General features: G+C 68.1%; 49 protein-coding genes (1 of these 49 only partly in view). 32 read left to right on the plus strand and 17 right to left on the minus strand.

The genetic code is table 11. The features are described 5' to 3' along the window. Positions 1–269: 269 nt before the first annotated feature. A complete protein-coding gene (tyrS, locus tag HDC96_RS13245) occupies positions 270–1,481 on the minus strand; it encodes a tyrosine--tRNA ligase (RefSeq protein ID WP_179460417.1) in 1,212 nt (403 codons plus the stop codon). A 168-nt stretch (positions 1,482–1,649) separates the two neighbouring features. On the opposite strand from tyrS, the gene HDC96_RS13250 reads away from it, so the two are divergent. Together HDC96_RS13250 and HDC96_RS13255 are read left to right on the plus strand one after the other, a co-directional pair. Continuing rightward, entirely contained in the window at positions 1,650–3,113 is a 1,464-nt protein-coding gene (locus HDC96_RS13250) for a peptidoglycan DD-metalloendopeptidase family protein (RefSeq protein WP_179460418.1), read from the plus strand. A 66-nt stretch (positions 3,114–3,179) separates the two neighbouring features. Continuing rightward, entirely contained in the window at positions 3,180–4,307 is a 1,128-nt protein-coding gene (locus HDC96_RS13255; protein ID WP_179460419.1) for an anhydro-N-acetylmuramic acid kinase, read from the plus strand. Between the two features lie 67 nt (positions 4,308–4,374). Here the strand turns inward: HDC96_RS13255 and HDC96_RS13260 are convergent, their stop codons facing one another. The 3 genes from HDC96_RS13260 to HDC96_RS13270 all read right to left on the minus strand — a co-directional run bounded on the left by HDC96_RS13260 (position 4,375) and on the right by HDC96_RS13270 (position 6,777). Further along, entirely contained in the window at positions 4,375–4,602 is a 228-nt protein-coding gene (locus tag HDC96_RS13260; RefSeq protein WP_179460420.1) for a hypothetical protein, read from the minus strand. A gap of 82 nt (positions 4,603–4,684) precedes the next feature. Continuing rightward, entirely contained in the window at positions 4,685–5,980 is a 1,296-nt protein-coding gene (locus HDC96_RS13265; RefSeq protein WP_179460421.1) for an MFS transporter, read from the minus strand. Beyond that, the gene (locus tag HDC96_RS13270) at positions 5,977–6,777 is read right to left on the minus strand and encodes an exodeoxyribonuclease III (RefSeq protein ID WP_019183958.1); all 801 of its coding nucleotides are present in this window, start codon (positions 6,775–6,777) and stop codon (positions 5,977–5,979) included. The genes HDC96_RS13265 and HDC96_RS13270 overlap by 4 nt, the downstream gene beginning before the upstream one ends. A 207-nt stretch (positions 6,778–6,984) precedes the next feature. Between HDC96_RS13270 and pyrE the strand changes: the two genes are divergently transcribed. From pyrE to HDC96_RS13310, 8 genes are all read left to right on the plus strand, one after another. Further along, positions 6,985–7,644 (plus strand): orotate phosphoribosyltransferase, encoded by a 660-nt coding sequence (gene pyrE, locus HDC96_RS13275; protein ID WP_176987761.1) that lies wholly within the window; start codon positions 6,985–6,987, stop codon positions 7,642–7,644. A 15-nt stretch (positions 7,645–7,659) separates the two neighbouring features. After that, on the plus strand, positions 7,660–8,322 hold the full coding sequence (locus HDC96_RS13280; protein ID WP_179460422.1) for a hypothetical protein: 663 nt from the start codon (positions 7,660–7,662) through the stop codon (positions 8,320–8,322). Between the two features lie 235 nt (positions 8,323–8,557). Then, positions 8,558–8,650 carry a potassium-transporting ATPase subunit F gene (locus tag HDC96_RS13285; protein ID WP_019183961.1) on the plus strand — a complete coding sequence of 31 codons (93 nt, stop codon included), beginning with the start codon at positions 8,558–8,560 and terminating at the stop codon, positions 8,648–8,650. Between the two features lie 12 nt (positions 8,651–8,662). Further along, on the plus strand, positions 8,663–10,381 hold the full coding sequence (gene kdpA / locus HDC96_RS13290; protein WP_179460423.1) for a potassium-transporting ATPase subunit KdpA: 1,719 nt from the start codon (positions 8,663–8,665) through the stop codon (positions 10,379–10,381). 11 nt (positions 10,382–10,392) lie between these two features. Continuing rightward, positions 10,393–12,444 carry a potassium-transporting ATPase subunit KdpB gene (gene kdpB / locus HDC96_RS13295; protein ID WP_179460424.1) on the plus strand — a complete coding sequence of 684 codons (2,052 nt, stop codon included), beginning with the start codon at positions 10,393–10,395 and terminating at the stop codon, positions 12,442–12,444. Further along, positions 12,441–13,112: a potassium-transporting ATPase subunit KdpC gene (gene kdpC / locus HDC96_RS13300; protein WP_179460425.1), complete on the plus strand. Its 672-nt coding sequence runs from the start codon at positions 12,441–12,443 to the stop codon at positions 13,110–13,112. The genes kdpB and kdpC overlap by 4 nt, the downstream gene beginning before the upstream one ends. A 37-nt stretch (positions 13,113–13,149) precedes the next feature. Continuing rightward, on the plus strand, positions 13,150–15,810 hold the full coding sequence (locus HDC96_RS13305) for a sensor histidine kinase KdpD (protein ID WP_179460426.1): 2,661 nt from the start codon (positions 13,150–13,152) through the stop codon (positions 15,808–15,810). Continuing rightward, entirely contained in the window at positions 15,791–16,510 is a 720-nt protein-coding gene (locus HDC96_RS13310; protein ID WP_176987755.1) for a response regulator transcription factor, read from the plus strand. Before HDC96_RS13305 ends, HDC96_RS13310 begins: the two co-directional genes overlap by 20 nt. A 221-nt stretch (positions 16,511–16,731) precedes the next feature. Here HDC96_RS13310 and HDC96_RS13315 read toward each other — a convergent pair whose 3' ends face one another. The 3 genes from HDC96_RS13315 to coaBC are packed head-to-tail and all read right to left on the minus strand — an operon-like array spanning position 16,732 to position 20,816. Further along, a complete protein-coding gene (locus tag HDC96_RS13315) occupies positions 16,732–19,074 on the minus strand; it encodes a phosphomannomutase/phosphoglucomutase (protein ID WP_179460427.1) in 2,343 nt (780 codons plus the stop codon). A gap of 12 nt (positions 19,075–19,086) precedes the next feature. After that, entirely contained in the window at positions 19,087–19,560 is a 474-nt protein-coding gene (dut, locus tag HDC96_RS13320; protein WP_179460428.1) for a dUTP diphosphatase, read from the minus strand. After that, entirely contained in the window at positions 19,557–20,816 is a 1,260-nt protein-coding gene (gene coaBC, locus HDC96_RS13325; protein WP_179460429.1) for a bifunctional phosphopantothenoylcysteine decarboxylase/phosphopantothenate--cysteine ligase CoaBC, read from the minus strand. Before coaBC ends, dut begins: the two co-directional genes overlap by 4 nt. Positions 20,817–21,010: 194 nt before the next feature. Between coaBC and radC the strand changes: the two genes are divergently transcribed. The 3 genes from radC to HDC96_RS13340 all read left to right on the plus strand — a co-directional run bounded on the left by radC (position 21,011) and on the right by HDC96_RS13340 (position 24,382). Continuing rightward, on the plus strand, positions 21,011–21,700 hold the full coding sequence (gene radC, locus HDC96_RS13330; protein WP_179460430.1) for a DNA repair protein RadC: 690 nt from the start codon (positions 21,011–21,013) through the stop codon (positions 21,698–21,700). Between the two features lie 102 nt (positions 21,701–21,802). Continuing rightward, positions 21,803–23,491 (plus strand): arginine--tRNA ligase, encoded by a 1,689-nt coding sequence (gene argS, locus HDC96_RS13335; protein WP_176990952.1) that lies wholly within the window; start codon positions 21,803–21,805, stop codon positions 23,489–23,491. Positions 23,492–23,509: 18 nt separating this feature from the next. After that, positions 23,510–24,382 carry an SPOR domain-containing protein gene (locus tag HDC96_RS13340; RefSeq protein WP_179460431.1) on the plus strand — a complete coding sequence of 291 codons (873 nt, stop codon included), beginning with the start codon at positions 23,510–23,512 and terminating at the stop codon, positions 24,380–24,382. Between the two features lie 145 nt (positions 24,383–24,527). On the opposite strand, the gene HDC96_RS13345 is transcribed toward HDC96_RS13340, so the two are convergent. Then, on the minus strand, positions 24,528–25,277 hold the full coding sequence (locus HDC96_RS13345; RefSeq protein ID WP_179460432.1) for an SDR family NAD(P)-dependent oxidoreductase: 750 nt from the start codon (positions 25,275–25,277) through the stop codon (positions 24,528–24,530). A 97-nt stretch (positions 25,278–25,374) separates the two neighbouring features. Then, on the minus strand, positions 25,375–25,827 hold the full coding sequence (locus HDC96_RS13350) for a hypothetical protein (RefSeq protein WP_179460433.1): 453 nt from the start codon (positions 25,825–25,827) through the stop codon (positions 25,375–25,377). A gap of 190 nt (positions 25,828–26,017) precedes the next feature. On the opposite strand from HDC96_RS13350, the gene HDC96_RS13355 reads away from it, so the two are divergent. Further along, positions 26,018–26,488, plus strand: a complete 471-nt coding sequence (locus HDC96_RS13355; RefSeq protein WP_176990948.1) for a DUF1456 family protein — start codon at positions 26,018–26,020, stop codon at positions 26,486–26,488. On the opposite strand, the gene HDC96_RS13360 is transcribed toward HDC96_RS13355, so the two are convergent. After that, positions 26,454–27,389, minus strand: coding sequence for a LysR family transcriptional regulator (locus HDC96_RS13360; RefSeq protein ID WP_179460434.1), 936 nt, complete (start codon positions 27,387–27,389; stop codon positions 26,454–26,456). The genes HDC96_RS13355 and HDC96_RS13360 overlap by 35 nt on opposite strands. Positions 27,390–27,488: 99 nt before the next feature. On the opposite strand from HDC96_RS13360, the gene HDC96_RS13365 reads away from it, so the two are divergent. Further along, on the plus strand, positions 27,489–28,670 hold the full coding sequence (locus HDC96_RS13365) for an MFS transporter (protein WP_179460435.1): 1,182 nt from the start codon (positions 27,489–27,491) through the stop codon (positions 28,668–28,670). Between the two features lie 12 nt (positions 28,671–28,682). Here HDC96_RS13365 and HDC96_RS13370 read toward each other — a convergent pair whose 3' ends face one another. Then, positions 28,683–29,321 (minus strand): TorF family putative porin, encoded by a 639-nt coding sequence (locus tag HDC96_RS13370; protein ID WP_179460700.1) that lies wholly within the window; start codon positions 29,319–29,321, stop codon positions 28,683–28,685. 235 nt (positions 29,322–29,556) lie between these two features. Here HDC96_RS13370 and HDC96_RS13375 point away from each other — a divergent pair, with 235 nt between their 5' ends. Then, positions 29,557–29,946: a DUF6165 family protein gene (locus tag HDC96_RS13375; RefSeq protein WP_179460436.1), complete on the plus strand. Its 390-nt coding sequence runs from the start codon at positions 29,557–29,559 to the stop codon at positions 29,944–29,946. A gap of 21 nt (positions 29,947–29,967) precedes the next feature. Here HDC96_RS13375 and HDC96_RS13380 read toward each other — a convergent pair whose 3' ends face one another. Both HDC96_RS13380 and HDC96_RS13385 read right to left on the minus strand, forming a co-directional pair. Beyond that, a complete protein-coding gene (locus HDC96_RS13380) occupies positions 29,968–30,711 on the minus strand; it encodes a FadR/GntR family transcriptional regulator (protein ID WP_179460437.1) in 744 nt (247 codons plus the stop codon). A gap of 89 nt (positions 30,712–30,800) precedes the next feature. Beyond that, on the minus strand, positions 30,801–33,692 hold the full coding sequence (locus HDC96_RS13385) for a TonB-dependent receptor (RefSeq protein WP_179460438.1): 2,892 nt from the start codon (positions 33,690–33,692) through the stop codon (positions 30,801–30,803). A gap of 280 nt (positions 33,693–33,972) precedes the next feature. On the opposite strand from HDC96_RS13385, the gene HDC96_RS13390 reads away from it, so the two are divergent. The 6 genes from HDC96_RS13390 to HDC96_RS13415 are packed head-to-tail and all read left to right on the plus strand — an operon-like array spanning position 33,973 to position 42,829. Next, a complete protein-coding gene (locus HDC96_RS13390; RefSeq protein WP_343203017.1) occupies positions 33,973–36,198 on the plus strand; it encodes a polysaccharide lyase 6 family protein in 2,226 nt (741 codons plus the stop codon). A gap of 17 nt (positions 36,199–36,215) precedes the next feature. Then, a complete protein-coding gene (locus HDC96_RS13395; protein WP_179460702.1) occupies positions 36,216–38,429 on the plus strand; it encodes an oligoalginate lyase in 2,214 nt (737 codons plus the stop codon). Then, positions 38,426–39,718 (plus strand): MFS transporter, encoded by a 1,293-nt coding sequence (locus tag HDC96_RS13400; RefSeq protein WP_179460439.1) that lies wholly within the window; start codon positions 38,426–38,428, stop codon positions 39,716–39,718. Before HDC96_RS13395 ends, HDC96_RS13400 begins: the two co-directional genes overlap by 4 nt. Before the next feature lie 43 nt (positions 39,719–39,761). Beyond that, positions 39,762–40,517 carry a glucose 1-dehydrogenase gene (locus HDC96_RS13405; RefSeq protein ID WP_179460440.1) on the plus strand — a complete coding sequence of 252 codons (756 nt, stop codon included), beginning with the start codon at positions 39,762–39,764 and terminating at the stop codon, positions 40,515–40,517. Positions 40,518–40,547: 30 nt separating this feature from the next. Beyond that, entirely contained in the window at positions 40,548–41,729 is a 1,182-nt protein-coding gene (locus HDC96_RS13410) for a GDSL-type esterase/lipase family protein (protein WP_179460441.1), read from the plus strand. Continuing rightward, complete coding sequence (locus HDC96_RS13415; protein WP_179460442.1) at positions 41,726–42,829, plus strand: sugar kinase; 1,104 nt, start codon at positions 41,726–41,728, stop codon at positions 42,827–42,829. The genes HDC96_RS13410 and HDC96_RS13415 overlap by 4 nt, the downstream gene beginning before the upstream one ends. Before the next feature lie 10 nt (positions 42,830–42,839). On the opposite strand, the gene HDC96_RS13420 is transcribed toward HDC96_RS13415, so the two are convergent. Next, positions 42,840–43,265: an NUDIX domain-containing protein gene (locus tag HDC96_RS13420; protein ID WP_179460443.1), complete on the minus strand. Its 426-nt coding sequence runs from the start codon at positions 43,263–43,265 to the stop codon at positions 42,840–42,842. 128 nt (positions 43,266–43,393) lie between these two features. Continuing rightward, positions 43,394–43,966 carry an Ax21 family protein gene (locus HDC96_RS13425; protein WP_179460444.1) on the minus strand — a complete coding sequence of 191 codons (573 nt, stop codon included), beginning with the start codon at positions 43,964–43,966 and terminating at the stop codon, positions 43,394–43,396. A gap of 663 nt (positions 43,967–44,629) precedes the next feature. On the opposite strand from HDC96_RS13425, the gene HDC96_RS13430 reads away from it, so the two are divergent. Further along, a complete protein-coding gene (locus HDC96_RS13430) occupies positions 44,630–44,989 on the plus strand; it encodes a DUF1428 domain-containing protein (protein ID WP_179460445.1) in 360 nt (119 codons plus the stop codon). Positions 44,990–45,150: 161 nt separating this feature from the next. Then, positions 45,151–47,592, plus strand: a complete 2,442-nt coding sequence (locus tag HDC96_RS13435) for a S9 family peptidase (RefSeq protein WP_257018751.1) — start codon at positions 45,151–45,153, stop codon at positions 47,590–47,592. A gap of 12 nt (positions 47,593–47,604) precedes the next feature. Here the strand turns inward: HDC96_RS13435 and HDC96_RS13440 are convergent, their stop codons facing one another. Together HDC96_RS13440 and HDC96_RS13445 are read right to left on the minus strand one after the other, a co-directional pair. Then, complete coding sequence (locus tag HDC96_RS13440; protein ID WP_179460446.1) at positions 47,605–48,285, minus strand: hypothetical protein; 681 nt, start codon at positions 48,283–48,285, stop codon at positions 47,605–47,607. A gap of 241 nt (positions 48,286–48,526) precedes the next feature. Next, positions 48,527–49,546 carry a histone H1-like repetitive region-containing protein gene (locus HDC96_RS13445; protein WP_179460447.1) on the minus strand — a complete coding sequence of 340 codons (1,020 nt, stop codon included), beginning with the start codon at positions 49,544–49,546 and terminating at the stop codon, positions 48,527–48,529. Between the two features lie 555 nt (positions 49,547–50,101). Here HDC96_RS13445 and HDC96_RS13450 point away from each other — a divergent pair. The 8 genes from HDC96_RS13450 to HDC96_RS13485 form a co-directional block, all read left to right on the plus strand. After that, entirely contained in the window at positions 50,102–51,529 is a 1,428-nt protein-coding gene (locus HDC96_RS13450; RefSeq protein WP_179460448.1) for a Do family serine endopeptidase, read from the plus strand. A 111-nt stretch (positions 51,530–51,640) separates the two neighbouring features. Then, on the plus strand, positions 51,641–52,006 hold the full coding sequence (locus HDC96_RS13455) for a hypothetical protein (protein WP_019185548.1): 366 nt from the start codon (positions 51,641–51,643) through the stop codon (positions 52,004–52,006). 8 nt (positions 52,007–52,014) lie between these two features. After that, positions 52,015–52,515 (plus strand): phage holin family protein, encoded by a 501-nt coding sequence (locus HDC96_RS13460; RefSeq protein WP_179460449.1) that lies wholly within the window; start codon positions 52,015–52,017, stop codon positions 52,513–52,515. Further along, entirely contained in the window at positions 52,512–52,994 is a 483-nt protein-coding gene (locus tag HDC96_RS13465) for a protein sip-5 (protein ID WP_179460450.1), read from the plus strand. The genes HDC96_RS13460 and HDC96_RS13465 overlap by 4 nt, the downstream gene beginning before the upstream one ends. Positions 52,995–53,130: 136 nt before the next feature. Next, entirely contained in the window at positions 53,131–54,222 is a 1,092-nt protein-coding gene (locus HDC96_RS13470) for an AI-2E family transporter (protein ID WP_179460451.1), read from the plus strand. Between the two features lie 46 nt (positions 54,223–54,268). After that, positions 54,269–54,979 (plus strand): HAD family hydrolase, encoded by a 711-nt coding sequence (locus tag HDC96_RS13475; protein WP_179460452.1) that lies wholly within the window; start codon positions 54,269–54,271, stop codon positions 54,977–54,979. Between the two features lie 28 nt (positions 54,980–55,007). Then, positions 55,008–56,375: a leucyl aminopeptidase family protein gene (locus HDC96_RS13480; protein ID WP_179460453.1), complete on the plus strand. Its 1,368-nt coding sequence runs from the start codon at positions 55,008–55,010 to the stop codon at positions 56,373–56,375. 155 nt (positions 56,376–56,530) lie between these two features. Next, a protein-coding gene (locus HDC96_RS13485) for a catalase family peroxidase (RefSeq protein ID WP_179460454.1) crosses the window boundary here: on the plus strand, positions 56,531–57,105 show its 5' portion. It continues 538 nt past the right edge of the window; the window shows 575 of its 1,113 coding nt (coding positions 1–575); its start codon is at positions 56,531–56,533; its stop codon lies off the right edge, out of view.

A 57,105-nucleotide genomic window follows, 5' to 3' on the forward strand; every position in this document is an offset into this window, starting at 1 on the left:
CGATGCCGCTTCGTCGTTTGCCCCGAGAGGCTTTCGTCGTTGCGAGCCGCCTATTATGTCAGGCTTTTCGTTTCCGTCAACACCTTCTTTCGAAGAAGTTGAAGTCCTGTTCCTTCGCGGTTGCCGCCTTGCGGTGGCCCCTGCGTCGGGGGAGGGAAAGTATGTCCCTATCGGGGCCGTTTGTGAAGGGGGTACGTGACATTTTTTCACGTCGCCTCCCTCCCATTCATGCTGAAAGGGGTCCGGATCGGCCGAACCCCTTGTGCCGCTTAGGCGGCGACCAGCAGCACGCGTGCAAAGGTGCGCTTGCCGACCTGCAGCAGGCCCTCGAAACCAGGCACGAACACCTGCTGGGCGTCGTCCACCACCTCGCCGTCGACCTTCACCGCACGCTCTTTGAGCTTACGCGAGGCTTCGGAGTTGCTCGGGGTGAGGCCGGCAGCCGTCAGTAGGGCACCAATACGCAGGCCCTCGGCCGGAATGACCACTTCCTGCAGCGGCAGCAGGGTCACATCGCCCTGCCCGGTGACAGCGGCGTTCCAGCCGGCAATGGCCTGCTCGGCCGCGGCGGCGTCATGGAAGCGCGTGGTCAGCTCACGCGCCAGGCGCAGCTTCACCTCGCGCGGGTTCAACCCGCCAGCCTCGACCTGCTCACGCAGCGCCTTGGCCTCGGCCTGGCTGATATCAAAGGAGAGCAGCTCGATCCAGCGCCACATCAGGTCGTCGCCGATCTTCATGGTCTTGGTGACGATGTCGATGGCCGGTTCGCTGATACCAATATAGTTGTTGAGCGATTTGGACATCTTGGCCACGCCGTCCAGGCCTTCCAGCAGCGGCATGGTCAGCACGATCTGCGGCTTCTGCCCGTAGTGCTCCTGCAGGCCACGGCCCATCAGCAGGTTGAACTTCTGGTCGGTGCCGCCGAGTTCGACGTCCGCTTCCAGCGCGACCGAGTCGTAGCCCTGCACCAGCGGGTACAGGAACTCATGCAGCGCGATGGACTGCTGGGCGGCATAGCGCTTGGCGAAATCGTCGCGCTCGAGCATGCGCGCCACGGTGTGCTGGCCGGCCAGGCGGATCATGTCGGCCGCGGCCATCCTGCCGAACCACTCCGAGTTGAAGCGCACTTCGGTCTTCTCGCGATCCAGCACCTTGAAGACCTGGTCTTCATAGGTACGCGCGTTGGCCAGCACATCTTCCTTGGTGAGCGGCTTGCGGGTGACGTTCTTGCCCGAGGGATCGCCGATCATCCCGGTGAAGTCGCCGATCAGGAAGATCACCTGGTGGCCGAGGTCCTGGAACTGGCGCAGCTTGTTCAACAGCACGGTGTGGCCCAGGTGCAGGTCCGGGGCGGTGGGGTCGAAGCCGGCCTTGACCCGCAGCGGGCGGCCGCTTTCCAGACGCTGGCGCAGCTCGTCGGATTTGAGGATCTCATCGGCGCCCCGCCCGATCAGGGCGATGGCTTCTTCAATCGAGGACACGTGACAACTCCCGGCAATGCCTTATTTATATGAATGACGTTAAGTACAAGTTAACCGCAGGTGCTTCACAAAAGCCAATAGGCACAAGGGTTTGACGCGGTATTTATACCTGTCTATGTTACCGACGTTTGGGCCCGCGCTCCCGGGCCAGCCAGGAACAGACCGACGATGCTCAATTCCGATCAAGGCCGCGCGCGCAAGCAGCGCTTCAAGGAACGTCTCCACGTCCTCCACGACACCGCCCTCCATCGGAAGCTCAAACAGCATCTTCCCGCGGCCTTCAACCAGAGCTGGACCCGCCGCCACTGGATGCACGCCAGCCTGTTCGCCACCATCGGCGCCCTGATGGCCACGATCGTCCCCGGCTTCTCGCACACCATCGACTCGCCCTACTCGGTCAGCCATTCGACCCTGGCGCTGCCGTTGCCGCCGCTGTCGCTGGAACGCCAGCAGCAGACCCCGGGCGACAGTTGGCAGGTGCTGCGCGTGCAGCGCGGCCAGACCCTGAGCAATCTGTTCGACCAGGCCGGCATCCCGGCCACGGTAATGCATCAGGTGCTGGAGCACCCGGGTGTGCGCGAATCGCTGACCAAGCTGCGCCCCGGTGCGGAGATCGCCTTCGACCTGCCGCTGTCCGGTGAGCTGCGCACGATCCGCTTCGACCGCGATGCCGACAACCGCGTGGAGCTGTCCCTGGCCGGCGACAAGATCACCGAAACGGTGAGCAAGCGCGAGAGCTCGACCCGCCGGGTGGTCGCCAGTGGCGAGATCACCAGCTCGCTGTATGCCGCCGCGCGCAAGGCGGGCCTGTCGCCCTCGGCGATCGCGACGATGACCGACGAGATCTTCAAGTACGACATCGACTTCTCCAAGGACCTGCAGCCGGGCGACCGCTTCAGCGTGGTGATTGATGAGACCTGGCGCGAAGGCGAGAAGGTGGACACCAGCAAGATCCTCGCGGCGACCTTCAGCTCGGGCGGCAAGACCTACAGCGGCTTCCGCTTCGACCGCAACGGCAAGTCGGAGTACTTCGATGCCAGCGGCCGGCCGCTGAAGAAGAGCTTCATCCGCATGCCGATCCAGTTCGCGCGCCTGAGCTCGACCTTCGGCGCGCGCAAGCACCCGGTGCTGGGCAAGATGCGCATGCACAAGGGCGTGGACTACGCCGCGCGCACCGGCACACCGATCATGGCCGCCGGCGATGCCCGCGTGCAGTTCGCCGGGACCCAGCGCGGCTACGGCAACGTGGTGATCCTGGACCACGGCCGCGGCCACACCACCCTGTACGGGCACATGTCGCGGTTCGGCAAGATCAAGACCGGCCAGCGCGTGGCGCAGGGCACGGTGATCGGCTACGTCGGCTCGACCGGCCTGGCCACCGGCCCGCACCTGCACTACGAATTCCGCGTCAACGGCGTGCACCGCAACCCGCTGTCGGTGACGATGCCGCCGCCGGAGCCGCTGCAGGGCGCCGAGCTGGCCGCCTTCCGTGCGCAGACCGCCCCGGCGCTGGCGCGCATCCAGGGCATGGAGAAGCTGATCTACGCCGATGCCAGCCCGGCACCGGAGGCCAAGGCCGCCGATACGGCCACGGCGAAGGCCGGCAAGCCGGTCAAGTCCAACCGCGGCTGATCGCATTGATTGACGGCGGCAACGGGTTGCGCGGAAGCTGCACGCAACCCGTTGGACCGCCTGGCCATGACCTCAGCTGTTGATCCCACTACCCCGCTCTACCTGGGCCTGATGTCCGGCACCAGCGCCGACGGCATCGATGCCGCGCTGGTGCAGTTCCCCGCCGAGGGCGGCTGCCGCTTTGTCGAAGGCCTGACCCACGACTGGGATCCGGCGATCCGCGCCGAGCTGATCGCGCTCGGAGAGGGCGGCACCATCACCTCATTGGACGCGCTCGGCCGGCTCGATGCCCAGGTCGGGATGACCTTCGCCGCGGCCGCCAATCGCCTGCTGGACAGCGCGCGGGTCGACCGCACCCAAGTCCACGCGATCGGCTCGCATGGGCAGACTGTGCGCCACCGGCCGCTGGCCGACCCCGCCTTCACGATGCAGATCGGCGACGCCAACCGCATCGCCGAACTGACCGGCATCACCACCGTGGCCGATTTCCGCCGCCGCGACGTCGCCGCCGGCGGCCATGGCGCGCCGCTGATGCCGGCCTTCCACCTGGCGATGCTGGGCGACAGCGATGAAGACCGCGCAGTGCTCAACCTGGGCGGCATCGGCAATCTCACCCTGATCCCGCGCGACGGGACACCGCGCGGCTTCGATACCGGCCCGGCCAATGCGCTGATGGATGCCTGGTGCCAGCGCCATCGCGGCGAACCGTTCGATGCCGAGGGCGCGTTCGCGGCCAGTGGCCAGGTCGATGCGGCGCTGCTGGCCCGCTGGTTGGCCGATCCCTGGTTCGCGCTGCCGCCGCCGAAGAGCACCGGCCGCGAGCAGTTCCACCTGGATTGGGCGCAGGCGCAGCTGGGCGAGGGGCAGGTCTCCGGCGCGGACGTTCAGGCGACCCTGCTGGAGCTGACCGCCGCGACGGTGGCCGATGCACTGCTGGCGCATCTGCCGGGCGCGACGCGGGTACTGGTCTGCGGCGGTGGCGTGCGCAATCCGCAGCTGCTGCGGCGCCTGCGTGCGCGGCTGCCGGGCGTGGTGATCGAATCCAGCGCGGTGCACGGGCTGGATCCGGATTACCTGGAGGCGATGGGATTCGCGTGGCTGGCGCAGCGCACCCTGGCCGGATTGCCCGGCAACCTGCCGAGCGTGAGTGGCGCGCGGGGACCGCGGATTCTCGGGGCGATCCACCCGGCCTGAGGGGCCACGGCGGCGGGCGCTGCCCGGCGGCTGTGCTCGCCGATGCGCCGGTCGGTGCTTGCCGCCGTTACAGCCCCTGCGCGTCCGGCAACGCCTGCAGGGCCGCGATGGCAGCGGCCAGCGCGTCGACCTCGGGATCGTGGAAGCCGCTGCGGACCTCCAGTTCGCTGGCGAACAGGCCCTGTTCCAGCAGCGCCATGCAGGTGTCCTCGCGGGTCCAGCCGCGGGCGACCGCGATCCGGCGGATACGTTCCAGCAACAGCGGGTCCACATCCCGCAGCAGTAGATCAGCCATCGTTCTCCCCGTTGGCGTGATGCCGTCCCCACGGCCGTTGTGCCCGGCATGATCCATCAGGCCCTGCCGGCACGCAAACCGCTTATGCCGCGCTGCGGTCCCGGATCCGCGGCCACAGCCAGATCAGCAGCAGCAGGGTCGGGATGACCGTGGTGGCACTAAGAATGAAAAAGGTGCTGTAGGAGCTCGCTTCGACGATGTAGCCCGAGACACCGCCGACGAACTTGCCCGGCAGGTTGGCCAGCGAGACCAGCAGCGCGTATTGGGTGGCGGTGAAGTTGCGGTCGGTCAGCGACGACATGAAGGCGACCAGCACCGTACCGGCAAAGCCCTGGAACAGGTTGTCCGCGCTCAGCGCCGCGTAGAACGCCCATAGCTGGCCCGGGTTGTGCGCCATCAGCAGGAACGCCAGGTTGGACAGCGCCACGCCCAGCGCGGCGACCAGCAGCATGCGGCGGAAGCCGAACGCGGCCACCGCGATGCCGCCGAGGAACGCCCCGCCGATGCCCATCCACACGCCGAACAGCTTGGAGACGGTGGCGATATCGGCCTTGGTGAAGCCCGAATCCAGATAGAACGGACCGGACATCACCCCGATCACCTGGTCGGGGAATTTGTAGAGCCCCACGAACGCCAGCAGCGCCAGTGCCAGCGCCACGCCATTGGCGCTGAAGAAGCTGCTGATGGGCTGCCAGAACGCGCCGAAGAAATCGATGCGGCGCTGGATGCGCACTTCCGGCTGGACCGGTTCGCGGCAGACCAGCGTGGTGATGATGGGCAGCAGCATCAGCGAGGCCATGGCCAGGTAGGCCACGATCCAGCCTTCGAACTGCGCCAGGTAGAGCGCGCCCGCGCCGGCCAGGATCAGGCCGATGCGGTAGCCCAGCGTGTACGTGGCGGCCAACGCCGCCTGCGCGCTCTCCGGGGCGATCTCGATGCGGTAGGCATCGACCACCGAATCCTGGGTGGCACCGGCGAAGGAGGCCACCAGCACCCACAGCACCAGCGGGGTGACGCCGAGCTCGGGACGGACGAAGGCAAGCGCGAACAGCCCGCCGGTGACGCCGATCTGCGAGGCCAGCAGCCAGGAGCGGCGGCGGCCGAGCGCGCTGACCAGCGGGAAGGCGTAGCGGTCAATCAACGGTGCCCAGACGAACTTCATCAGGTAGAAGAAGCTGGCCAGGCTGATCAGCCCGATGCTCTTCAGGTCCAGACCCACATCGCGCAGGCGGGTGGACAGGGTCTGCGAAGCGATCAGCAGGAACGGCAGGCCGCTGCCGAAGCCCAGGAAGGCCATCGTCAGCGCCGAGGGCGTACCGAAGGCGCGCTTGATCCCGGCCCAGCCCTTGTAGGACACCGGCGCGACCGCCTCACTCATGGGGCGTAGTCCACCGTGAACGGGGCATGGTCGGAGAAGCGCTCATCGCGGTAGACCGAGCAGCTGCGCAGGCGGTCGCGCAGGCCGGGGCTGACGAACTGGTAGTCGATGCGCCACCCCACGTTGTTCGCGCGGGCCTGGCCGCGGTTGCTCCACCACGTGTAGTCCTCGCCCTGCGGGTGCAGCAGGCGGTAGGCATCCGTCCAACCCTGGCCGGCGGCGATATCCAGCGCCTGGTCGGCGTCCACGCACTGGCCGTTGAGCCAGTCGCGCTCGGGCGGCAGGCAGCCGGAGTTCTTCTGGTTGGACTTCCAGTTCTTGATGTCCAGCGCGGAGCGCACGATGTTCCAGTCGCCGCACAGCACGTAGTCGCGGCCGCTGGCCAGCCAGCCGGCCAGGATCGGGCGCAGCCATTCCATCACTTCGTACTTGAAGCCCTGGCGCAGGTCGCCCGAACTGCCCGAGGGGATATAGAAGGAGACGACGCTGAGATTGCCGTAGCGGGCCTCGATGTAGCGGCCTTCATCGTCGAACGGGGCCCAGCCCAGCGAGGTGATCACCTGGTCCGGCTCGCGCTTGCTGTAGATCGCCACGCCGCTGTAGCCCTTCTTGGTGATGGCGTCGCGGTAGAAGCAGTGGTGGCCGTCCGGGCGGAACATCGGGTCGGTCAGCTGGTCTTCCTGGGCCTTGGTTTCCTGGATGCACAGGACATCGGCGTCCTGGGCGCGGAACCACTCGAGGAAGCCCTTGGTGGCGGCGGAACGGATGCCATTGGCGTTGAAACTGATGATGCGCATGCTGACCCGGGTCTGGAACGATACCGGCAAGAGCATACCGTTTCGGCCCTCGCAGGGGCTGGCTGGAAACGGACGCGGTTGCCGCCTCCGGGTGCCTGCCGGAACCGTCTCGCAAGCCCGTGCGACAGAGGGCCGCAGGGCCCGGCGAGCCGAAAAATGCAGACATGCATTAGGATTTGCGCTCCAAATGAATTGAATTGAGTCTTGATGAGCGACCATCGCCACCGTTTCCTGCAACTGGCCCTGACCGCCGATGCCCTGCGTTTCGGCCAGTTCACCCTGAAGTCCGGCCGTCTGAGCCCCTATTTCTTCAATGCCGGCCGGTTCGATTCCGGCGCGCGCATGTCCCAGCTGGCGGCCTGCTACGCCGATGCCGTGGAAGCCACCGGGCTGAAGTTCGACGTCGTGTTCGGCCCGGCCTACAAGGGCATCCCGCTGGCCACTGCGACCGCCTGTGAATTCGCCCAGCGCGGCCGCGACCTGCCGCTGTCGTTCAACCGCAAGGAAGCCAAGGACCACGGCGAAGGCGGCAACCTGATCGGCGCGGACATGAACGGCAAGCGCGTGCTCATCGTCGACGACGTGATCACCGCCGGCACCGCGATCCGCGAAGCGCTGGCGATCATCAAGGGCGCCGGCGGCACCCCGGCCGGCATCGTGGTGGCCCTGGACCGCCAGGAGATCGCCTCGGAGACCGACCCCCGTTCCGCCGCGCAGGCCGTGGCCGAAGAAGCCGGGATTCCGGTGGTCGCGGTGGCTACGCTGGCCGACCTGCTTGATTTTGCCTCCGGAAATCCGGAACTTGTCGGCTACCGGCAGCCGCTGGAGGACTATCGTTCCCGCTACGGCAGCCGTCCTACGCGTTGAGAGCAGGGGGCTTTCATGTCCAGGTTTGCCACGTTCACCGTTGTCGGCCTGCTGTTGGCCGTGCCGCTGTTGCCTGCCCACGCGCAGAAGCGCACGGCCGACGCGACGCCGAAGAAGCTGTACTGCTGGAACAAGGGCAGCGAACGTATCTGCAGTGATGCGCTGCCCCAGGAGGCGGTGAACAACGCACGCGAGGAGTTCAACCTGCGCAGCGGCATGCGCAGTGGCGAAGTGCAGCGCGCGTTGACCGACGAGGAACGCGCCGATGCCGCGGCGCAGGCCACGCAGCAGCGCCTGGACGTGGCCGCCGAGCAGACCCGCCAGCGTACCGAGCAGGCGATGCTGGCCACGTACGAGAGTGAGGACGACCTGCGCCGGGTGTTCGCCGAGCGCAGCGGCATCCTGGACAACAACATCCATACCGCCAGTTACAACGTGGCCAGCGTGCGTGATGCGCTGGTCACCCTGCTGGCCGGTGCGGGCAACCGCGAACTGGATGGGCAGCCGGTGTCGGACAAGCAGGCCGAGCGCATCCGCGCCCGGCATGCCGAGCTGGTCACGCAGCGACGCATGCAGGCCTCGTTCGAGCAGCAGCGCCGGGCGCTGGACGTGGAGATCGAGAGCACGCTGCAGCGCTATCGGCTGCTGAAGGGCGTGGGGAGCGATCCGCGCGGGTAATGGCGGCTGTGCGATGGCGTTGAAACGAAGGCGGCCCTGGGGGTCGCCTTTTTTTATGGACTTTTTACGCGGGGCGCCGGTTTCGGGCGTGGAACGTTTATGCCGGGCAGGCAGACCATGAGCGCCTGATGTGGAGTGGTTCCACCTGGACGTCCCATGAGCCTGTATCTGCCTGTCTTCCCCGCCGGTGCCCCTTGCACCGCGCGCTCCCTTTCCCGCGTTTGAGGCCACGACCATGTCTGCCTGGCTTTCCCTGCTGTGCGGCGTGCTGGTGCTCGTTGCCGCCGCTTACCTGCTCTACGTCGTGCTTCGGCCCGAAACCTTCTGACCGGAGCCGACCATGACCGAGATCCTGTTGATCCTGCTGGCCAGCATCGTGCTGGCCTTTCCGCTTGGGCTGTACCTGGCCCGGGTGATGCGCGGTGCCCCGATGCGCGGCGACGCGCTGTTCGGGTGGATTGAAAAACCGCTGTACCGGCTGCTCGGGGTGAACCCGGGGCGCGGCATGTCCTGGCGTGGCTACGTGGGCGCCTTCCTGCTCAGCAACGTCGTGATCGCAGTGCTGGTGCAGACGGTCTTCATGACCCAGGCCTGGCTGCCGTTCAATCCCGACCAGATCCCCAACATGCGCTGGGATACCGCGCTGCACACGATGGTGTCGTTCCTGACCAACACCAACCAGCAGCACTATTCGGGCCAGGCGCAGCTGTCCTACTTCGCGCAGATGACCGCGATCACCGGCCTGCAGGTGGTGACGCCGATGATGGGTCTGGCACTTGCGGTGGCGACTCTGCGTGCGCTGTTCGGCGCGCGTCCCGAGGACGTGCCGGCCGAACAGGCGGTCCTGCTCAGCGCGGACCGCCGTGTCGATGTGGGCAACTACTACGCCGACGTGGTGCGCGCCTGCGTGCGCTTCATGCTGCCGCTGTGCCTGCTGTGGGCGCTGCTGTTGACCAGCCAGGGCGTGCCCTCGACGCTGGCGGCCGGTCCGCAGGCGACGCCGATCGATGCCGCGGCCGGCATGGAGACGCAGAAGCTGCCGCTCGGCCCCGTCGCGGCGATGGTCGCGGCCAAGCAGCTCGGCGCCAATGGCGGCGGCTGGTACGGTCCCAACAGCAGCATGCCGCTGGAGAACCCGACCCCGGTGTCCAACGCGCTGGAACTGATCGGCATCCTGCTGATCCCGATCAGCGTGATCTTCATGCTGGGCGCGTTCACCGGGCGCAGGCGCCTGGCCGGGCTGGTGTTCGGCTGCATGCTGACGATGTCCAGTGTGTCGGTCGCGGCCGCGGTGTGGCTGGAAGGCCATTCTGCTACCGCCGCCAGCCCGCTGCTGATGGAAGGCAAGGAAGTGCGCTTCGGTGCCGATGCCACCGGTTTGTGGGCGGCGATCACCACGCAGGTGTCGAACGGCTCGGTCAACGGCATGCACGACTCGCTCAGCCCGCTGGCCGGCGCCGTACCGATGGTCAACATGTTGATCAGTGCGATCTGGGGCGGCATCGGCTGCGGCCTGCAGCAGTTCTTCGTGTACCTGCTGCTGGGCGTGTTCCTGGCCGGGCTGATGACCGGCCGTACCCCGGAACTGTTCGGTCGCAAGCTGGAGACGCCGCAGGTGCGCCTGCTCGCGCTGCTGGTGCTGTTGCAGCCGATCACCCTCCTGGGCTTCACCGCGCTGACCCTGGCAATCCCCTCGATCACCGGCACCTCCAACCCCGGCTTCCATGGCATCAGCCAGGTGTTCTACGAGTACACCTCGGCGTTCGCCAACAACGGCTCGGGCTTTGAAGGCCTCGGCGATGGCACGGTGTGGTGGAACCTGAGCTGCACCCTGGTGCTGCTGCTGGGCCGCTACCCGGTGCTGGTGATTCCGTTGATCGTGGCCGCGCAGCTGGCGGCCAAGCGGCGGGCGCCGGAATCGGCCGGCACGCTGCAGATCGAAACCCCGACCTTCGCGCTGACCCTGATCGCGCTGATCGTGATCCTCACCGTATTGCAGTTCATGCCGGCGCTGGTGCTGGGCCCGGTCGCCGACCACCTGTCGCTGACGCAGCACTGAGACCTCCTTCCATGAGTACGTATCCGTTGAACGTTTCTTCCCACCGCCGCCAGCGCCTGCTCGATGGCGCCGGCTGGCGCCGCGCCCTGCGCGATGCGGTCATCAAGCTCTCGCCGCGGCATCTGCTGCACAGCCCGGTGATGGCCGTGGTGATGGCCGGCACCGTGGTCAGTGCGCTGGTCACGCTGACCGGCAACGCACCGCTGGGCTTCGGCCTGGCGGTCACCGCGATCCTGCTGCTGACCGTGTTGTTCGGCAACTTCGCCGAGGCCGTGGCCGAAGCGCGTGGCCGTGGCCAGGCGGCCTCTCTGCGGCGTGCCCGCCAGGACCTCAGCGCGCGTCGGCTGGCCGCCGCGCATGCCGGCGCCAGTGAGACCCAGGTGCCGGCCGCCGAGCTGCGCCCGGGCGACCATGTGATCGTCAGTGCCGGCGAGCTGATTCCGGCCGATGGCGAGATCGTGCAGGGCCTGGCCACCATCAACGAAGCCGCGGTGACCGGTGAATCGGCGCCCGTGCTGCGCGAGGCCGGCACCGACCGCAGTGGCGTGATCGGCGGCACCAAGGTGCTCTCCGACCAGATCATCGTGCGCATCACCGCCGAGCCGGGGCACAGCTTCCTGGACCGGATGATCGCGCTGGTCGAAGGCGCGAACCGCCAGAAGACCCCGAACGAGGTCGCCCTGACCCTGCTGTTGGCGGCGATGACGCTGACCTTCCTGGTGGTGGTGGCGACGCTGCCGGCGATCGGTGCGTTCGTTGGCGTGCGGGTCGATCCGCTGCTGCTGATCGCGCTGCTGGTGTGCCTGATCCCCACCACCATCGGTGGGCTGCTGCCGGCCATCGGCATCGCCGGCATGAACCGCGCCCTGGCTGCCAACGTGCTGGCGAAATCCGGCAAGGCGGTGGAAGTGGCCGGCGACGTGGACGTGCTGCTGCTCGACAAGACCGGCACCATCACCTACGGCGACCGCCAGGCCACGCATTTCCATGCACTGGCCGGTATCGATGCCAGCCAGCTGCGCGAGGCGGCGCTGCTGTCCTCCTTGGCCGACCCGACCCCGGAAGGCAAGTCGGTGGTGCGGCTGGCGCGTGAGCAGGGCTGCACCACCGCCGAGCCGGACCGCGCGGACTATCTGGCCTTCACTGCGCAGACCCGCATGTCCGGCGTCGATCTGGACGGCGGCCGCCGCATCCGCAAGGGCGCCTCCGATGCGATCACCGCGTACGTGCGTGAGCTGGGCGGCACGGTGCCGTCGGAGCTGGCGGGGCGCGTGGAACAGGTGGCACGCAACGGCGCGACCCCGCTGGTGGTGTGCGAGGGCCGCCACGTGCTGGGCGTGATCGAGCTGTCGGACGTGGTCAAGCACGGCATGCGCGAGAAGTTCGCGCAGCTGCGGGCAATGGGCATCCGCACGGTGATGATCACCGGCGACAACCCGCTGACCGCCGCCGCGATCGCGGCCGAGGCCGGTGTGGACGACTACATCGCCGAGGCCCGCCCGGAAGACAAGCTCGCCCGCATCCGCGCCGAGCAGGCCGGCGGCCGCTTGGTCGCGATGGTCGGCGACGGCACCAACGATGCCCCGGCACTGGCCCAGGCCGACATCGGCCTGGCGATGAACTCCGGTACCCAGGCCGCCAAGGAAGCCGGCAACATGGTCGATCTGGATTCGGATCCGGCCAAGCTGCTGGCGGTCGTTGAAGTGGGCAAGCAGCAGCTGATCACGCGCGGTGCGCTGACCACCTTCTCGCTGGCCAACGACGTCTCCAAGTATTTCGCGATCCTGCCGGCACTGTTCGCTTCGACCCTGCCGGCGATGGCGGCGCTGAACGTGATGCACCTGTCCAGCCCGCGCAATGCGGTGCTGGCGGCGCTGATCTTCAATGCTCTGGTGATTCCGGCACTGATCCCGCTGGCGCTGCGCGGCGTGCGCTTCCGCCCGGCCACGGCGACCGCGCTGCTGCGCCGGAACATGCTGGTGTACGGGCTGGGCGGCGTGTTGCTGCCGTTCGCGGCCATCAAATTGATCGACCTCTTCCTTGTCTCGGTGTTCGGCGCATGAACCGCTCGCTTGCTACCTCTGTTCCCCGTCCGGCGCGCGGCCGCGCTGCCGCCTCCACCCACCTGCAGCAGGACAGCAGCTGGCGCCCGGCCCTCGTGCTCGGCGCGAGCAGCCTGCTGCTGCTCGGCCTGGCCTATGCCGTGGCCACCACCAGCGTGAGCCGGGTGCTGTTTCCGGCGCAGGCCGATGGCAGCCTGCTGCTCCGCGATGGGCAGGTACGCGGCTCGATGCTCATCGCGCAACCGTTCGTCGGTGATGGCTACTTCCAGGCGCGACCGTCGGCGGCCAACTACGACCCGATGGCGGCCGCCGGCAGCAACATGGCGCGCAGCAACCCGGCCCTGCAGGAACGCGTGCAGGCCAGCATCACCGCGGTGGCCGCACGCGAAGGGGTGACGCCGGCGCAGGTGCCCGGCGATCTGGTCACCCAGTCCGGCGCGGGCATGGATCCGGAGCTGTCGCCGGCGGCGGCGCAGGTGCAGATCGCGCGCGTGGCGCGCAGCCGTGGGCTGCCGGTTGACCAGGTGGCGGCGCTGGTCAAGGCGCATACGCTGGGCCCGCAGTGGGGCGTGTTCGGGCAGCCACGGGTGAACGTGATGACGTTGAACCTGGCGTTGGATACACAGGACGGGCAGCCGGGCGGCACGCGGCGCGACGGGGAGCATTGATGCGCTGCGTACCGTCCCGGGCGCACAATCCCCGCCCATGAGCGACTCCCGTACCCGCCAGGCCGATGCCCTGGTCGACACCCTGCAGCGCGAAGCCGGCGGCAAGCTCACCGTATTCCTGGGTGCGGCCCCCGGTGTGGGCAAGACCTTCAGCATGCTCACCCGCGCGCATGAGCAACTGCGCCGCGGCGTGGACGTGGTGATCGGGCTGGTGGAAACCCACGGCCGCGCCGAGACCTCGGCGCTGCTGGCGGGGCTGCCTCAGGTGCCGCTGCTGCAGCGCGAGTATCAACAGCACGCGCTGGACGAGATGGACCTGGATGCGGTGCTGGCGCGTCGCCCGGCGCTGGTGCTGGTCGACGAGCTGGCGCACCGCAACGTACCGGGCAGTCGCCATGAGCGGCGCTGGCAGGACGTGATGGAGCTGCTCGATGCCGGCATCGACGTGTGGACCACGGTCAACATCCAGCATCTGGAGAGCCTCAATGACGTGGTCATGCGCATCACCGGCGTGCGGGTCAGCGAGACAGTGCCCGATGCGGTGCTCGACCGCCTGCATGACATCGTGCTGGTGGACCTCCCGCCGCGCGAGTTGATCGAGCGGCTGCAGCAGGGCAAGGTCTACGTGCCCGAACAGGCCGCGCAGGCGCTGCAGGCGTTCTTCTCGCCGGCCAACCTGACCGCGCTGCGCGAGCTGGCCATGCAGGAAGCGGCCGACCGCGTGGACAGCAGCCTGCGCGAGACCCGCGCCGCGCGCGGCGAAGGCAACCTGCCGCTGCGCCGCCGTGTGCTGGTGGCGATCGATGGCGGTGGCCAGAGCGAGTACCTGGTCCGGGTCGGCCGACGCATCGCCGAGCGGCGGGATGCGCCGTGGACGGTGGTGACGGTGCAGGCACGCGCGCATGACGAGCAGACCCGGCGCGAGATCGATGCCGCCTTCGCCCTCGCCCGGCGCCTCGGGGGCGAGGCCGAACTGCTGCATGGCTCCAGCATTGCCGATGCCCTGCTCGACCATGCCGCACACAATGGCGTGTCCACGCTGGTGCTGGGCCGCACGCGGGAGCGCCCGCTGGCGCGCATGCTCAACCGCACGCTGACCCAGCAGCTGATCCGGCGCGGCGCGCATCTGGAGATCACCATCATCGGCACGCCGCAGGCGCGCGCGCGGTCACGCCGGTCCGGGCTGTCCCTTCCCAGCCGCAGTGCCGGCAAGGATGCGCTGCTGGCGCTGGGCGCCACCGCGGCCGCGTGCCTGGTGGCGCTGGTGGCCGAGCGCTGGATCGGGCTGTACGACCTCTCGATGGTGTTCATCGTGGCGGTGGTGATGGTCGCCGCGCGCAGCCGCACCAGTGCGGCGGTGATCGCGGCCGCCCTGTGCTTCCTGGCCTACAACTTCTTCTTCATCGCGCCGCGCTTCACCTTCGCGATCAGCGCGCGCCAGGGCGTGATCACGGTCTTTCTGTTCCTGGCGGCCGCGTTGGTGGCAGGACGGCTGGCCTCGCGCCTGCGCATGCAGGTGGTGGCATTGCGCGCGGCCAACCGGCACGCGCATGCGCGCCAGGCACTGGGCCGGCAGCTGGCCAGTGCGCCCAGCAACGAGCAGGTCGCGCAGGCCGGCCGCGAAGCGCTGGAACAGGCGATGGATGCGCCGGCGTGGCTGCGCATCGGGCAGTACACCAGCGCCAGCGGCAGCGCCGCACCGGGCGACACCGATCTGGCCGCCGCCGACTGGGCGCACCGGCATGGGCAGCCAAGCGGGCGCTTCACCGACACACTGGCCGGCGCCGGCTGGTGGTTCCTGCCACTGCTGGACGGCGACGACCGCGCGATCGGCGTGGCCGGCATGCGCTTCCCGCGCGAGGCCCCACGGTTGACGCCCGAGCAGCGCCAGCTGGCCGAGGCGATGGTGGACGATATCGCCCAGGCTGCGCTGCGCACCCAGCTGGTGGCCGATCTGGAGAAAGCGCATGTGAGCAACGAGACCGAGCGGCTGCGTTCGGCGTTGCTGTCCTCGGTCTCGCACGACCTGCGCTCGCCACTGGCGGCGATGATCGGCTCGGCCGACAGCCTCTCCAGCTATGCCGATGCGATGGATGCCAGCGACCGCCGCGCCCTGCTGGACACCATCCTGGTCGAAGGCGAGCGCCTGGACCGCTACATCCAGAACCTGCTGGACATGACCCGGCTCGGCCATGACGGCCTGCAGATCAACCGCGACTGGATCGGCGTGGATGAGCTGGTCGGCTCGGCCGCGCGCCGCCTGCAGCGCTATCAGCCCGATGTGCTGCTCAAGCTGGATATTCCGGCTGCGCTGGCCCCGATCTGGGTGCATCCGGCGCTGGTCGAACAGGCCGTGTTCAACGTGATGGAGAACGCGGCCAAATTCTCCCCCCCAGGCGCGGCAGTGGAAGTACAGGCGCGGCTGGTCGAAGGCGAGCTGCGCATCGATGTGCTCGACGCCGGCCCCGGGATTCCCGACGAAGAGCGGGCACGCATCTTCGACATGTTCTACAGCGTGGAGCGCGGCGACCGGGGCCGGCACGGCACCGGGCTGGGCCTGACCATCTGCCAGGGCATGATCGGCGCGCATGGCGGCAGCGTGCAGGCGCTGCCGGGGCGCGACGGACGCGGTACCCTGATCCGCATCACCCTGCCCCTGCTGCATCCCCACCCTGCCGATGACAACGACGATTCCTGAGGCTTCCCACGGCGTGCCCCCGGCGCGCGTGCTGGTGATCGATGATGAAGCGCAGATCCGGCGCTTCCTGGAGATCAGCCTGCGCGCGCAGGGCTACCGCGTGTCCCAGGCCGCGACCGGCCAGGCCGGGCTGGAAGCGCTGGTCGGCGAAGGGGCGGACCTGGTCATCCTGGATATCGGCCTGCCCGACATGGAAGGCCATGAGGTGCTGGGTGAACTGCGCCAGTGGAGCCAGGTGCCGGTGATCATGCTGACCGTGCGTGCCAGCGAGACCGAGAAGGTACGGGCGCTGGATGCCGGCGCCAACGACTACGTGACCAAGCCGTTCGGCACGCAGGAGCTGATGGCGCGCGTGCGCGGGCTGCTGCGCTCGCGCACGGTGTCCAGCGAGGGCGTGCTGCCGCAGTTCGACGATGGGCACCTGCATATCGACCTGGTGCGGCGCGAGGTGATGCTGGACGGTGCGCCGGTGGCGCTGACGCGCAAGGAGTACGCGCTGTTGTCACTGCTGCTGCGCAATGCCGGGCGGGTGGTGACCCAGCCGCAGATCCTGCAGGACATCTGGGGGCCGACGCACCAGCACGATACGCATTACCTGCGCATCCTGGTCGGCAAATTGCGCCACAAGCTGGGTGATTCGGCGCTGGATTCCCGGTATCTGTTCACCGAGCCCGGCGTGGGTCTGCGGTTCAAGGGCTGATCAAAGGCATCCACGCATGGCGTGGATCTACACGGGGTGCATGGCGTGGATGTCCATGCGCGTGGCGTGGATGCACGGTAGTGCCGGCCGCTGGCCGGCTCCACGTAACGTTCAAGGAATGCGAAGAGCCGGCCAGCGGCCGGCACTACCGCTGATCGCCAGGGCAGGCACTACCGCTGATCGCTGCGGTAGGTACCGACCGTTGGTCGGTACCCACCCCATCAGAAGCCCAGCTCCGCGCCCGGCAGCAGCGGCTGCAGCTGCGCGCGGAACAGGTCCTTGATGCGCTCCAGCGCGGCCTCGTCATCGGCCTCGAAACGCAGCACCAGGACCGGAGTGGTGTTCGACGCCCGCACCAGGCCCCAGCCGTCGGGGAAGTCGGCACGCAGGCCGTCGATGGTGGACAGGCGCGCGCCGGCGAACGGCGAGTCCTCCACCTGCACCGACGACACGAACAACGACACCAGGGCATGCGGCGTACCCGCGTCGACCGGCACCTTCAGCTCCGGGGTGGACACGCTGTCGGGCAACTCGTCGAGCACCTCCGACGGCGTCTCCTCGCGCTGGGCCAGGATCTCCAGCAGGCGCGCGGCGGCGTACAGGCCGTCGTCGAAACCGAACCAGCGTTCCTTGAAGAAGAAGTGCCCGCTCATCTCACCCGCCAGCTCGGCGTCGGTCTCGCGCATCTTCGCCTTCATCAGCGAATGGCCGGTCTTCCACATCAGCGGGCTGCCGCCGTTGCGCAGCACGTAGTCGGACAGCTTGCCACTGCACTTCACGTCGTAGATCACCAGCGCGCCCGGGTTGCGCATCAGCACGTCGGCGGCGAACAGCATCAACAGACGATCCGCGTAGATGATCTTGCCTTCGCGGGTGACCACGCCGAGGCGGTCGCCGTCGCCATCGAAAGCCAGGCCGAGATCCGCATCGAAGCGCTTCACGGTCTGGATCAGGTCTTCGAGATTGTCCGGATCGCTCGGGTCCGGATGGTGGTTGGGGAAGGTGCCGTCCACATCGCAGTACAGCGGAATCACTTCGGCACCGATCGCCTCCAGCAGCGGCTGGGCGAGCTCACCGGCCACGCCGTTGCCTGCATCGGCGACCACCTTGAGCGGGCGGTCCAGCTGCACGTCATCGGCAATGCGCTGGATGTAATCGGCGTTGACCTCGCGGGTCTGGAAGCTGCCCGGCTCGGACGCCACGTGCAACTGGCCATCGCGGATCCGGTGGTACAGCTCGGTGATCGCATCGCCGGACAGCGTTTCGCCACCGACCACGATCTTGAAGCCGTTGTAGTCGGGCGGGTTGTGACTGCCGGTCACCGCCACGCAACTGCCCGCGCGCAGGTGGTAACTGGCGAAGTACACCACGGGTGTCGGCGCCAGGCCGATATCGGTGACGTTGCAACCGGCGCGGCGCAGGCCTTCGATCAGCCCGGCGGTGAGCTCGGGGCCGGAGAGACGGCCATCGCGGCCGACCACGATGTCGCGCAGGCCCTGGACCTGCAGCACCGAGCCGATCGCCTGGCCGATCAGGGCGGCGACCTTCGGGGTGAGCTCGCGGCCGACCACGCCGCGGATGTCGTACGCGCGGAAGATGCCGGCGGCGACCTCCTCGCCCGGGACGGAGGGCGGTGGCGCCGCTGCGTCGTCAACGCGCTCGACGGCGGCCGCCGCCAGCGGGACCTGGGCCAGGCTTTCGCTCAGGGTCGGGCCGGCGTCGGTGGCACTCTCGGCGGCACCGCGGCGGCGCGGCAGGGGCACCTTGCCCTTGCCCAGCACCAGCAGCACGGCGATCAGCAGCAGCAACACAGCGACGATCGCACTGGGAATCGCACCCAGTCCCAACGGGCCCGGATCGATATCCGGCACGGCGGCGGACAGACGCAGCCCACTGCGCCCGATCGGACGCGCCAGCGCTTCGGCGCCGCCGGACAGCTCACGGCTGCCCTGTTCGACGACGTTGTGGCTGCCCTGGCGCAGGGCGAGGTAACCGTCGCCCGGCACGGCGACCTGGTCGAACACGCCGGTCAGGCGCAGCAGTGGCTGGCGGATATAGACGACGGCCGGGCCCTGCGGGCCGAGATCGACCGCCGCTGCCAGGCCGAGACGTTGACCGCCTGCATCACGCACTACGCGGGCGACCGACGCGTCATCGGCGATGGCCGCTTCGAGCAGCGCCAGGCGCGAGTAACCGAAGGCCTTCGGATCGGCGTAGGCCGCATCCAGATCGGCGGTGAGGATCTGGACGTCCTCCACGCCCGGCCAGCCTTCGCGGATGGCGACGGCGGCAGCCTGCGCGTTGCCGCTGGCCAGCGCGCTGGCAACGCGCTCGGTCTTGAGCAGCGTGGCCATTTTACCGAGCTGCCCGGTCAGCGCCGTCTGCAGGCCCTCGACCACACGGTCGCGCGACTGCTCAAGCTCGGCACCCACGGCGGCCTGGCGCCATTGGCGCACACCGCTCCACCCGAACCAGACCGCCAACAGCACCAGCAGCACGGCCAACAGCGGCACCGAGCGCCCTGTCGTCCACTGCGGCCGTCCTTCCGCCTTCGCCTTGCTCATGACGCTCCCCTGTCAGCGCACCCCGGTATGGCCGAATCCACCCGTTCCCCTGGCGCTGTCGCTGAAAGTATCCACTACCTGAAGCGCGACGCGTGCAATCGGCAGCACCACCAGCTGGGCGATGCGATCGCCGGGCTGCAGGGTGAAGGGTTCGCGGCCGCGGTTCCAGGCGCTGATCAGCAGCGGACCCTGGTAATCGGCGTCGATCAGGCCGGTGCCGTTGCCCAGCACGATGCCGTGGCGATGGCCCAGGCCGGAGCGCGGCAGCACCACGGCGGCCAGGGTCGGGTCGGCGATATGGATCGCGATGCCGCTCGGAATCAGCGCGGTGTCACCGGGCTGCAGGGTGAGCTCGGTCTCCAGCGCGGCGCGTAGATCCAGCCCGGCGCTGTGCTCGGTGGCGTAGGCCGGCAGCGGCCATTCGTCGCCGAAACGCGGGTCCAGCAGCTTGACCTGCAGCGGCTGCAGGGAGGAATCGATGGTCATGCGTGCAACCTCTGGGCAATCAGGGACAACAGTTGTTCGGCCAGCACGGCCTTGGAGGTGCCGGGGAACACCTGTTCGCCGCCCTGCCAGTAGGCCGTGGCCGCGTTTTCATCGCTCTCGAAACCGCCGGTGCTGATCCCGACCTGGTTGGCGATCACCAGGTCCAGGCGCTTGTCCACCAGCTTGCCGCGCGCGTATTTCTCCACGTCGTGGGTCTCGGCAGCGAAACCGACCACCAGCTTGAGCGCGTTGGTCTGCGCGGCGACCTCGGCCAGGATGTCCGGGGTACGCACCAGTTCCAGGGTCAGGCTCTGGGTACCGGCGGTCTTCTTGAGCTTCTGCGGGGCGATCTGGCGCGGGGTGTAATCGGACACCGCGGCCGCACCGATATAGATGTCGGCCGGCAGCGCACCCAGCACCGCTTCGCGCATCTGCGCGGCCGAACGCACGTCGACGCGCTGCACGCCGGCCGGCGTGGCCAGCTGGACCGGACCGCTGACCAGCACCACCTGCGCGCCCAGGCGGGCGGCGGCGGCGGCCAGCGCGTAGCCCATCTTGCCGCTGCTGCGGTTGCCGACGTAGCGCACCGGATCGATGTCTTCATAGGTGGGGCCGGCGCTGATCAGCACGCGCAGGCCCTTCAGTTCGCTGGCGGCCGGCGGCTCGGCGGCCGCCGATGCACGCAGCCCGGCCAGCGCGGCCACGATCGCGTGCGGTTCGGTGAGCCGGCCCGGGCCGGACTCGCCTTCGGCCAACGGACCGTCTTCCGGCCCGATCACCTGGGCACCACGCTCGCGCAGCAGGCCGATGTTGGCCTGGGTGGCCGGGTGCAGCCACATGCGGTGGTTCATCGCCGGGCACACGGTCAGCGGCGCGGTGGTGGCCAGGCACAGGGTGGTGACGAGGTCATCGGCGTGGCCGTGGGCCAGGCGCGCGAGCAGATCGGCGGTGGCGGGCGCGACCACGATGCGGTCGGCCCAGCGGGCCAGCTCGATGTGGCCCATCGCCTGCTCGGCCGCGCTGTCCCACAGGGTGGTGCGGGTCGGCTGGCCGGACAGCGCCTGGAAGCTCAGCGGGGTGACGAACTGCTGGGCCCCGGCGGTCATCGCGACCTGCACCTGGGCCCCGGCATCGCGCAGGCGGCGCACCAGTTCCAGCGACTTGTAGGCAGCGATCCCGCCACCAACGCACAACAACAGCTTCTGGCCTTCCAACGGGCGCGCGGCCGCCGGAGAAGCCTGGGGGGAGTCAGCCACCTTGGGTGTTCCTGTCGAACCGAGGCGATTAGCTTACCCGATGGTCCGTAAACCGCCTGATGCGTCAGCGGCATAAGCAGGCAGGTTTTCGTCATAAGGAATCGCCGGACGTGGCACGTTGCCCTGCATTTACCGACACGATGGCGCCCGGTTCACCGATGGTGGATCCGCCGCCGCCCACAGACACTGGAGCCATGTCGATCCGAGACTGGCCCAGCACCGAGCGTCCCCGCGAAAAACTGCTGGCCCAAGGCGCCGGCGCCCTGTCCGATGCCGAACTACTGGCGATTTTCCTCGGCTCAGGCCTGCGCGGTCGGGATGCGGTCGAAACCGCCCGCGCTCTGTTGCAGTCCCACGGCCCCCTGCGCAACCTGCTCGACCTGCCGGCCAGCGCGCTGGCGGCCCTGCCCGGCCTTGGGCCGGCCCGCAGCTGCAAGCTGGTGGCCGGGCTGGAACTCGCGCATCGGCACCTGGCTGCCGAGCTGGCCCGGGGCGAAAGCCTGCGCGACCCCGCCGCCGCAGGCCGCTACTTCAAGCAGCGGCTGCGGGCGCGGCCCAACGAGGTGTTCGCCGCGCTGTTCCTGGACAACCAGCACCGCACGCTGGCCTGCGAGGAGCTGTTCAGCGGAACCGTGGATGCGGCGGCGGTCTACCCGCGTGAGGTGGTCCGCCGCGCCCTGCTGCACAACGCCGCGGCGGTGATCGTCAGCCATAACCATCCCTCGGGCAGCGCCGAGCCCTCTCTGGAGGACCGCCGGATCACCACGCTGCTACAGCAGGCCTTGGCGCTGGTGGATATCCGGCTGCTCGACCATGTCGTGATCGGCGACGGGGCCCCGGTATCGATGGCCGCGCGCGGTTGGATGGGCACCGGAACGGCCTGATCCGGCGCGGGAAACGACGCCGCTCGGCCCCGGTTCAATGGATCGGGCTGGCTTCTGGGCTAAAATTACCGATTCCGCCGCTCCAGTCCCAAAGCAGGCCTTGTGAAAAATCTCCTCCGCGCCCTGATCAGCCAAGGCATCGAAGCCTTGCGCGCCAACGGCACTCTGCCGGCCGATACCCTGACCCCGGAATTCGTGGTCGAACGCCCGAAGACCCGTGAGCACGGCGATTTCGCCACCAACGCCGCGATGCTGCTGGCCAAGCCGGCGCGCAGCAACCCGCGCGCCCTGGCCCAGGCGCTGCTCGATGCGCTGCCCAAGAGCGATGACGTGGCCCGCGTCGAGATCGCCGGCCCCGGCTTCATCAATTTCCACCTCGCCCCCAGCGCCTACCAGCGCGAAGCGGCCGGCGTGCTCAAGGAAGGCGCCGATTACGGCCACAACCTGAGCGGCAACGGCCGCACCGTGGGCGTGGAATACGTGTCGGCCAACCCGACCGGTCCGCTGCATGTCGGCCACGGCCGCGCGGCGGCGATCGGTGACTGCCTGGCGCGCCTGCTGGAAGTGAACGGCTGGAACGCCAAGCGCGAGTTCTACTACAACGACGCCGGCGTGCAGATCGAGAACCTGGCGCTGTCCACCCAGGCGCGTGCGAAGGGCCTCAAGCCCGACGACGCCGGCTGGCCGGAAGCGGGCTACCGCGGCGATTACATCCAGGACGTGGCCAACGCCTACCTGGCCGGCGCCACGGTGGAACTGGAAGGCCACTCGGTGGTCGGCGAGCGCGACCCGGACAACCTCGATGCGATCCGTCGCTTCGCGGTGGCCTACCTGCGCAATGAGCAGAACCAGGACCTGGCCGCGTTCGGCGTGGATTTCGACATCTACTTCCTGGAAAGCTCGCTGTACAAGGATGGCAAGGTCGAAGAGACCGTCGCCCAGCTCAACGCGGCCGGCCATACGTATGAGGAAGGCGGCGCGCTGTGGCTGCGCTCGACCGACTTCGGTGACGACAAGGACCGCGTGATGCGCAAGTCCGACGGCACCTACACCTACTTCCTGCCGGACGTGGCCTACCACCTCTCCAAGTGGCAGCGCGGCTACGAGCGCGCGATCACCGAGCTGGGCGCGGACCACCACGGTTCGCTGGCGCGCGTGCGTGCCGGCCTGCAGGCGCTGGACGTCGGCATCCCGAAGGGCTGGCCGGAATACGTGCTGCACCAGATGGTGACGGTGATGCGCGGTGGCGAGGAAGTGAAGCTCTCCAAGCGTGCCGGCAGCTACCTGACCCTGCGCGACCTGATCGAAGAAGCCGGCCGTGATGCCACCCGCTGGTTCCTGATCGCGCGCAAGCCCGATTCGCAGCTGACCTTCGATATCGATCTGGCCCGCCAGCAGAGCAACGACAATCCGGTGTTCTACGTGCAGTACGCGCATGCCCGCGTCTGCAGCCTGCTGCGCCAGGCGCAGGAAAAGGGCCTGAGCTACACGCCGGCTGCGGGTCTGGCCGGTCTGTCCTCGCTGGGCGATGACGCCTCGCTGTGGCTGATGGTGGAAATGTCGCGCTTCCCGGAAGTCGTCGAAGCGGCCGGCCTCGCGCTGGAACCGCACCTGATCGCGCAGTATCTGCGTGAATTGGCGCACGCCTTCCACACGTGGTATCACGGCACGCAGGTACTGGTGGCCGACGAAAGCGAACGCAACGCCAAGCTGACGCTGGCCTGCGCCGCGCGCCAGGTCCTGGCCAATGGTCTGAACATCCTGGGCGTTTCCGCCCCGGAAAAAATGTAAGCAGTGGAGAAGCAGTAAATGGCAGCACGACGCGGCAAGAGCCAGGCACGGCGCAACAGCAACCAGGGCACCCCGGGATGGGTGTGGCTGGTCGCGGGTGTGGCGATTGCGGCCGTGGTGTTCCTGGCGGCACCGAACCTGTTCAAGAACGAGGGTGATGGCTTCCTGCGGGTCGGCCCGCAGCCGGACCCGAACGCCCAGCCGGCCCCGGTGAGCGACGCCGAGACCGACGTCGGCACCGAGCTGCCCAAGCCGGGCGCCGCCACGCCCGCCGAAGCGGCCAAGCCGGCGGCGACGCAGTACGACTTCTACACCCTGCTGCCCGGCAAGGAAGTGGAAATGTCCGATGCCGAGCTGGCGGCCAGCGCACGCGCCGAAGATCAGCGCCGTGCCAAGGCGGAAGCGCAGCGCGCGCAGGCGGCGCTGGAAGGCCGCCCGTTGCCGCCCGCACCGGCGCCGACCAGTACCGCGGCGACCACGTCGGCGGCACCGGTGAGCACGGCCCCGCTGCCCGCCCCGGTGGCGGAGCGCCCGGCGGCGACCACGGCTGCGGCGGCAACGCCGGCGCAGACGGCGGCCGCTAACCCGGCTGCACAGAAGCCGACGGCAGCTGCGGCGGCAACGCCTGCTGCTGCGGTGGCTGCGCCAGCGGCCAGTAACGTGCGTTACATCCTGCAGGCCGGTGCGTTTGGTGCGTCTGGCGATGCCGAGGCGACCAAGGCCAAGCTGGCGATGATCGGCCTGGCGGCGCGCGTGGAATCGGCGCAGATCAACGGCAAGACCGTGTACCGCGTGCGCATGGGGCCGTATGGCAGCGCGGGCGAGCTGGCCGAAGCCAAGCAGAAGCTGGATGGGACGGGGCTTCAGGCGATGGCTATCAAGGCGCAGTAAGACTGCTGGTCGGCGCTATTTGAGCCATGAAAAAGCCCCGCGATGCGGGGCTTTTTCTTGCCGGCCAGCGGCCGGCACTACCGGGAGACTGCCGCCCCGCAACCGGGACTGCCGACCAACGGTCGGCAGCTACCGGGGCCTGCGATCAGTCGCGCGCGACCTGGAAGCCGGCAAACGACTGGCTGACCGGCATTACTTCGAGGCGATTGATGTTCAGGTGTGCCGGCAGCGAGGCGACCCAGAAAATCTGCTCGGCGATGTCCTCGGCGGTCATCGGGTTGGCGCCGGTGTAGAGCTTGTCCGAAGCGGCCTGGTCGCCATGGGTGCGGACCACGGTGAACTCTGTTTCTGCCATGCCCGGCTCGATCGTGGTCACGCGCACGCCGCTGCCGTGCAGGTCCGAGCGCAGGCCGAGCGAGAACTGGCTGACGAAGGCCTTGGTGCCGCCATAGGCGTTGCCGCCCGGGTACGGGTACACGCCGGCGACCGAGCTGATGTTGATGACCGCGCCCTTGCGCGCGACCAGCTGCGGCAACAGGCGATGGGTCAGCGTCACCAGGGCGGTGACGTTGGTGTCGATCATGGTGCGCCAGTCTTCCAGCGAGGCGCTCTGGGCCGGGGCGGTGCCCTGGGCCAGGCCGGCATTGTTGACCAGCAGGTCGATGTCGGCGAACCCGGCCGGCAGGGCGGCCAGGGCCGCTTCCATCGCCACGCTGTCGCGCACGTCGAACACCGCGGCATGCACGCGCTCGGGACCGTAGGCATCGACCAGCGGCTGCAGGCGCTCGGCCCGGCGCCCGGTGGCAATCACGCGCCAGCCGGCCTGTGCGAAACGGTGGACGGCGGCGGCGCCAAAGCCGGAGGTGGCGCCGGTAATCAGAGCGGTACGGGTCATCGAGGTACTCCGTGAAGATCCCGGCCATTTTCGCACCGATGCCCGCCCGGTGCAGCGCCGGGCGCTGCTCCGCTGCCTGCCGCTCAGGGTCGTCGCGTCAGCGGATGCGGAACACGCGCGCCTTGGGCAGGTCCTCATCCACCTGCAGGAACCAGCGGCCGGCGATGCCCGGCACCACGACGATCTCGGGGTTGCTGCGGGCGGTCTTGAGCGTCATCCCGCCCTTGAGCACCTGCCACTGCTGGCCGTTGTCGAGGGTGAACACGGTGCCGGGGGCCCAGCCGTCCACCTGGCCGGTGACCTTGGCGTGGATCGGGCCATCGTCCAGCCCGGGGAACATCGGGGCCGGTGTTGGCAGGCCCGGGCCTGCGGCCGGCGCCGCCGCGACGGCCACCGGTGCCGGGGCGTCGGCCTCGGCCTGGCGCAGCAGGCGGTTCAGCGTCTGCAACTGGCCCGGGGTCAGCCCGACCTCGGCCAGCGCCTGCGGATCCAGCCGCTGTTCCAGCGCCACATACGGGGCCTGCGCCCCTGCCTGGCCCGCCAGCAACATGCCCACACACCCGAGTATCTGCCACCTGCGCATTGCCTGCTCCACTGCCTGTCGATGCCTGATCGCGGCACTGTGCTTCACTTTCATGGCAGCCAGATGACAGCGACCACCGGTCGCAGCCGGCCGCGCGCCCGGCACGGGGTAAAATGGCCGCCAGCCGCGCAGCCGCGCCGGCGGTATTGGACGTCTCATGATCAACAACGATGTACTGCGCAGCATCCGCTACATGCTCGACCTCAGCGACGGCATGATCGCCGACACCTGTGCCCTGGCCGATCCGGCCTTCGTGGTCGACAAGGCCGATGTGGCCGGCTGGCTGCGCAAGGAAGACGAAGAAGGCTTCGTGCCCTGCGACGACCGCACCCTGGCGCATTTCCTGGATGGCCTGATCGTGCATTTCCGCGGCCGCGACGAGAGCCAGCCGGTCCGCCCGGTGGAAAAGCGCATCACCAACAACCTGGTGCTGAAGAAGCTGCGCGTCGCCTTCCAGCTGAAGGACGTCGACATGCACGAAGTGTTCGACGCTGCCGGTTTCTCGGTCTCCAAGCCGGAACTGTCCGCGCTGTTCCGCCAGCCGGACCACAAGAACTACCGCGCCTGCGGTGACCAGATGCTGCGCAATTTCCTCAAGGGCCTGACCCTGCGCGTGCGCGCCGCCTGAGGGCGGTGTTGGTGCGTGGCGCCGGTGTCGGGGCCACGTGCTGCAGCAGTTCCTCCATGAAGGCCCGCGCCGCCGGCGTGGGCAGGTTCGACCAGACCGCATGCACGCGCCGGGTCGGTGCACCCTGGATCGCCACACAGGCAACGCCGCTGAAACCGGCGGCGATCGCCTGCGGCACGATGCCAACCGCCAGGCCCTGCTGCACGAAGCGCTCGACCAGCGCCATGTGATTGATCTCGAACGGCACCCGATGGGGCAGTCCGGCGGCGGCGAAGGCCTCGTCGGTCTGCCGGCGGGCCCCACTCCCCTGCGGGAAATCCACCAGCGGCAGCTCGGCCAGCGTCGCCAGCGAGAGCCGCTTGCGCGTCGCCAAGGGATGCTCTGGCGGCAACACCGCGACCATCGATTCCTCGGCCAGCAATCGATGCTGGGCGCCTTCGATCGGCGTGCCCGGCGATAAGCCCACCAGCGCCACATCCAGCCGCCGCTCGCGCACATCGGCCATCAACACCTCGCTCTTGTCCATGCGCAGGCGGAACGCGACCTGCGGATAGAGCCGATGGAACGTCGCCAGGCAGGCGACCAGATCCACGGCGGTCAACGAGGTGATCTGGCCGATGTGCAGGATGCCGCGCACCTGGCCACCGACGGCGGCAACGTCATCGCGCAGATGCCGCAGCGAGGCGAGCACCTGGCGTGCGTGCGTCAAGAGTGCTTCACCGGCGGGCGTTACCCTGACCTGACGCGGCAGGCGCTCGAACAGCGTGGCCTGCAGTTCGTCCTCGAGATGGGCGATCTGGTGGCTCAGCGCCGACTGCACGACGTGGCAGCGCTGCGCGGCACGGGTGAAGTTGCCCTCCTCGGCCAGCGCGACCGCGAACTCGAGCTGCTTCAGGTTCATCGCGCCATCTCATTTTCAGATGCATCGGATGATAACTATTCATTTCCCTCATTTGTGGATCAGGCGGACACTGGCGCCCCTTCTTATCCGGAGCCCGTCATGACCCACGACGCGCCCTCGCCGCTCAGCCGCTGGCAGGTCCTGCTGATGGCCTTCGCCACCGGCGTGGCCGTGGCCAGCAACTATTACGCGCAGCCGCTGCTGCACACCATCGCCGGGCAGTTCGGGGTGTCCTTCGCGCGTGCCGGCACGGTGGTGACCGTCGCCCAGCTGAGCTATGCCGCCGGCCTCATCCTGCTGGTGCCGCTGGGCGATCTGTTCGAGCGCCGTCGGCTGATCGTGGTGATGTCACTGTTGTCGGCCTCCGGCCTGGTGCTGAGCGCGCTCAGCCATCAGTTCGTGTGGCTGCTGGTGGGCACCGCGCTGACCGGCCTGTTCTCGGTGGTGGCGCAGGTGCTGGTGCCATTCGCGGCGACGCTGGCGCGGCCGGAGGAGCGCGGCCAGGTGGTTGGCACGGTGATGAGCGGCCTGCTGCTCGGCATTCTGCTGGCACGCACCGTCGCTGGGGCGCTGTCCTCGCTGGGCGATTGGCGCAAGGTGTACTGGATCGCTGCGGCCGCGCTGGTGCTGACCACCGGCATGCTCTATCGGCATCTGCCGCGCTTCCATCAGACCGCCGGGCTGGGCTATCTGCAGCTGCTGCGCTCGATCGGCACCCTGTTCGCGCAGGAGCCGGTGTTCCGCCTGCGTACCGTACTGGGCGCGCTGAGCTTTGCGATGTTCGCGATCTTCTGGACGCCGCTGGCGTTCCTGCTGGCGGCCGAGCCCTATGGCTACAGCGATGCGACGATCGGCCTGTTCGGGCTGGTCGGTGCGGCCGGCACGCTGGCCGCGGGCGTGGCCGGGCGCATGGCCGACCGTGGCAAGGCCGCATTGGCCACCACCGTGGCGCTGGTGCTGCTGGCCGCATCGTGGCTGCCGCTGGGCTTTTCCACGCACTCGTTGATCGCGCTGGTGCTGGGCGTGATCGTGCTCGACCTGGCCGCGCAGCTGCTGCACGTGAGCAACCAGAACGTGGTGTATGCGCTGCGCCCGGAGGCCCGCAACCGGCTCAGTGCCGGCTACATGACCGGCTACTTCATCGGTGGCTCGCTGGGCTCACTGGTCTCGGCGCAGGTCTTTGATCGCTTCGGCTGGACCGGTGTATGCGTCACCGGTGCCTGCGTTGCGGTGGTGGCGATGGGCATCTGGGCGATGTCGCAGGTAAAGCGGCGGGCGTAGCGCCCGCGCACTTCAGAAACTCGTCTGCACCGCGACCTCGAGGCGCGATCCCGCGTTGCCCGGGAACAGCCGCTTGGCGGCACCGTCGGTGTCATGCCCGGTCACCCGCAGCTCCCACGCACCGTGCACACGCCACACCACGCTGAGCTGGCCGTGCAGGTAGTCATCGGCCTGCGCGCTGTCCAGCCAGTAGTGGCCCACCGCCCCTTCGATACGCCACTGCTCGCCCAGCGGCAGGCGCGCACCGAGCTGGGCGTAGGTGCCGCCATGGCCACCGGCCAGCGCGTTGTCGGAGACGCCGACCTGCAGCCAGGCGCGCTGCCGCCAGGTGACGGTGCCGTTGAGCTCGGTCCAGTCCAGATCGACCGTGGCGGACGGATAGACGTAGCGGGTCAGATTGACGTCCACGCTCCAGTCCGGCGTCACCGCCCCGCTCCAGCCGGCGACAAGATCAAACTCGCTGCGCGCGCCGTTGTCCGGCCGGAACGAGACACCCGAGCCCCACGCCGAGGCATACCAGCCGCTGCCCGCGCTCAGCTTCACGCCCGCCTGCACGGCCGGATCGCCGTCGCTCTGCGAGCTGCCGCGCCAGACGTAGTCCGAGGTCAGCGTCGCATTGCCTTCCACCGCGGCCGCGGCCGCACCGCTCATGACCAGCCCCACCAGCACCACGCCGCAGCGCAGGCGCTGTTTCGAATAGTTACCCACCACGTGTCCCGCTCCAGATGACGGCCGCGCCGTCGAGAGCGACAGTGTCCTCAGGACCGGCGTAAAGCCGCCATGGCGTGGCCACCCGATCGGCGCAACGTTTCTGTAAATCCTGCGTCAGGGTGGTGCCCGGGGGTGCGCGGTATCATGGCCGCTCTGACCTGTTGCGAGTAATGGCGTGGACGCGATCCTGACCCCGGTATCGATTGGCGAACTGATCGACAAGATCACCATCCTGGAAATCAAGGCCGAACGCATTGTCGATGCCGGCAAGAACGCCAACGTCCGCAAGGAACTCGATGGGCTGTGGCCGCTGTGGCAGCAGCAGGTGGGCGCGCAGCCCGGGCTGGAGGCGCTGAAGACGCAGCTCAAGGCGATCAACGAGCGCATGTGGGAGATCCAGGACCAGCTGCGCGACAAGGAAGCAGCGCAGGTCTTCGACGATGCCTTCATCCAGCTGGCCCGCGGCGTCTATGGCACCAATGGCGAGCGGGTCAAAGTGAAGAACGAGATCAACCGCATCGCCGGCTCGCAGCTGGTCGAAGAGAAGCAGTACCAGGGCGAGTGATTCCGCCGCGTTACACCGGGCTCAGTGCCCGGTCGCGGCCCTGAAGCGCTCGCGGTCCTGCTGGGTCCGCCGGCGGATTTCGGCCAGCGCTTCATTCTCGGTGGCTTCCAGCATCGATTCGAACAGCCGCTGGAAGTGGTTGCGCATGGCCAGCCGCGCCGCTGCCGGGTCGCGCTGGCGCAGGGCATCGAGAATCCGGGTGTGTTCTTCGTCGCGGGTGTCGTCGTCGTTGTGGCAGACGTTGGCGTAGACCTGCTTGACCCGCGGCAGCTCGTTGCGCATCCGCCAGATCAGCTGCACGCAGTGCTCCACCACCGGGTTGCCGGCGATCCGTGCGATCGAGAGGTGGAACTGGCGGTCGGCCTCGCTGGCCGCCGCTTCACCCGAGTTGGGATCGACCATGGCCGCGATCAGGCCGGCCAGGTCCTCCAGTTCGGCATCGGTGATGCGGCTGGCGGCCATCGCCGCGGCCTCGGCCTCGATCACCGCGCGTGCGGCGGTCAGGTCGAACGCCGAGACGTCGGGCAGTGCGCCCGGCGCCTGCGACGGCTTGGCCTTCACGTACACGCCGGAGCCGGTCTTGATGGTGATCAGGCCCTGCGCTTCCAGCGCGATTTCCGCCTCCCGCACCGTCACCCGGCTCACGCCCAGGCGTTCGGCCAGGTCGCGTTCGCCCGGCAGGCGCGAGCCCGGCGGGAATTCGCCCTTCTCGATCAGCGCGACGATTTCGGCGGCAATGGACTGGTACAGACGGGGTTCGGACATCATCAAAGGCCTGCTGACAGGTGGCTGGGGACCGACACGCGACCGCGCCTTCAGAGAGCGGCGCGGTCGGAAAAACCGCGCCACTGACCTCAGAAGCGGTAGCGCACCCCCAGATAATACCGCCGCCCGTACGTGGTGTACTCGCGGAAGCTGCCGAGGATGGGCATATCCGACACCCGCGGCTCATCGGTGAGGTTGCTGGCCGACAGCGACAGCGACAGGTGCTTGTTCACCTTGTAGGTGGCGCGGAAGTCCAGCGAGCCATTGTCCCGCACATAACGGTTCTGCGACGGGTCGCCGACAAACTGCTGGTAATAGTCGGAGCGGTACTTGTAGATCGCCTGCAGGTCGAGCTTGCCCAAGCCCCAGTACACCTGCGCCGAAGCCACATGCTTGGACAGGCCGAAGATGTTGGCCGGCTCGACGATGCCCGGGGTCACCACGCCGGTGGTGGGGTCGGTGGACTCGCCCAGGCGCAGGTCTTCGGTCTTGAAGTTGGAATCGGCGTAGTTGTAGCTGGCCTTCACGCCCAGCCCGGAGAAGATGCCCGGCAGGTAGGAGAAGCTGTGCGAGGCGGTGAACTCGACGCCGAACAGATCGCTCTTCTGGTCGCTGGTGGCCAGCTGCTCCACCGGCACGGTCACGCTCTGGCCGTCGATATCGAAGGATTCGTTGACGATCACCGGCATCGAGCCGCCGTTGAACTGCTTGTAGTAGAGCGCACCGGACAGCAGGGTGTCTTCGTTGGCATACCACTCCAGCGAGAGGTCGCCGTTCCACGACATCAACGGCTTGGCGCGCGGGTTGCCGGTGGCGGTGATGCTGCGCAGTGCATCGCCGACGCTGTTGAACTCGGTATCCACCTCACCCAGGTTGAAGGTGCGGCCGAAGCCTTCGGCGGCCAGGTCCGGGCGCGACATCGCCCGATAGGCACCGACGCGCAGCAGCAGGTCCGGGCGCAGCTCGAAGGCGGCATTGAAGCTGGGCAGCCATTCGGTGTTGCTGGACTTGAGCACCTGCGAGGTGAAATCGCCGGTGGGTTCCAGGGTCACGGTGCCGTCGGGATTGTTGATCACATCCAGGCCGCTGCGCAGGCCGACCGAACGCACCTCGGTGCGCACACCACGCACGCCGATGTTGCCGGTCACCGGCAGGCCGAACCATTCGGCGCTGTAGTCGCCCATCAGGTAGAGCGCGCTGGTCTTCTCGGTGACATCGTTGTTGGCCGGGTTGCGCAGGTCCGCGCTGAGGCCGGTGTCGTCCACGCCGGTGAAGGCCTTGAACAGGCAGCGGCTGTCGAAGCTGGCCCACTGGTCGATGGTGTTGCCGCTGGCGTTGTCCAGGAAATCGTCCTGCGGGAACGCCTGGCGGCAGGCCAGGTTGGCAGCGCGGATCGCGGCGACATTGGTGGTGGTGACATCCACGGTGTCGGTGTAATCGGTGTAGGTGGCTTCGGACCGGCGCAGGCCGCCCTTGATCGCGGTGAAGAAGCCGCTTTCCGGGGTGAACGTGGCATCGAAGCGGCCCGCGCGGATGGTGTGCTCGCGGTTCTGCTGGCGACGACGCACCAGCGCCGAATCGGTGAAGTTGTCCGGATTGTTCACATCGAACGCCGGATCCAGAGAGATGCTCGGCACATCGCCGCTGTAGTCGTAGGTGTAATCGACGTAGCGCGTGTTCTTGATACCGCCGACCGGCTGGCCGTTGACGTCGGTGCGACCGGCGCGCAGGCGGGTGCTGCGTTCGATCTGGTCACGCAGGGTGTTGGAGTAGGACAGATCGGTGGACAGCGTCCACGCCGGGCTCGGCCGGAAGATCACGTTGAGCCCGCCACCGGTGTATTCCTCCTGGCGCTCCAGGAAGTTGCCGGTGGAATCGACCGTGGTGCTGCCGGTGTGGTGCAGCAGCGCGCCATCGTCGGTGACCACGCGGTTGTTGAGGTTGCGCATCATCGAGGACAGCGACAGATCCGAGCGGTCCTCGGTGTAGTCGCGCTTGGAGTGCTGGTAATCCAGGTTCACTTCCACCGTATCGCTGGGCCGCCACTGGAGCGCGGCGAACTGCGAATCGCGCTTGTCGTGCTCGATGAACTGGCGGTAGATGCGGCTGCTGGGCACCAGGTAGTACGGCACGCCGTTGGCCACGTCCTTGCCGTTGACCTGGGTGCAGTTGCGCGTCGCGCCGACCACTTCACGGCCATCGCATGCGACCCAGGTGGAGCTGCTGGAGAACATTTCTTCCGGGTTGCTGCCTTCCAGCGCCTGCACGCCGATGGAGACACCGAGCTTGCCGGCGTTGCCCATGTCGAACTGGTCGATGTAGCTGGCGGTACCGCGCCAGCCCACGCCGTCCTTGTCCTTGAGCCGATCGTCGTACTCCTGCCAGGTGCCGCGGCCGTCGAGCTGGAACGTGCGTTTGCCATATTCGAGCGGCTTGACCGTCTCCATGTTGATCGTGCCGGCCACGCCGCCTTCGACGAAGTCGGCGCGCTGGGTCTTGTAGATCGCCACGGTGTTGATCAGTTCGGACGGGAACTGGTTGAAGTTCACCGAACGGTCGCCGCTGCCATTGGTGGCCTCGCGACCGTTGAAGGTGGACGAGCCGAGGAACGGCCCAAGGCCACGGATCGAGATTTCCGATGCACCGCCCTTCTCGCGATGGGTGGACGCACCGGTGATGGTTTCGATCGCTTCACCGATCGACAGGGCCGGCAGATCGCCGATGTCGTCGGCCGCCAGCACATCGGAGACCACGGTCTCCTCGCGCTTCTTGTCGATCGAGGTCTGGATGGTGCCGCGGATGCCGGTCACCTGGACCTGGTCCAGCGTGGTGGCTTCGGCCGGCGGCGTGGCCGGGGCATCGGCGTCCTGTGCGTGGGCCAGCGGCAGGGCCGCAGTGGCACACAGGGCATAGAACAGCGCGCTGTGCAGCGCGGTGTGGCGGAGGCCTCGTGGCGAGGCCGTACGGCGGTCATGCAACATCGTGATCTCCCTCCCAGGATGGATCGTCCGATTACACGGATTCGATCCGGAAGATTCACGACTGATGGACCAATGTCAATGAATTGGTACTAAAGTCTACCCCGCATCACCGCCCAGACCACTTTGCATGGATTTAATGTGCGGACGCAGCAGAAAAATGCGCAGATCGCATACCACATGCACCTAAAGTGGTATGCGATTGTGGTTGACGTGCACGTCCGGCAACCTGTTAGGATCGTGGCTCGCGTTGGTCGCTACGGTTCATCTGGGAGGGTAGCCCGTGACTTTGCAACACCCGCACGCGCCGCTGGCGCTGCGCCCCATGGCCAAGGCCCTGCTGGTGAGCCTGTCGCTGGCGACGTTCCCTGCCCTGGCGGCCGATCATCTGGTGCGCGATGCCGCGGCATACGCCACCGCGGTACGCGCCCTCGCCCCCGGCGATACGGTGGTCCTGGCGGATGGCGTCTGGCGCGACGTCGATCTGCTTTTCCAGGGTACCGGCAAAATTGGTCAACCAATTAAGTTGACGGCGCAGACCCCCGGCAACGTGATTCTCAGCGGCCAGTCCCAGCTGCGGTTGGCCGGCGCGCATCTGGAGGTCTCCAACCTTGTATTCCGCGATGGCTGGGCACCCGGCGGTGAAGTGATCTCCTTCCGGCGGTCGTCCAGCGAGTGGGCCGACCACAGCCGGGTCACCGGGGTCGTGATCGACCGCTACAACAAGCCGGACCGCCAGCAGTCCGATCACTGGGTGGCGCTCTACGGCCAGCACAACCGCTTCGACCACAACCAGCTGGTGGGCAAGACCAATGCCGGCACCACCCTGGTGGTGGTGCGCAACGCCACCAGCGGCCTGGACAACCAGCACCGCATCGACCACAACTGGTTCGGCCCGCGCCCCAACCTGGGCGCCAACGGCGGCGAGACCATGCGCATCGGCACCAGCCACGATTCGCAGTCCGATTCGCGCACCGTGGTGGAGAACAACTGGTTCGAGCAGTGCGATGGCGAGGTCGAGATCGTCTCCAACAAGTCCGGTGGCAACACGTACCGCGGCAACGTCTTCCAGGACTCGCGCGGCTCACTGGTGCTGCGCCACGGCCATGGCAATCTGGTCGAGCGCAATGTGTTCCTCGGCCATGGCAAGGCGCATACCGGCGGGGTGCGCGTGATCAACCGCAACCAGACCGTGCGCGACAACTACTTCGAAGGCATCGCCGGCGACAACTTCGCCGCGGCCTTGAGCGTGATGGCCGGTACGCACAACGCACCCTTGAACCGCTACGAGCAGATCGACCATGCGGTGATCGAACGCAACAGCTTCATCCAGGTCGGCACCCTGCTGCTGGGCGCGGGGCTGGATGAGGAGCGCAATGCGATGCCGGTGAACAGCCGCATCGCCGGCAACCTGTTCATCGGCGACGGGAAACGCGATCTGCTGCGCACGCAGGGTGACCTATCCGGCATCACCTTCGCCGGCAACGTGCAGAGCCCTGCCGTGTCAGCCGGCTTCCCCGGCGGTGTCCGCGGCCAGTCCCTGACCCTTCAGCGCGCGGCCAACGGCCTTCTGTACCCCACCACTGCGGTCGATGCCGGCGCCCCGCGCGACCTCGCCCCGATCGCGCGCGACCAGGTCGGCGTGGACTGGTACCCCAAGACCCTGCCGGCCACCGCACTGGATAGTGGCGCCGTGCGCCAGGTCGCACCGGGCGAGGACACGTTGACCGCCGCCGTGGCCGCCAGCGCGCCGGGCGACCGGCTACAACTGCAGCGCGGCCGCTATACCGTGAGCCAGGTGCTGGCGGTGGACCATCCGCTCAGCGTGCTCGGCCCCGCGCGCGGCCAAGCCAGCGTGCAGTTCTCGCGGCCGAGCCTGTTCGAGATCGGCGCGGGCGGTTCGCTGCGCCTGGCGCGGCTGGACATCGACGGCGCGCTCGCACCGGACGCCGCCGGCAACGCAGTGATCCGCGTCCCGCCCGGCAGCCAGGCCTTCAACTACACGCTGCTTGTCGAAGACAGCCGCGTACACGGGCTGACCGCCAACAAGGCCTTCGACGTGATCGCCACCGGCAAGGGCAGCCTGGCCGCGCGGATCGCGCTGTCGAACGTCACGGTGGAGGACATCAGCGGCAGCGTGATCGCCGCAGCCGCCGAGACCGATGACCTCGGCACCTACAACGCCGAGCAGGTCGATCTGCTGGACTCCCGCTTCCGCCGCATCGGCGGACCGGTGTTGAACCTGTATCGCGGCGGCACCGACGAAAGCACCTTTGGCCCGGCGCTGCAGGTGCGCGGCAACCAGTTCGAGCAGGTGGGCGTGGCAGATGACACCAGCCTGCGCCTGCATGGCGTGCAGTTCGCCAGCATCCGCGACAACCGCTTCGACCGCAGCGGCCGCATCCGTTTCAGCCATCGCGTCGGGGAACCCACCCTGCGCATGGGCGACAACCCGCTGACGGCCACCGCGCCGTTGCTGTCCGATACCCCTGTTGAGGCCCTGCCATGAATCACGCCCCGCCCCTGATGCTGCTGCTCGCCGCCACGCTTGGCGGCGCCGCATTGCCCGCGGCGCAGGCCGCCCCCGCCGCCCGGCAGGCGCCCGCCGACGCGGCCACCGCACCGGTGCTGGTCACCGCCTCGCAGTGGACGCAGATGCGGGCCGAGGGCGCGCGCTCGCCGCTGTTCGCCAAGGAACAGCAGCGGGCCGAGCAGCGCGTGCGCGCGATGATGACGGCCGGTATCGACGTGCCGGTGCCCAAGGACAAGGGCGGTGGCTACACCCACGAACAGCACAAGCGCAATTACCAGGCCATCCAGGCCGCCGGCGCGCTGTACCGCCTGACCGGCGACAAGGCGTATGCCACCTTCGCCCGCGACCTGCTGCTTGGCTACGCCAAGCTCTACCCGGGCCTGGACGCGCACCCGCAGGGCCGCGGCCAGATCCCCGGCCGGCTGTTCTGGCAGACCCTCAACGATTCGGTCTGGCTGGTCAGCGCCGCGCAGGGTTACGACGCGATCCGCGACACGCTCAGTGCCGCCGACCGCGACACCATCGACACGCATGTGTTCCGCGCGATGGCCGATTTCCTGTCCGGCACGCCGGAGAATTTCGACAAGATCCACAACCACGCCACCTGGGCTGTCGCTGCCGTGGGCATGACCGGCTACGTCCTGCGCGATACCGGCTACGTCGACAAAGCCCTGCAGGGCAGCAAACGCGATGGCAGCGCCGGCTTCCTGAAACAGGTCGATCAGCTGTTCTCGCCGGACGGGTATTACGAAGAAGGCCCGTACTACCAGCGGTATGCGCTGGCGCCGTTCATCCTGTTCGCCAACGCCATCGAGCGCAACGAACCGCAGCGCGGCATCTTCAAGCGCCGCGACGGCGTGCTGCTCAAAGCCGTGGATGCGCTGGTGCAGAGCAGCTACGGCGGCTACTTCTTCCCGATCAACGACGCCATCCTCGACAAAGGCCTGGACACCGAGGAACTGGTGGCCGGCATCGATATCGCGTACGCGCAGACCGGCGATGCCCGCCTGCTCTCCGTGGCCCAGACTCAGAAGCGCGTGCTGCTCTCGCCGGAGGGCCTGCAGGTGGCCCAGGCGCTGGCCGGGAACAAGGCCAAGCCATTCGCCTTCGTCCCCACCCTGCTGCGTGACGGCCCGGACGGCACCGAAGGCGCGCTGGCGATCCTGCGCATGGGTGGCGAAAACGGCCAGGCGCTGGTGATGAAGAACACCAAGCAGGGCATGGGCCACGGCCACTTCGACAAGCTCAACTGGTTGTTCTACGACAACGGCCAGCGCGTGGTCACCGACTACGGCGCCGCGCGCTTCCTCAACATCGAGGCGAAGGCCGGTGGCATCTACCTGCCGGAGAACAGCAGCTGGGCCCGGCAGACCATCGCGCACAACACGCTGGTGGTGAACGAGCAGAGCCACTTCGGTGGCGACTGGAAGAAGGGCCAGCCACTGGCACCGACCCCGCTGCTGTTCGCGGTCAGCGACGACACCCAGATCGCTTCGGCGCGGATGGAGGGGGCCTATGACGGCGTCAGCTTCACCCGCACCCAGGCGCTGCTCTCGCATCCTGCGCTGGGCGAGCCGGTGGTGCTGGATCTGCTGCGCGTCACCGGCACCAAGGCCGCGCGCTATGACCTGCCGCTGCACTTCAATGGGCACATCATGGACGTGGGCTTCAAGAGCCAGTCCGCGGTTGCCGCGCGTCCGGTGCTGGGCAAGGCCAACGGCTACCAGCATGTCTGGATCGATGCGGCCAGCGAGCCGACCCGCGAGGCGCGCAGCCTGACCTGGCTGCTCGACGGCCGCTTTTACACGTACCGCTTCGCCAGCACTGCACCCTCGCGCGCGTTGATCGGCGAGAGCGGTGCGAACGATCCGTCGTTCAACCTGCGCCGCGAGCCGATGCTGCTGCAGCGCGTGGATGGCCAGGCCGCCACCACGTTCTACGGCGTGCTCGAACCGCACGGCCAGTACGACGGCACCGCCGAAACCGTGCGCGGCGCCAACAGCCGCATCGACCGTCTCACCCACTACCGCGGCAAGGATGCGGACGTGCTGGTGCTCGACCTGGCTGGTGGCAAGCGCCTGGCGCTGGGCATCGCCGATGACCCGGCCAAGGGTGGGGCGCATGAAGTCAGCGGCGGCGGACACAGCTGGCGCTGGGACGGCGGCTGGAAGCGCTTCGATACCAGCACTGGCAAGGACGGCAAATGAAAGTCACCACGCAGGCCCGCACCTATGTCCGTTGGCTGATCGTGGCGCTGATCGCCGTAGCCACGGTGATCAACTACATCGACCGCAACGCCCTGGCGGTGATGTGGCCGCAGATTTCGCAGGATGTCGGCGCGACCAAGGAGGACTACGCGCTGCTGGTCACGGTGTTCATGCTGTTCTACGCCGCCGGCCAGTTCGTGTTCGGGCGCCTGTTCGACATCATCGGCACGCGGCTGGGCTTCGCGCTGTCGATCGCGGTGTGGTCGATCTCGATCGCCCTGCACTCGGTCACCCATTCCATCCTGTCCTTCAGCATCGTGCGCGCCATGCTCGGGATCAGCGAGGCCGGTGCGTGGCCGGGCGCGGTCAAGGCCAATGCCGAGTGGTTCCCGGCGCGTGAGCGTGCGCTGGCGCAGGGCGTGTTCAACGCCGGCGCCTCGATCGGCGCCATCATCTCCGCGCCGCTGATCGCCGTGCTGTTCCTGTGGCTGGGCTGGCGCGGCACGTTCATCCTGATCGGTGCGATCGGTTTCGTCTGGCTGCTGCCGTGGCTGATCATCTACCGCGCCGGACCGGACAAGCACCCGTGGGTGAGCGCGGCCGAGCGTGCGTTGATTGTGGATGCGCCGGCCGAGCAGCCTGCGGTGCCGGTCGCCGAGTACGTACCGAACGTCCGCCAGCTGCTGGGCCACCGCCAGACCTGGGGCATCCTGATCTCGCGTTTCTTCCTGGACCCGATCTGGTGGCTGTTCGTGTCGTGGCTGCCGATCTATCTGGCCGACACCTTTGGATTCGACATCAAGCAGATCGGCATCTTCGCCTGGGTGCCCTACGTCGGCGCGATGATCGGCAGCCTCGGTGGCGGCTGGTTGTCCGGCCGCCTGATCGGCGCCGGCTGGAGCGTGGACAAGGCGCGCAAGGTCGTGATCACCCTGGGCGGCGCGATCATGGCGCCGGCGCTGATCGGCGCGGTGCTGGCCACCGATCCGGTCTGGGCGGTCGTCACCATCGCCTTCGTGCTGCTCGGCTTCCAGATCGCCATCGGCAACATCCAGACCCTGCCCGGCGACATCTTCAGTGGCAAGTCGGTTGGTTCGGTCGCCGGCCTGGGTGGCATGGCCGCGGTGGCCGGCACGCTGATCACCACCTGGCTGGTGCCGGCGATGACCCACGAATCCTACGCACCGATTTTCATCCTGGTGGCGGCCCTGGTGCCGGCCTCCCTGCTGGCGCTGTGGCTGGTCACCGGTCGCGTGGAAAAAATCCACGGCCCGGTCGAGCGCCGCTGAGTCCCCTTCATCCCTTTCCCCCAACGCATCACAGGAGTGTTTCATGACCCAATTCAAGGACAAGGTGGCGATCGTCACCGGTGGCGGCCGTGACATCGGCCGCGAGATCTCGCTCAAGCTGGCTGCGGCCGGTGCCAAGGTCTGCATCAACTACGCCAACGACGAAGCCAGCGCGCAGGAGACCCTCAAGCAGGTCGAAGCCGCCGGCGGCACGGCGATCGTGCATCGCGCCGATGTCACCGATGCCAAGGCGGTGACGGCGATGGTCGCCGCGACCCAGGCCGCGTTCGGCCCGCAGATCGATGTACTGGTGAACGTGGCCGGTGGCATGGTCCAGCGCCGTCCGCTGGCCGAGATCGACGAGGCGTTCTTCCACAAGGTGATGGACCTCAACATGAGTTCGGTCTACCTGACCACGCATGCGGTGGTACCGCACATGCCCGAAGGCGGCGCGATCGTGAACTTCGCTTCGCAGGCCGGCCGCGATGGCGGTGGCCCGGGCGCGGCGATCTACGCCACCGCCAAGGCCGCGGTGATGACCTTCACCCGTGCCATGGCGAAGGAGCTGGGCCCGCGCGGCATCCGCGTCAACGCGTTGTGCTGCGGCATGATCGCCACCCGCTTCCATGACGAGTTCACCAAGCCGGAAGTGCGCACCGCGGTGGCCGGCAACACACCGCTGCGCCGCCAAGGGCGTCCGCAGGAAGCCGCCGATACCGCCGTGTACCTCGCGTCGGATGCGGCCGGTTTCATCACCGGTGCCAACGTCGACGTCAACGGCGGCACCTATTTCTCCTGATTGACCCGCTGACCGCCTGGGAGGGCCGCCATGCTGCGCTGGATCACTGCAGTCTCTCTTGCACTTGCCACCAGCGCCGCGGCGCTGCCCGCCCAGGCCCAGGTCTGGGTGCCGGCCTGGACCGCTTCGCCGGCCCCGGACCGTCTCGATGGCACCCCCGAGGCCCCGGTGCAGTTCGCGAACCAGACCGTACGCCAGGACATGCGCCTGGCCAGTTCGGCCCGCGCCCTGCGCTTCCGCATCAGCAATGAACTCGGCCAGGCACCGCTGCATATCGGCAGTGCCTCGGCCCATCTCACCGGCACCGCCACCGCGGCCAAGCCGGTCACTTTCAATGGACGTGGCGATGTCGTGGTGCCGGTCGGCGCCGCCCTGCTCAGCGACCCGGTCGCGATCACCGCACCGGCGCTGGCCGACGTCTCGCTCACCGTGTACTTCCCGGATGCCACGCGCCCTGCCGTGCGCCGCACCGCGCTGCGCATCGCCGACGGCCGCGCTGCCACCGTGGGCGATGCGGTCAAACTCGCCTACCGGCAGAACGTGGTCTCCGCCGTGCTGGCCGAACGTACCCGCAAGCCTGTCGTGGTGGTCGCCCTCGGCGACTCGATCACCGAAGGCGCCACGGCCACCCGCGGCAGCAACGGTGACTGGCCCGCACTGCTGTCCGCCCGCCTGCAGCGGGCCTGTCCGGACCAGGTGGTGGTGGTCAACGCCGGCATCAGTGGCAACAAGGTGATGGACCATGGCCGCAGCCACAGCGCGCTGGCGCGGCTGGACCGCGATGTGATCGCGCTGCCGAACGTGGACCGCGTGATCCTGTTCGAAGGCATCAACGACATCCGCCACGACGGCGGCACCCCGCCCGTGGCAGGCCGCAACGCCGAGGACATGGTGCTGGGCTACCGGCAGATCGCCGAGCGCCTGCACAGTAACGGCATCCGCCCGATTGCTGCCACGATCACCCCGTTCGGTGGCTCGGACCGCTACGAGCCGATCGCCGCCGCCACCCGCACCACGCTCAACACCTGGATGCGCGGCGGCCGCAGCGGCTTCGATGGGCTGATCGACTTCGACCGGATCCTGCGTGATCCGGCCAACCCGGAGAACCTGCCCGAGGACATCACCCGCGACCACCTGCATCCCAACGATGAAGGCTACCGGCGGATGGCCGACGGCATCGATCTGGCCCTGCTCGGGTGCCCGGCGCGATGAGTGCCCAGGCTTTCCGGGTTGCGCCTGACAAGGGCCAGCGCTGGGACGCACTGGCGCTGGGCGAGGTGATGCTGCGCTTCGATCCCGGCGAAGGCCGGATCCGCAGCGCGCGCCAGTTCACCGTGTGGGAAGGCGGCGGTGAGTACAACGTCGCACGCGGCCTGTGCAGCACCTTCGAGCATCGCACCGGCGTGCTTACCGCCCTGCCGCGCAATGAACTCGGCCTGCTCGCCCGGCAGCTGATCCAGGCCGGTGGCGTGGATGCCGGCCAGATCGTCTGGCGTGACTACGACGGCATCGGCCGCAACACGCGCATGGGCCTGAACTTCACCGAACGCGGCTTCGGTGCACGTGCGCCGCTGGGCATCTCCGATCGCGCGTACTCGGCCGCCTCACAGCTGCAGCCGGAGACGTTCGACTGGGATGCGCTGTTCGGCCAGCACGGTGTGCGTTGGCTGCACACCGGTGGGATCTTCGCCGCCCTGTCCGAGCACAGCGCGGCGACGGCGATCACGGCGGTGCGTGCCGCGCGGCGGCACGGCGTGGCGGTCTCCTACGACCTCAACTACCGCGCCAGCCTCTGGAACAGCCATCCCGATCCGGACGCCGCGCGCCACGCCAACTGTGCGATCGCTGCCGAGTGCGACCTGCTGATCGGCGATGAGTATTCGTTCGCCGCGTGCCTGGGCATGGACCTGAGCGATCTCGGGCGTCGCCACACGCCGATGGATGTCGGCCCGGCCGAGGCGGCTGCGGTGCGTGCACTGGCCCGGTTCCCCACGCTGCAGGCGGTGGCCTTCACCCTGCGCGACGCCGCAACGGCGGCCCGGCATGGATGGGCGGGTGCACTGCGCACGCGGGCCCAGCTGTATGTCTCCGACGCGCGCGAAGTGGACCTGCTCGACCGGGTCGGCGGTGGCGATGCCTTCGTCGCCGGCGTGGTGCATGCCCTGCTCAGCGGCAAGGGCGAGCAGGCGGCAGTGGACCTGGGCGCCGCGCATGGCGCGCTGGCGATGTCCACGCCGGGCGACTACGCCATCACCAGCCTGGCGGAAGTGGAGGCCGTGGCGCGCGGCGATGGGGCGGCAGCGCGCCGCTGAGGGATGCGGATCAGCGCAGCGTTGAAAGCTGCGCCAGGCCCTGGGTGGCAGAGACGGTCAGCAGCGCGGGCAGTGCGTCCGGCTGGAACCAGTCCAGCGCGAGGATTGCTTCAGGTTCGCGCAGCGTGGCCTGCACCGTTGCCGGCACACGTGCCAGATACACCGGTGCCACCCAGTGCTGCCCCAGCGCCGGTTCGAAGTGATCCACGACGCACAGCAGCCGTTCGACGGTCACCTCGAGCCCGGTTTCTTCCAGGACTTCGCGCACCACGGCATCTTCGACCTTCTCCATGAAATCCACCTTGCCACCGGGCAGGCCCCAGTGGCCCTGTTCGGGCTGACGCCCGCGCTGGACCAGCAGGATCGCGCCATCGGCGCGCTGGATGACGGCACCGCAACCGAGGCGGGGTTGCTGCAACGCAGGGGACTCGGACATCAGGCATCTCCATGACAGGGCCTCATTATCCCTCTCCCCGCGGAAACCGCGCCCACGAAAAAGGCCCGGCAATGCCGGGCCTTTCCTGCCACGCCGATCAGGCGCGTGGCGATGCGGTCACGCTGGGATTACCAGCTGAAGCGCGGGCCGACCGACCATTCCTTGTCACCGTGGCGATCCATCTTGATGTCGCCGTTGATGCCCCAGTTCTGGTTCAACTTCACCTGGCCACCCAGGCGGCCGTAGAACTGGCCATCCGGATTGACGCCGTGCTTCTTGCTGTAATCCTCGTAGCCGGCCATGGCATAGACTTCGGCGTGCTGGCCGAACGCGGTACGGATACCGGCTTCAGCGCTGTAGCCGTTGAAGTCCAGGCCTTCCTTCGGGTCGAACTTGTTGTAGGCAACGCGGCCCACGAAGTCGGTGCTGTTGCCGATTTCCTGGTTGTAGCCCACGCCGACGCGCCACTGGTCAACCTTGAAGTCACCGATGTCGGTCTTCTGCTGGTTGTACTCACCGAAGGCGTGGAAGTTCGGGTGGAAGGCGTAGGAACCCTTCACGCCCCAACCATCGGCCTTGCCGCCATCTGCGTCGGTCTTGACGTAGTCGGCTTCAGCGTAGTTGTAGGACAGGCCTTCAGCCGCCGAAGCGGTGAACGGGAGGGCGGCAGCCAGGGCCAGAGCAATCAACGAAGTCTTCATGGGGGTACACCTTTATGTCTTGGACTACTTGCACCCGGCATGGAAGCCGGACTGCATCGGGAATGTAAATTCTCCGTTATTCGACACAACCCGCCCTGAAGTTGACCACCTGCGCAAAAGTGAATTTTGGGGCGGCGTTCAGACGCGCTCTGGCATACGCGCGTGGCTTTTCCCAGGCGATGAAGGCGTGAATGCCCGTAGCGCGCGATCGTCACGCGGGCAACAGATGCGGGGGAAAGGCCACGCACGGGAGCCGTGCGGGAAAGGACTCTGGTCACGACGGTGCCCTTGCGGGGCGTCACGCGCTGGGGAAGCCGCTCTTGGGGAGTAATCGGCTAACGCGTCCATCCTCCTGAATGCACCGAGGTCCGTGCCGTGGGGCGTCGGACCGCAGGGCGCCGTGGGGCGTCCTGCCCGGCAACGCCATCATGGGCTGGATGCGTCAGCTGAACCATCAGGAAGTTCCTCACTCTGATTCGGATTTTTCTGACCCTCCGGACCCTCGGCCGGGTGGGGGCCGGCACGCGCGGAATGGGTCCGCCCGGGTCCGCCCAAGGTATTCACCCGCCGCAAAGGGCCTCGAGCGCAGTGTCGATACTCCGCCCCCTGGTTCGTCGTATGCCTTGAAGGCGCCCATCCTGGCGCGCCATCCGGAGCGTTGTCATGGCGTATATCGATGGTTTCGTACTGGCCGTCCCGACCGCGAACAAAGACAGATTCCTCGAGCACGCCCGCATGGGCGATGCGATCTGCATCAAACACGGTGCGCTGCGCGTGGTGGAGTGTTGGGGCGATGATGTTCCGCACGGCAAGCAGACCGACTTCCATCGCGCGGTCGAAGCGAAGGAGGATGAGGCAGTGCTGTTTTCCTGGATCGAATGGCCGGACAAGGCCACGCGCGATGCCGGCATGCAGAAGATGATGGAAGACCCGCAGATGAACCCGGAGAACAATCCGATGCCGTTCGACGGCAAGCGGATGATCTACGGCGGCTTCGTGCCGGTGGTGGAATTGAAGCAGTGATCCGGGCGCCGGGTTCGGCCCGGGCCAGGCGGATCTGTTGGCGCAACGCCGCTTGAGTCGGCGCTGGAGCACCGGCATGCTCGGTGCTCCAGGCTGGCAGGGAGCGGGCGCCATGATGACGATGCCGCCCGCGGGGCCGCCGTCATCAAGGAGCGATCGGCATGGCTGCAGTACGTCCGGGGATGTTGGGTTGTCTGCTCGCAGTCGGGCTCGGGCTTGGCGTGATCGCCAGCCTGCCGGCCTGGGCTGAAGGGCCGGGGCTGACACAGTACCAGCGTGCCGAACGCGTGCTGGACCAACAGCTGCGCGGCAAGGTCCGCAATGCCACGGTGGTACCGCGCTGGCTGGACGATGGCCGCTTCTGGTATCCGCGCCAGGACGAGCACGGCCGCACGAGCTACCTGCTGGTCGACCCTGCTGCGTCCACGCGCACCGCGCTGTTCGACAGCGACACGATGCGCAGCACGCTGGCGGCCGCCGGCATCGTCGATCCGGACACGGTGATGCAGCAGGTGGAGGCGGTCGCCCGCACCGGCGATGACGTACGGATCACCCTGCGCGTGGATCCACAGCGGCGGGTCGCGTGCGTGCTGCCTGCGGGGTGCGAACTGCAGTCGGCGGCGGTCGCCGATCCCCGTGATCTGCCGGCACCGGATGGGCGGCACAGCGTGCGCGTCGAGCAGGACAACCTGTGGCTGCGCAGCGTTTCCGACGGCAGCCGACGGGCACTGACCGTGGAAGGTAAAGCGTCGCATGGCTACGGAGTGCTGCCCGATTTCGCCCTGCGCGGCATTCCGCGACGGGAAGGACGGCTGCAGATGCCGCCCTTCGCGGTCACGTGGTCGCCGGACAGCCAGCGCCTGTTCGGCGTGCGCTATGACGAGCGCCAGGTGCTGCCCTATCCCTATCTGGCGACCGCCCCGACCGATGGCTTCCGCCCGGTCGTGCACGAAGTGCGCCTGGGCCTGCTCGGCGACGCCGAACAGGTGCGCGACGCCTGGTTCGTCACCGAGGTGGACGGTAGCGGCACGCGCCACATCGCCGTTCCCGAGGGCTGGCATACGCTTACCGAGGCGGGGGTGCTGGGCTGGTCGGCCGATGCCGGCAAGGTCTACACGGCGATCATGCGCCATGACGCGCCGGCGCGCCTGCGCCTGGTCGAGGTGGACGTGCGCACCGGCAAGGTGCGTACCGTACATGAGGAGACCAGCGATACCCGCGTACAGCTCAACACCTATCCCTACAACCGGCCAGCCGTGCACGTTCTGCAGCGCGGCGACGGCATCGTCTGGTTCTCGCAGCGCGATGGCTGGGGCCATCTGTACCTGATCGACCGCCGCGATGGCCGCGTGGTCCGTCAGCTGACCCACGGCGAATGGCTGGTGCGTGATGTGGTCGGCGTCGACGAGGCGCGTCGCCAGGTGCTGTTCACCGCCGGCGGGCGCGAGCCCGGCGATCCGTATCAGCGCCGCCTGTACCGCGTGTCGCTGGACGGCGGTGCTCCGGTCCTGCTCACACCGGAAGCGGCCGACCATGCGATCGATGGCGGCGCCGGCGTGCTGATGGGGGGCCGTGCGTCCACCCTGCTGTCACCGTCGGCGGCCTACGTGGTCGACAGCTATTCGCGGGTGGACCAGGCGCCGATCAGCGTGCTGCGCTCAACCACCGATGGGCGCGTGGTGCTGGAACTTGAACACGCCGATGACCGCAGGGTGCGTGCGGCCGGCTGGGTGCCACCGCGGCGGGTGGGCGTGCTGGCCGCCGACGGCCGCACTGAACTGCAGGCCACGGTGTACCTGCCGCCTGGCTACAGCGGGACCGGACGCCATCCCGTGATCGATGCCATGTACGGTGGACCGCATATCACCAACGCCCCGGTCGGTTTCGTCGACGCCACCGCCACGATGAATCCGGTCGCGCGTTCCAGCCTGGCCCAGCTCGGCTTCGTCGTGGTAAGCATCGATGCGCGCGGCACGCCCGGACGTTCCAAGGCTTTCCACGATGCCAGCTTCCTGACCGCGGCCGATCTGCAGCTGGACGATCATGTCGCGGCCATCCGCCAGCTGGCCACCCGTTATCCGGGCATGGACCTGAGCCGTGTCGGCATCTATGGGCACTCCTTCGGCGGCTACAGCGCGGCGCGTGCCCTGCTGCGCCACCCGGCGTTCTACAAGGTCGGGGTAGCGTCGGCCGGCAGCCACAGCTTCCAGGGCATGTACGGCGGCGCGATCCATGGGATGGACCGGCTGGTCGGCGGCCAACCGATCTATGCCGACGGTAGTGCGGTGCGCCCGCAGCCCGATGCGGTGCCCGCACTGTTCCAGCCGCTGGCCAACGATGCGCTGGCCGACCGCCTGCAGGGCCGGCTGATGCTGGTCTACGGCGATCTGGACGAAAACGCCATGCCGGCGCTGACCCTGCAACTGGCGCGGGCGCTGACGCTCGCCAACAAGAATTACGACCTGCTGTACCTGCCCAACCAGGACCACGAGCTGTTCCGCAACGACGACTACTACATGCGCCGGATGTGGGACTACTTCGTCACGCACCTGATGGGCGCGACGCCACCGCCGTACCGGATCGGCGTGGCCGCCTCACCGTGAGCCGATGGGCGATCAGCGATGCGCGTCCGGGGTGTCGTCCGCCCCGCCGCCCATGCCACCGCCGCCCATTCCTCCCATGCCGCCACCGCCCCCACCGCCTTTCCCGCCGCCCTTGTCACCCGCATCGCCCTTGCCCTTCGCACCGGCCGAGGGCCGTGTCGGGCCTTGGCGCGGGATGACGACGGCGGCAGGGATGGGATCGAGATCCAACGCCTGGCGAATGAAGTCGCGGAGCGACACCACCAGTTCGGCGGTGGGGACGAGGCGGCCATGGGCCATCTCGTTGGCGGCGTGCGCGGCCAGGCGCACCTGCTCATCGGTGCCCAGCAGGATGATGTCCGACAGCGCTGCTTCCACCGCATCACGGATGCGACGCGCACGCTCGCCGCCGATCTCCGCGTCCGCCGGCAGGTGCAATGCATCGCCGTCTTCGCCTGCGTCGGGCAGCGCGCGGAAGTCCCGGCGATGGCGTGGATCGACATCGAGCGTGCCGGTGAATGAACCCCCGAGCACTTTGTATGCCGCGATCAGCGTGCGCAGCCGCTCGTTGATCTGCCGGTTCTCGCGCTCGCGGCGCTGCTGCATGGTCTGCATGACCAGCAGCCGGATGCCGACGCCGATCAGGGTGATGACCGCCAGGCCGACCAGGGTCGAGAGCATGGCCTGCCAGGAGCTGAAGTCGAGACCGCGCATTGCATCTTCCCGTGGACGTCCGCGGAGCAGGTTAGCAAGAGAGGCAGGGAGGGACCGTCAAGCAGCTGGCCGCAGGGGCAGGATCCGACGAAGGGGCGGGACAGTCAGGACAGTAACCGGGAGTCTGATCGCAGCGTGACGCGATGCACTCGACCGGGATGCCAAGAGGCAGTGGGCGGGCACAGGCCGACCCCGCCATGCCACTCCCGCACTCAGGCGGGAGCAGCACGTTGCAACTTGCTTACTTGCGCGCGCGCTTGGCCGGCGCCTTGCGGGCAACCGGCTTGGCGGCAGCACGCTTGGCCGGGGCGGCCTTGCGGGCCGGAGCCTTCTTCGCCGGCGCCTTCTTGGCCACAGCCTTCTTGGCGGTCGCGACCTTCTTGCCGACGGTCTTCTTGGCCGCGGTGGTCTTCCTGGTCACGGCCTTCTTGGCCGTGGCGACCTTCTTGCCGACCGACTTGCGGGCGACGGCGGTCTTCTTGCCGGCCACCTTCTTGGCGGTCGCGGTCTTCCGGGTCACGGCCTTCTTGGCGGTCGCCGACTTCCTGGCAACGGCCTTCTTGGCGGTGGCGACCTTCTTGCCGACGGTCTTCTTGGCGACGGCGGTCTTCTTGCCGGCTACCTTCTTGGCCGCTGCGGTCTTCTTGGTCACGGCCTTCTTGGCGGTCGCCGACTTCTTGGCAACGGCGGTCCGGGCAGCGGTGACCTTCTTGCCGACGGTCTTCTTGGCGGCAGTGGTCTTCTTGGTCACGGCCTTCTTGGCGGTCGCGGTCTTCTTGGCGACGGCCTTCTTGGCGGTAGCGACCTTCTTGGTCACGGTCTTCTTGGCGGCGGCAGCCTTCTTGGTCACGGCCTTCTTGGCGGTCGTGGCCTTCTTGCCGGCAGCCTTGGTGGTCTTGGTCACGGCCTTTTCAGCGGCGGCCTTCTTCTTGGCGACCTGCTTCTTGATCGCGGTGACTTCGGCCTTGGCGTTCTTCTTGGCCGTTTCCAGCTTCTGCTTGGCGGTGGCCAGGGTCTTGCCGACCGACTTGGCCGCCTTGTCAGCCTTCTTGGCGACGGTCTTCTCGACCTTGGTCACGGCCTTCTTGACCTTGGCGACCTGGGTGGTGGCGGCCTTGCGTGCGCGCTTGGCGGTCTTCTTCACCGAAGCGACGGCATCTTCCGCAACGTGTGCGATGGTCTCGCCGACGTTGGTGGCGGTTTCTTTTGCATCTTCGACGGTCTGCGAGAGAACCGTGGTCACACCATTACCGTTGCTCATTGAGTGCCTCCTAAGGGGCCTGGTTAGTCAAATCGCTGGCGATGCTATACCGGCGCGGTCCATCGTGGAACGGTCTTGATGCGATGCACGTGCCAAGCCGACAGTAGCACCCCCATCGGCGGCAGCAAGCAATGCACCGGGCACTTGCACGAAACCCCTTGAAAACAGCATCGGTGTTCCAGTGCGTGGTGCACGCCGTGTGTCTGGATGCGCATCTCCGCCGCATCCGATGATTCGAGAATTGATCGTCGCACCTGATCCATTCCCCGCCTCCGCACCCGGCATTTGCGCTGGTCTCGATCACGCTGGTACGCGTTGCCGACGCACGAGGACGGTGTGATCGGGCGTCACCGGATGCATCGCGACAGCCACTTCCGGTCCTCCCTATCGGCTGCCTCGGTACCCCGACCATCGGCCTGCCGACGTCGTCGGGAACGCCGCGGCCGCGGCGGGTTTCATGCCGGGTTTAGCCGGTTGCGGACACACTCATTCAGGTTGAATTACCGTATACCTGTTTTCCCTGCCCCCGCCCCCTCCGACACGGAACCGCCGGACATGCGACCGCTCCCGACCCTGCTCACGCTCGCCCTCGCCGCTGCCTTCGGCGGATTCACCGCCACGGCCATCAACGCGCACCTGGACAACCGTGCCGAAGCGGCACCGGCCGCGTACACGATCCCGACCACGGCCGCGCTGCCCGCGGCGGTCGCCGGACAGGCGGTACCGTCACTGGCACCGATGCTGGAGCGGGTGATGCCGGCGGTGGTCAGCGTCAACACCAAGCAGGTGGTGCGCGTGCGCAACCCCTACTTCAACGACCCGTTCTTCCGCCGTCTGTTCCCGGAAGTCCCGCAGGAACGCATCAACGAATCGCTGGGCTCGGGCGTGATCATCGATGCCGCCGAAGGCCTGGTGCTGACCAACCACCACGTCATCGACAACGCCGACGACGTGCAGGTGACCCTGGCCGATGGACGGACGGTCAAGGCTGAATTCATCGGCTCCGATGCCGATACCGACGTCGCCCTGATCCGTATTCCGACCGGCAACCTGACCGAGATCAAGCTCGGCAACAGCGCGCAGCTGCGCGTGGGCGACTTCGTGGTGGCGATCGGCAACCCGTTCGGTTTCAGCCAGACGGTCACCTCGGGCATCGTCTCGGCGGTGGGCCGCAGCGGCATCCGCGGGTTGGGCTACCAGAACTTCATCCAGACCGATGCCTCGATCAACCCGGGCAATTCCGGTGGCGCACTGGTCAACCTGCAGGGCCAGCTGGTCGGCATCAATACCGCCAGTTTCAATCCGCAGGGCAGCATGGCCGGCAACATCGGCCTCGGCCTGGCGATCCCCTCCAACCTGGCGCGCGACGTGGTTGACCAGCTGGTCAAGCACGGCGTGGTGGTGCGCGGCACGCTCGGCATCGAGACGCAGAACCTGACCCAGCAGATCGCACAGGGCCTGGGCCTGACCGAGACGCGGGGCGCGCTGGTCACCCGCGTGCTGGCCGGTTCCAGTGCCGCCGCTGCCGGGCTGAAGCCGGGCGATGTGGTGGTGTCGGCCAACGGCCAGCGCGTGGACAGCGCGCAGGCGCTGCACAATGTCGAAGGCTTGCAGCCGGTGGGCAGCACGCTGACCCTGGATGTGCGCCGCGAGGGCAAGCCGCTGCAGATCAAGGCCACGCTCAAGGAACAGGCGCGCGCGGTCAGTGGCGAATCACTCGATCCGCGCCTGGGCGGTGCCACCTTCGTCGATCTGCCCGAGTCGCTGCGCCAGGCCGGTGTCAGCGGCGTGCTGGTCAGCGAGGTCAAACGCGGCAGCCGCGCGGCCAGCTCCGGGCTGCAGCAGGGCGATGTGATCACCGCGGCAACGGCAGGTGAGTTTGCCGATCTCGCCAGCTGGCGCGCCAACTTCCAGCAGCGTCCGGCCCAGCTGGTGCTGCGCATCATCCGGGGCAACGGTGGTGGCCAGCTGGTGATGCGCTGAACGCAGCGGCTGCCGTAACGTCGCTTACACCCGGCCGGTGCTATTACCTTGTGTTCGTTGCCGTCGGATCGTCCGCGGTCACCTTCCCCATCGCATAGCAGGAGATACACGATGAGCCCCACCAATACCGAGAACCTGAAGGAACACCTGGGCGAAGCCGGCTCGCACCTGAAGTCGGCCGCCACCGCCGCCGGCGGTGCGATCAAGGGCGCCACCGGTGCTGCCGGTGACGAGCTGCGCATCGGCAAGGCCAACGTCAAGGCCGAACTGTCCGATACCGCGCTGTCCGGCCTGGCGGCTGCCGAGTTCGGTGGCGCCGCTGCCAAGGAACAGGTCGATGCACTGATGGACAAGGGCAAGGACCTGGTCGACAGCGCTGCCGAACTGATCCGTGAGCGTCCGCTGGCATCCTTCGGCGTGGCCTTCGCGGCCGGCTGGATCATCGCCAAGCTGGCCCGCAGCGGCGGCGACAAGTAAGCAGCGGCGTGAGCGATCAAGCCCAGTCGAACGCTGCCGGTGGCGCGGATATCCCGCCACCGGACAGCGGTGAAAAAGCACCGCGCCTGGACGAGAGCATCCGTCAGGTCGGTGAGGCCGGCCGTGAGACCGTCGATTCGGCCAAGCACACCCTGCGCTCCCTGCGACGGTTGGCTTCGGCCGACTTCGCACTGGCGCGCAGCGCGTTCGGCCGGGCACTGGCCTGGGCCGGCGTGGCAATCGTGTTCGGCGCGTCGGCCTGGTTGTTGCTGGCCGGCACGCTGATCGCCCTGATGCAGCGTTGGGGCCTGTCCTGGTTCCATTCGCTGTTGATCACCTCGATCGTCAGCCTGCTGGTGACCGGCTACGCGATGTGGCGGGTGTCGTTCTTCTTCCGCCATACCGGCATGCATGCCACCCGCCGCCAGCTGTCGCGGTTGGGCCTGTATGACGAGCCCAGCGGTGAAGATCCCGATGCCGACGTCGACACCACGGGGGTGAAGCGATGAACTTCGAAGCCTTGCGGCAACGCGTCCAGCGCGCCGAGCTGGTGGTGGCGGTGCGGGTGGAAAAAACCCGCAGCAGCTGGTCCACCCTCAGCACCGTCTGGCGTACGGGATGGACACCGCTGCGCATCATCACCGTGGGTCTGGCCGGCGGTTTCCTGGCCGGCAAGCTGGAGCCCACCGGGCTCGGCGCGAAGGTGCAGGGCGCGCGGTGGCTGCAGATGATCGGCTCGGTTTCCAACCTGGTGGCCAGTACCCAGGCCGCATTCGCCTCGATGCAGGCCAGCGAAGCGGCTGACACCGCCGAGCAGGCGGCCGACAAGGTGGATGAGGCAACCGTTGAGGCACCGCGGCAGGCGGCTCCGGCTCCGGCACCTGCGGCCCCGGCAACGCCGCGGCTCAGCCCGGAACCCCCCGCCGATCCGGCCTCGCCGCATCAGCCGCAACCGGCCGAAGCCGCCACGGACCTGTCCGAACGCTGATCGCAGCGCGGTCGGCGGCAACATTCGAGGGCCCTGCGGCAGCCGCCGCGGGGCCTTTCTTCGTGTGCACGCACCCCACACGCCATGCCCACCCGGCTTGCCCAATAATGGCGCTCCTTTCCAGCGTGCGATCCGAATGAGCGTTCCGGTTCCCCCTTCTGCCGAAGCCGTCGTCGCACCGCCCGCGCCGCGCCCGCGCGCCCCGATGTCGCTGGTGATCCTGGCCACCCTGGCCGTCGCCTTCACCCTGTGGGCGGCACAGGACGTGGTGCTGCCGATCCTGCTGGCCATGTTCTTCGCGCTGGTCGGCAATCCGATCCTGCGGATGCTGCAGAAGATCTGGATTCCCCGGTTCCTCGGCGCAGTGCTGGTACTCGGCGTCGGCTTGAGTGGTGCCGCCGCGCTCGGCGTGCAGCTGGTCGGCCCGGCGATGGAGTGGGCGCAGGAAGCGCCGCAGCAGCTGCGCAAGGTCGCCCGCCAGGTGCAGAACCTGACCAAGCCGGTGCAGCAGGCGAACCAGGCCGCCGAGAACTTCGCGCGCGTCGCCGGTGGCGAAGGCAGCCGCCGCGTACAGATCGTGCGCACCCAGCTCGATGATCCCTACAAAGTGCTGACCCGCGCGCCCCGCCTGGCCGCCTCGGTGCTGGCGGTGGTGCTGCTGACCCTGTTCTTCATGATCTACGGGCAGAGCCTGCAGAAGCATGCCATCGCGCTGTTCCCCAGCCGCCAGCAGCAACGCTTCACCACGGACATCCTGCGCTCGATCGAACGCGAGGTCTCCCGCTACGTGCTGACCATCACCGTGATCAACACGCTGGTCGGCCTGGTGTTCTCCGGCATCCTGCTGCTGCTCGGCATCTCGCTGCAGGAGGCGCTGCTATGGGGCACCGTGGCGGCCCTGCTGAACTTCGCGCCCTACGTCGGCCCGCTGATCGGCGTGGCGCTGATGCTGCTGATGGGTTTCGTGGAGTTCAGCGATCCCTTCAAGGCATTGCTGCCCGCGGCCTGTTACCTCGCGCTGCACACCATCGAAGGCCAGGTGGTGACCCCGATCGTGCTGGGCCGGCAGATGGCGATCTCGCCGCTGATCCTGATCCTGGCCCTGATGGTGTTCGGCTGGCTGTGGGGCATGGTCGGCCTGCTGCTGGCGGTGCCGCTGCTGGTCTGCATCAAGCTGGTGCTGGCGCGGCTGGATGGCACGCAGGGCTGGGCCAAGCTGCTGGAATGAACCGTTCCGGGGTGCCCGCGCTGGATCGCGGGAGTAGAATGGGCCGGTGAATTTCCCCGTCCAAGCCATCACCCTCGACCTCGACGACACCTTGTGGCCGTTCGCCCCCATCGGCGCCCGCATCGACCAGGTGTTGTACGAGTGGATGCTCCAGCACAGCCCCGCGACCGCCGCGATGTACCCGGTGGCCGCGATGCGCGAACTGCGCGAGCGCTCCTTCCATGACAACCCGCACCTGCACTACGACCTCAGCGCGCTGCGCCGGTTGACGCTGAGCGAGGCGCTGGAGAAAAGCGGCGCCGATCCGGCCCTGCTGGAACCGGCCTACGAGGCGTTCTACGCCGCGCGCAACCAGGTCGAGTTCTATCCGGATGCGATGGACGCGCTGGCCCGGATCGCCGCTCGCGTGCCGGTCGCCGCGCTCAGCAACGGCAACGCCGACCTGCAGCGGATCGGCGTGTCCCACCACTTCACCTTCCAGCTCGGCTCGCGCGAGCACGGCGCGGCCAAGCCTGCGGCAAGCATCTTCCACGCGGCCTGCGAGCGCCTCGCGGTGGCTCCCGCCCACGTACTGCACGTCGGCGACCACGCCGAGATGGACGTGGTCGGTGCGTTGCAGGCCGGCCTGCGCGGCTGCTGGATCAACCGCGAAGAACACCCCTGGACCCATCCTTCACTGCAGCCCGATCTGCAGTTCGACACCCTGACCGGGCTGGCCGACTGGCTGGATGCGAACGCATCCGCCCAGCACGCGTAAGCCGCCGCCCAAGGAGCACTCGAGTCCCATGTCCCAGATCAACGGTTTCACGTCCGATACCTCGCATGCGCTGCCGCTGCATGTGATGAACCGCGAGCAGTACGCCGGCTGGCGTGCGCAGCAATCCGACGCGCTCGGCGCGTGGCTGGACGCGCAGCGCTTCAACGGCAGCGGTGGCAGCGTGGTGCTGCTGCCGGGCGAGCACGGCCTGGCCGGCGCGATCGTCGGTGTCGGCGACCCGGGCGATGTCTACAGTTACGCGCATGCGCCGTTCGCGCTGCCGGAAGGCACTGTCTGGACACTGGCGGATGCACTGGCACCGGAGATCGAGACCCTGCTGCAGATCGGCTGGGGCCTGGGCAGCTACCGCTTCGCGCGCTACCGAACGCCCAACCGCGCGCCGGCCCAGCTGGCCGCCACCCCTTCGGCCGAAGTGCGCGACGTGGTCGCGGCCAGCCTGCGCGTGCGCGACTGGGTCAACACCCCGACCGAGGACATGGGCCCGCAGCAGCTCGAAGATGCCGCGCGTGAACTGGCGACGGCCCACGGCGCGCAGATCGAGGTGATCACCGGCGATGCGCTGCTGGAGCAGAACTTCCCGTCCATCCACGCCGTGGGCCGCGCTTCGCATCGCGCGCCGCGCCTGATCGTGCTGCGCTGGGGCACCCCGGGCCAGCCGCACGTGGCGCTGGTCGGCAAGGGCGTGTGCTTCGATACCGGCGGGCTGGACATCAAGCCGGGCGACGGCATGCGCAACATGAAAAAGGACATGGGCGGCGCCGCGCACGCGCTGGGCCTGGCCGGGCTGATCATGGCCCAGCAGCTGCCGGTGCAGCTGACCCTGCTGATCCCGGCGGTGGAGAACGCGATCGGTCCGGATGCCTTCCGCCCGGGCGAAGTGATCGCCACCCGCAAGGGCCTGAGCATCGAGATCGACAACACCGACGCCGAAGGCCGGGTGATCCTCGCCGATGCGCTGACCTATGCCAGCGAGCAGCAGCCGGAGATCGTGCTCGATTTCGCCACCCTGACCGGCGCGGCCCGCATCGCGCTCGGCCCGGACCTGCCGGCGCTGTTCAGCAACGACGACACCTTGGCCCAGCAGTGGCTGCAAGCCGGTGAATCGGTGCGCGATCCGGTCTGGCGCATGCCGCTGTGGCGTCCGTACCTGCGCTACCTGCACAGCAACATCGCCGACCTGGCCAACGCCGGTTCGCGCATGGCCGGCTCGGTTACCGCCGCGCTGTACCTGGAGCGTTTCATCACCGAAGGCCAGACCTGGGCGCATCTGGATGTGTACGCCTGGAACGACGGCGAGCGCCCGGGCCGTCCGGCCGGTGGCGAAGCGCTGGCGCTGCGTTCGGCGTGGGCGATGCTGAAGACGCGCTACGCCTGAGGCGCCGCGTCTGACGTGTGACCCGATGATCCCCGCCCCGGCGGGGATCGTCGTTTCTGAAGAGTTGTCGAAAATGTGAATATCGGCCTGCGCCGGGTTCTGACACCATGCGCCTGTCGCCCACCCACACGCATCGTGAAGGCAGGAATCCGGACATGTCGCTCTTCGGCTATACCCGCGCTGGTCGCGAACCGGGCGGTCCACGCCCTCCATCACCGCTGCTGTGGATCGCGCTGATCGCCCTGATCGCGGGCGGCCTGGTGCTGGCCTTCGCCTGGCTGGCCGGCTGGATCGGTCGCGACCGCGTCACCGCACAGACCTTCACCGATGCCATCGAGGCGACCGGCCCACCACAGCCGGGCTTTCGTCGCGCGCACACCAAGGGCGTCTGCGTCAGCGGCGTGTTCCAGGGCACGCCGGAGGGCGCGGCGCTGAGTTCGGCGCGCGTGTTCCGCCAGCCCCAGGTGCCCGTGCTGGGCCGGCTCTCGATCGGCGGTGGCGATCCGCATGGCGCCGACAACAAGGCCCGCGTGCGCAGCATGGCGCTGCAGCTGGTCAGCGATGACGGCCAGGAATGGCGCATGGCGATGAACAGCTTCCCGTTCTTCGCGGTGCCCACCGCCGAAGCCTTCCTCGAGCAGACCCGTGCGGGCATCCCGGACCCGGCCACCGGCAAACCCGACCCGGCGAAGATGGCGGCCGTGCTGGAGAAATACCCGTCCGCGCGGGC

Origin of the sequence: Stenotrophomonas sp. JAI102, assembly GCF_013409105.1 — a bacterium.
GTDB classification, from domain to species: domain Bacteria; phylum Pseudomonadota; class Gammaproteobacteria; order Xanthomonadales; family Xanthomonadaceae; genus Stenotrophomonas; species Stenotrophomonas maltophilia_AA.

Excerpts from the sequence above, each read along its gene's own strand:
- HDC96_RS13250 (WP_179460418.1), top strand. The coding sequence starts at position 1,650 with ATGCTCAATTCCGATCAAGGCCGCGCGCGCAAGCAGCGCTTCAAGGAA.
- HDC96_RS13255 (WP_179460419.1), top strand. The coding sequence starts at position 3,180 with ATGACCTCAGCTGTTGATCCCACTACCCCGCTCTACCTGGGCCTGATG.
- HDC96_RS13260 (WP_179460420.1), bottom strand. The coding sequence starts at position 4,602 with ATGGCTGATCTACTGCTGCGGGATGTGGACCCGCTGTTGCTGGAACGT.
- HDC96_RS13265 (WP_179460421.1), bottom strand. The coding sequence starts at position 5,980 with ATGAGTGAGGCGGTCGCGCCGGTGTCCTACAAGGGCTGGGCCGGGATC.
- HDC96_RS13270 (WP_019183958.1), bottom strand. The coding sequence starts at position 6,777 with ATGCGCATCATCAGTTTCAACGCCAATGGCATCCGTTCCGCCGCCACC.
- pyrE (WP_176987761.1), top strand. The coding sequence starts at position 6,985 with ATGAGCGACCATCGCCACCGTTTCCTGCAACTGGCCCTGACCGCCGAT.
- HDC96_RS13280 (WP_179460422.1), top strand. The coding sequence starts at position 7,660 with ATGTCCAGGTTTGCCACGTTCACCGTTGTCGGCCTGCTGTTGGCCGTG.
- HDC96_RS13285 (WP_019183961.1), top strand. The coding sequence starts at position 8,558 with ATGTCTGCCTGGCTTTCCCTGCTGTGCGGCGTGCTGGTGCTCGTTGCC.
- kdpA (WP_179460423.1), top strand. The coding sequence starts at position 8,663 with ATGACCGAGATCCTGTTGATCCTGCTGGCCAGCATCGTGCTGGCCTTT.
- kdpB (WP_179460424.1), top strand. The coding sequence starts at position 10,393 with ATGAGTACGTATCCGTTGAACGTTTCTTCCCACCGCCGCCAGCGCCTG.
- kdpC (WP_179460425.1), top strand. The coding sequence starts at position 12,441 with ATGAACCGCTCGCTTGCTACCTCTGTTCCCCGTCCGGCGCGCGGCCGC.
- HDC96_RS13305 (WP_179460426.1), top strand. The coding sequence starts at position 13,150 with ATGAGCGACTCCCGTACCCGCCAGGCCGATGCCCTGGTCGACACCCTG.
- HDC96_RS13310 (WP_176987755.1), top strand. The coding sequence starts at position 15,791 with ATGACAACGACGATTCCTGAGGCTTCCCACGGCGTGCCCCCGGCGCGC.
- HDC96_RS13315 (WP_179460427.1), bottom strand. The coding sequence starts at position 19,074 with ATGAGCAAGGCGAAGGCGGAAGGACGGCCGCAGTGGACGACAGGGCGC.
- dut (WP_179460428.1), bottom strand. The coding sequence starts at position 19,560 with ATGACCATCGATTCCTCCCTGCAGCCGCTGCAGGTCAAGCTGCTGGAC.
- radC (WP_179460430.1), top strand. The coding sequence starts at position 21,011 with ATGTCGATCCGAGACTGGCCCAGCACCGAGCGTCCCCGCGAAAAACTG.
- HDC96_RS13340 (WP_179460431.1), top strand. The coding sequence starts at position 23,510 with ATGGCAGCACGACGCGGCAAGAGCCAGGCACGGCGCAACAGCAACCAG.
- HDC96_RS13345 (WP_179460432.1), bottom strand. The coding sequence starts at position 25,277 with ATGACCCGTACCGCTCTGATTACCGGCGCCACCTCCGGCTTTGGCGCC.
- HDC96_RS13350 (WP_179460433.1), bottom strand. The coding sequence starts at position 25,827 with ATGTTGCTGGCGGGCCAGGCAGGGGCGCAGGCCCCGTATGTGGCGCTG.
- HDC96_RS13355 (WP_176990948.1), top strand. The coding sequence starts at position 26,018 with ATGATCAACAACGATGTACTGCGCAGCATCCGCTACATGCTCGACCTC.
- HDC96_RS13360 (WP_179460434.1), bottom strand. The coding sequence starts at position 27,389 with ATGAACCTGAAGCAGCTCGAGTTCGCGGTCGCGCTGGCCGAGGAGGGC.
- HDC96_RS13365 (WP_179460435.1), top strand. The coding sequence starts at position 27,489 with ATGACCCACGACGCGCCCTCGCCGCTCAGCCGCTGGCAGGTCCTGCTG.
- HDC96_RS13370 (WP_179460700.1), bottom strand. The coding sequence starts at position 29,321 with ATGAGCGGTGCGGCCGCGGCCGCGGTGGAAGGCAATGCGACGCTGACC.
- HDC96_RS13380 (WP_179460437.1), bottom strand. The coding sequence starts at position 30,711 with ATGTCCGAACCCCGTCTGTACCAGTCCATTGCCGCCGAAATCGTCGCG.
- HDC96_RS13385 (WP_179460438.1), bottom strand. The coding sequence starts at position 33,692 with ATGTTGCATGACCGCCGTACGGCCTCGCCACGAGGCCTCCGCCACACC.
- HDC96_RS13395 (WP_179460702.1), top strand. The coding sequence starts at position 36,216 with ATGCTGCTGCTCGCCGCCACGCTTGGCGGCGCCGCATTGCCCGCGGCG.
- HDC96_RS13400 (WP_179460439.1), top strand. The coding sequence starts at position 38,426 with ATGAAAGTCACCACGCAGGCCCGCACCTATGTCCGTTGGCTGATCGTG.
- HDC96_RS13405 (WP_179460440.1), top strand. The coding sequence starts at position 39,762 with ATGACCCAATTCAAGGACAAGGTGGCGATCGTCACCGGTGGCGGCCGT.
- HDC96_RS13410 (WP_179460441.1), top strand. The coding sequence starts at position 40,548 with ATGCTGCGCTGGATCACTGCAGTCTCTCTTGCACTTGCCACCAGCGCC.
- HDC96_RS13415 (WP_179460442.1), top strand. The coding sequence starts at position 41,726 with ATGAGTGCCCAGGCTTTCCGGGTTGCGCCTGACAAGGGCCAGCGCTGG.
- HDC96_RS13420 (WP_179460443.1), bottom strand. The coding sequence starts at position 43,265 with ATGTCCGAGTCCCCTGCGTTGCAGCAACCCCGCCTCGGTTGCGGTGCC.
- HDC96_RS13425 (WP_179460444.1), bottom strand. The coding sequence starts at position 43,966 with ATGAAGACTTCGTTGATTGCTCTGGCCCTGGCTGCCGCCCTCCCGTTC.
- HDC96_RS13430 (WP_179460445.1), top strand. The coding sequence starts at position 44,630 with ATGGCGTATATCGATGGTTTCGTACTGGCCGTCCCGACCGCGAACAAA.
- HDC96_RS13435 (WP_257018751.1), top strand. The coding sequence starts at position 45,151 with ATGGCTGCAGTACGTCCGGGGATGTTGGGTTGTCTGCTCGCAGTCGGG.
- HDC96_RS13440 (WP_179460446.1), bottom strand. The coding sequence starts at position 48,285 with ATGCGCGGTCTCGACTTCAGCTCCTGGCAGGCCATGCTCTCGACCCTG.
- HDC96_RS13445 (WP_179460447.1), bottom strand. The coding sequence starts at position 49,546 with ATGAGCAACGGTAATGGTGTGACCACGGTTCTCTCGCAGACCGTCGAA.
- HDC96_RS13450 (WP_179460448.1), top strand. The coding sequence starts at position 50,102 with ATGCGACCGCTCCCGACCCTGCTCACGCTCGCCCTCGCCGCTGCCTTC.
- HDC96_RS13455 (WP_019185548.1), top strand. The coding sequence starts at position 51,641 with ATGAGCCCCACCAATACCGAGAACCTGAAGGAACACCTGGGCGAAGCC.
- HDC96_RS13465 (WP_179460450.1), top strand. The coding sequence starts at position 52,512 with ATGAACTTCGAAGCCTTGCGGCAACGCGTCCAGCGCGCCGAGCTGGTG.
- HDC96_RS13470 (WP_179460451.1), top strand. The coding sequence starts at position 53,131 with ATGAGCGTTCCGGTTCCCCCTTCTGCCGAAGCCGTCGTCGCACCGCCC.
- HDC96_RS13480 (WP_179460453.1), top strand. The coding sequence starts at position 55,008 with ATGTCCCAGATCAACGGTTTCACGTCCGATACCTCGCATGCGCTGCCG.